A 57,671-nucleotide genomic window follows, 5' to 3' on the forward strand; every position below is an offset into this window, starting at 1 on the left:
TGTGAGTGGATTTAGAAGAGAAACCCTAGGAAAAAATCCTTTTACAAATACCGATTTTATTCAAACAGATGCAGCCATTAATCAAGGAAACTCTGGGGGCCCCATGTTTAACCTGAATGGAGAAGTTGTTGGTATTGTAAGTCATATTACCAGTAAAACTGGCGGATCTGATGGAATAGGATTTGCCTCTAGTTCAAATTTGGCCGCTAAATTATTATTGAACAATAAAATGCCTTGGTTTGGTGCTGATTTATACTCTTTAAGTGGAAAAGAAGCTAAAATATTTAACCTTCCTCAGCCTAATGGTTTACTTGTACAACGTGTTGTTGTATCTTCAATTTTTGGAAGAATGGGTATTCGTGAAGGCGACACTGAAGTCTCTATAGGCAAACAAAAACTCATCATGGGAGGTGACATTATTCTTGCCTTTAATGGGATAGAATACAACACTGTAGACGAGACTTTGGTAAAAATAGCGGAGTTTGCAAACAACCTAGATAAAGATACTAAATTCGAAATAACGATATTGAGAGAAGGAAAAATTAAGATCTTAAAATCTAAATAAGCCATTAAATTCATGAAAATACCATATCTCAAAAAATTCCTTGTATTAGGAATTATGCTTTTTTCTATAAACATGCAATCTCAAGTACTTCTATCCCTCATTTTTGGAGATAAGCTGAATTCTGATGGTTTGGAGTTTGGATTAGAAGGAGGCATGAATTTTTCTAGCATATCTAATTTGGAGGGTGACCAACCATTATCAAAATTTAATTTGGGGTTTTATTTTGACATCCGATTAAAAGATCAATGGAATCTCTACACAGGAGTTTTGGTGAAATCTAAGTTAGGTGACAATGACTTATCCCAAAATGATCTTGATTTTTTAGAAATAATACCGGAACCTGAAGACGGTAAATACAGTCAAAACATTGAGTATTTCTTAATTCCTGCTTTGATGAAGTATACCTTTAACAACAGAATATACGCCGAGGCTGGTCCACAAATTGGCTACATGCGTAAGGCCTGGGTTGAGTTTAACTCAGATGTTGGAGGTGTTGAAATAAGAAAGAAATTATCTAACTCAGTTAAACTAAATAAAATTGATGCTGGTTTAGCCTTTGGTGCAGGGTACAGATTACTTCCCAAAAACGGCATGACCGTAGGGGTTAGATACTATTTAGGCCTAGCCAATGTATACAAAGGCGATAATCGTTACAAACATAATAGCTTGTTTTTAAAAGTAAATATTCCTATTGGAGCTAAGAAAGCTAAAGAAAAAGCCGAAGAAAAAGAAAAAGGAATAACAAAAAAAGAGGAATCCTCTGCTAATGAGTAACAAAAAAACAATCGCAAAAAAGCAACTTAGAAGGCGTGATAATCTTAGGGGTAATTAAAGTAATTACTACTTTCTATTTCCTTTACTATTAAAAGCATAAATGGTTAATCTTAAAGGCCTATATACATGTATTTATTTTGAACTCTATGGGTAATGCTATGCTTTGGTTTTATATATTTACCAAAATATCAAAATTGTAATTAACAAAAACTTACTATGAAAAAAACAACGCTTATTGTCGCCGTATTAATGATCATTTTTATAATTCAAAGTTGCGGAGGCGTAAAAGTAGTTACGGCATGGAAGGCTGAAGACTCAATAGTCGATTTGTTTAAGGAGAAAAAAATACTTGTTATTGCTAGAACCACAGATAATCAAGCACGTGTTGCTTTTGAACATGAATTTGCTGACGCCTTACGTAAAGGTGGGCTTCAGGCTATAGAAAGCTATACGCAAGCTCCTCAAATTCACCCAGAAAGAGAAATGACGGAAGAGCGTATGGAATTCATAAGAAGTATTTTAGATAGTGAGGGTTTTAACGCCATCTTGTTAACCGTTGTAAAAGACAAAAAACTTACTGAAACTACTACTGAGAACGGTATTTATATGGGAGCTGGTTATGGTTATGGCTATCCAGGTTATTATGGTGGATTTCACAGTTACTACAGACATCCGTATGCATATGGACCATACTATAGTTCTTTTGGAGGTTACATCCCTACTGGAACCACTACAAGTACAACGACGGAATACGTTTTAGAAACTGTAGCTTATAATCTTGATGAGGCTACTGACAAACAGCTCGTGGCCGTAGTTACTACAGCATTAAAAAACCCAAAAGACGCATATAAAACTGCCGACAAAACTGTTTATAAAATACTAGAAAGTCTGCGAAAAGTATAAAGGACAATAATAATATTGAGCTGTTGGATTACTATAATAAACAAAGGCCATAGCCTTAGAGATCAAGTTAGTATTAAGGCAAACTCATTACTGACTTATTATGTTAGCGTTTTGGATAAACTTAGGCATATAATGACTAAAACAAATACGTATTTAAGAAACATCGCCCTAATAACTGCTTGCTTTGTAAGTTCTATTTTGACTCATAGCGCATTCGCTCAAGACCTTGAACCTAGAAGATGGAACGCCTTACCATTAGGAACGCAGGTTATTGGAGCCGGATATGCCTACACTACGGGAGATGTTTTATTAGATCCTGCGCTAAATCTTGAAGACGCGACGGTCGAAGCACATACTATCATAACGCAATATGTGCGTCCCTTAAAACTAGGAACAAAATTTGCCCGTATTGATGTACGCCTACCTGCCAGTTTTGTGTACTGGCAAGGTATTCTAGATGGTGAATTTGCATCAACCAACCGAAATGGTTTGACAGATTCAAGAATACGATTGTCAGTGAATCTAATTGGACCTCCTGCCTCGGGGCCCAAAGAACTGATGCAATATTTCAAAGAAAACCCGGTAAATACAACTGTTGGAGCTTCAATTGCTGTAACATTACCAACGGGCTTATACCATGCTGATAAATTATTAAACCTAGGACAGAATAGATTTGTCATTAGGCCACAAGTTGGTGTACTACATAATTGGGGGCTATGGTCCTTTGAGTTTACAACATCAGTTATCTTCTTTACAAACAACACCAATTTCTTTGGCGGAAATACAAGATCCCAAAAACCAATGTTGGCCGCTCAAACCCATTTGATAAAACGATTTAACTCTAAAACATGGGCATCATTAAGCGTTGGTACTGGTACGGGTAGTAAATCAACCATCAATAATGAATCTAAAGATGACCGAAGAAATGATGTTCTTGCATCGCTTTCTGCTGGCTATTCCATTTCAAAAAGACAATCTTTAAAGCTGGCTTACATATATTCTAGAACAACCCGCCTCATAGGAAGTAATACCGACTCCATTGCTTTGGGTTGGGCTTTATTACTTTAGGTTTATAAAGTATTCCCATTCTTTTTTTTTTAAAATTTTATAGAAGCTTGAATAAAATCTGCTAACGATATTCGTATCTTTAGCTATATTAATCTATTCACTAAAAATCACGTTATGAAGTTAAAAGTATTATTTCTATGCTGTGTTTTCGTTACAGGGCTCAATTTTTCTCAAAACAAAAAACCCAATATCCTAGTGATATGGGGAGATGATATTGGATGGGGAAACATCAGTAAATACAACCATGGTATGATGGGCTACCAAACACCAAACATTGACCGTATTGGAAATGAAGGTGCCATGTTTACTGATTGGTACTCACAACAGTCTTGTACCGCTGGTAGAGCAGCCTTTATTTTAGGGCAACATCCATTTAGAACAGGATTACTAACCATTGGTATGCCAGGTTCTAAACAAGGGATTCAAGACAGCCAACCTACTATTGCAGAATTGCTTAAACCGCAAGGTTATACCTCTGGGCAATTTGGTAAAAACCATTTAGGAGACCGCGATGAGCACCTGCCAACAAACCATGGATTTGATGAGTTTTATGGTAATTTATATCATTTAAATGCCGAGGAAGAGCCTGAATCTTATTACTATCCAAAAGACCCAGAGTTTCATGAAAAATTCGGACCTAGAGGTGTAATACACTCTTATTCAGATGGCAAAGTAGAAGATACTGGTCCTTTGACTAGAAAGCGTATGGAAACTGCAGACGACGAGTTTACAGATGCGGCCATTAGCTTTATTGAAAAAGCTCATAAGGCAGGAAAACCGTTCTTTGTATGGTTAAGTGCCACCCGTATGCACGTATGGACTCATTTAAAAGAGGAAAGTGAAGGTGTAACAGGTATTGGCCTTTATCCTGATGGCATGGTTGAACACGACAAAGCTATTGGAAGAGTTCTAGCTAAATTAGAAGAACTAAAAATAATTGACAACACAATTATCATGTATTCTACTGATAATGGTGCTGAAAAATTCACATGGCCTGATGGCGGAACAACACCTTTCGCAGGAGAAAAAGGCACTACTTGGGAGGGCGGTTTTAGAGCGCCTTCGTTAATAAGATGGCCTGGAGTTATCAAACCAGGTACTATATTTAATGACATCCACTCACATGAAGATATGATGCCTACCCTACTCGCTGCAGCAGGAGTTCCAGACATCAAAGAAAAACTACTTAAGGGATATAATGCAAACGGCAAGACCTTTAAAGTACACTTAGATGGCTATAATATGATGCCTTACTGGAAAGGTGATGTTGAAGAAGCACCTAGAAAAGAAATCTTTTATTTTGATGCTGGTGGCAATCTGAATGCCTTAAGGTACAATAACTGGAAAATTCATTTCACTATTATGGAAGGCGCTATTAACGAAGCATACCGTAAAACACCATCATGGCCTATTGTAATTAATTTAAGAGCAGACCCATTTGAAGTGTCGTGGAAGTCTTCCATGTATACAAGATGGTATGCAGATAACATGTGGCTTTTTGTTCCTGCACAAGCCTATGTTGGCAAGTTTCTTGAAACATTTAAGGAGTATCCTCCTGTTCAAGGCAGTTCTTTAGGGATAGACAAAGTAGTTCAATCACTTACAGCAAGACCACAAAACTAATAATTAAAACAACCTCATTGCCTATGCAATGAGGTTGTTCTTATTAAAATGACATGCAATAATGTATACCATAAATAAATCAATTGTTTTAGTACTCGCTATAATTCTATCATTTATTACAAGTTGTAATACCGAAAAAAACAAACCTATTCAGTCTGAAGACATTCAGGAAATAGTTGACCCACTTCCTTCTTGGAATGACGTTACCTCAAAACAGAATATTATAGCATTTGTCTCTGATGTAACCAATAAGGATAGCGAAAATTTCATCCCTGTAAAAGATCGTATTTCCACTTTTGATAACGATGGAAACCTTTGGAGTGAGCAACCCGCCTATTTTCAATTGTTCTTCGCCATGGATAGAGTAAAAGCCTTGGCTAACGAGCATCCAGAATGGAAAAACAAACAACCCTTTAAGGCCGTGCTAGAGAACGACATGAAAACCTTATTACAACAAGGAGAACATGGCATCTCTACACTAGTAGTAGAAAGTCATGCAGGCATGTCTACTGAGGCCTTTGAAACCATAGTTCAAGACTGGGTAAAAACAGCCAAACACCCCACAAAAGGTGTTGGATTTGATAAATTGGTTTATCAACCTATGTTAGAGTTGTTAGATTATTTAAGAGCTAACGATTTTCAAACCTATATTGTTTCTGGTGGTGGTGTCGATTTCATGAGAGCATTTGTAACCGAAATCTATGGAATTCCAAAAGAAAAAATAATTGGCAGCCGATTAAAAACAGAATATAAATATAATGATGGAGATCCTAAAATTATGCGTTTAGCTGAGTTTGATTTTATTGATGATAAAGAAGGAAAACCCATTAACATTAATACCATTATTGGTAAAAAACCGGTTTTTGCATCAGGAAATTCAGATGGCGATTTACCAATGCTACAATATGCCGCTTCTAATAACTACAAGAGTTTTATGCTTTATGTGCATCATACGGATGCAGAACGGGAATGGGCGTATGACAGAGAATCTCATATTGGTAAATTAGATAAAGGACTAGACCAAGCTTTAAAAGATGGATGGACGGTAATAGACATGAAAAACGACTGGAAGGTTATTTATCCGTTTGAAAAATAAATAGAAGTAAGAATCAAATTATTAAAGTTTTATGACACCATTTGAATCGATTACCACACTAAAAGAACAAATGTCTAAATCAATCATTGGACAGGAACAACTCATTGACAGAATTATTCTTGTTCTACTTGCCGATGGCAATATGCTATTAGAGGGTTTACCCGGTTTGGCAAAAACTAGAGCTATAAATGCTTTAGCCAAAAATTTAGATTGTGGTTTGAGTAGAATACAATTCACGCCTGATTTATTACCATCGGATATTACGGGTACTGAGATTTATCTACCAAGTGAAAAGGAAAAATTTGTATTCCAAAAAGGCCCCATTTTTAGTAATTTAATCCTTGCCGATGAGATTAACAGAGCACCGGCCAAAGTACAATCGGCATTGCTTGAAGCCATGGAAGAACGTCAAGTAACGGTTTCTGGAAAAACATACAAAATGGATGAATTATTCATGGTGATGGCTACCCAAAACCCCATTGAACAAGAGGGGACCTACCCCCTTCCTGAAGCCCAAATGGATCGTTTTTTAGTACACACCATAATTAGTTACCCTGATGACGAATCTGAATTAGAAATTATGCGCCTAAATAAACGCGAAGCTTCTAAAGAAAAAGGCCCGAAAACTGTCAATATTATTCCGCAGCAAGTCATTTTTGATGCTAGAAAAGAGATTAACCAAGTGAAAACTTCTGAAGATATTGAGAAATATATGGTTAGCTTAATTTCTGCAACACGCTACCCTGAAAAGTTTGATGAAGAACTTGCCAAATTAATTGATTTTGGCTCAAGTCCTCGAGGTACTATTGCCCTAGATAGATGCAGCAGAGTACATGCATGGATGCAAAACAGAGACTATGTTACACCTGAAGATATTCATCAGACCATCAAAGACGTATTGCGTCATAGGTTGGCTTTAAGTTATAAAGCAAGAGCCGAAGGCGTTACCGCAGATCAGGTAATTGATAAATTAATTGAGGTCGTAGCAGTAGTCGCTTAATGCACATTCTATGAAATCTAAAAAAGAAGACAACCACCCAAATGTTTTTTTAACCCTTGAACATCTCTTGAAGTTTGAGTTGTTTGCTTCTGTGCTGAATTTAGGCACTGGTAAAAAAAAGTCAAACAGTATTTTATCAGGAAGGTATGCCTCGCGCTTACGCGGAAGAGGTTTGGATTTTGAAGAATCTAGGCCTTATGTTCTAGGTGATGATATTAGAAATATTGACTGGAGTGTCACCGCCAAAACAGGAAAAACACACACCAAAGTCTTCACTGAAGAAAAAGAAAAACCTGCATTTATTTTTGTGGATCAGTCGACGTCTATGGGTTTTGGTTCTCAGGAAAAAACTAAAGCAGTGGTCGCTGGAGAACTAGCTTCTATTATTGCCCACAAAATAAAAAAAGGAGGCGATCGTATTGGAGGCATGGTGTATACTGGAGATCAATACGACCTAATAACTCCAAAACGAGACCCAAGAAACATCATTTATTTTCTACAAAAAATTATTGAGGCAAATCAGGATATTTACAATGTAAAAGATTTTAATTTTGAGGCCTCTTTAACCGATATTTTTGCCAAAATAAATAATATTGTTACCCATGACTTTCTAGTTTTTATTATCAGCGATTTTCATAGGTATAACGATTCAGTATTACAATACTTAAGTCAACTCGCATTGCATAATGACCTTGTTTTAATGCAAGTTTATGATGAATTAGAAGCCGATGTTCCCAATGAAAAAATGATCATCACAGACCATACGTATCAGGTCAATTTAAATGGAGACAATAAAAAACTCAAAGAAAAACTAAGTCAATCATTCAAAACAAACTACAAAAATTTTAAAGCTGAATTAGAGAAATACAATATTAATTTGTTTCAAGTTAATACTTCAAGCCCTATTGAAGAACAACTCATTGAAGTCTTTAGTAATTACAATAAATAATTTGACTACATGCAACAGGATCAAAATATTGAATTAAGTCCAATTATCACTCCAGACCCTATACCTTTTACGATGGACACTATCGGATGGAAAATTCTATTTATAGTATTGGCCTGCTTAATCCTTTTTATAGCATACACATACTATAAAAAATATAAACAAAATGCTTATCGCAGAACTGCCATTTCGAACATACAAAAACTAATGCATTCTAAAGAGAACACAATAAGCACCAATATTGTTCAAATTATGTTTTTGTTGAAACAAACCGCATTACAAACCTATAGTAGAAAACAAGTCGCCTCTCTAGAAGGTGAAAATTGGCTTAATTTTTTAGACAGCAAACTCAATCAAGCCGTATTTATTAAGTATAAAACCAGTATTGCTTCGGCGGTTTATAAAGGTGAATACACCAATTCAGACAGTTTTAAAATGGATGAGTTTGCAAGTAACAGTATAAAATGGATTAAGCATCATGCCTGATAATTTTCAATTTGCATATCCGTATGTCGCTTTTTTAGCGGTGCTTCCAATTCTAATTTATTGGATATTACCAGCTATAAAAAACCGAAGTACCGCTTTGATTTATCCCTATTTTGATGCCAGTTCTAAAACAGCTAATCAGAAACCTAAAAAGGCCTCACACATAAAAAAACGATCTTGGTTTTCATCATTTTGTATGTTTATTATTTGGCTGTTGCTTTTATCGGCTATGGCTTCTCCGGAATTGGTTGGTAAACCCGAAAGAAAAGTAAAAACATCTCGAAATTTTCTAATTCTTGCCGATTTATCCTTCAGCATGGCCAATAATGACTGGATGATTGACAACAAGAAAGTTACGCGTTGGGAGGCCGTAAAGAACATCATGCAAGATTTTATTGTCAAACGAGAAAGCGATAAAATGGGGCTTATTTTTTTTGCAAGTAACGCCTACATACAGGCACCTTTCACCACAGATCTTAAAACCGTACAAACTATGCTCGATGAAGCAGATGTTGGTATGGCTGGGCAAATGACCAATATTGGAAAGGCGATTGTAAAAGGTATGGATATGTTTGAAAGAGATACCATACCTAATAAAGTTATTTTACTACTCACGGATGGGGTTGACAGCGGCATGGATATTCTTCCGTTAGACGCTGCGAATATGGCAAAAAAAGACTCTACAATAATATACACTGTTGGAATTGGCGACCCCGGAAACGTTGGTTCTGATTTAGATGAACGCACGCTAACTGAGATTGCCGAACTTACAAAAGGACAATATTTTAGAGCAAAAGACACAGAGGAATTAGAAAACATATATGTGGAACTTGAAAAGCTTGAGCCCGTTGAATATGAAGAAGAAAGCTATACACCTAAAACATTACTTTATTATTATCCTTTAGGAGCAGCCCTAATTTTTGGGTTTGTTTTAATCATGATAAACAATATTGTGATAATTTTTAAACGTTTTACAAACCGTTGATGACGCAAAACATTGAACATATCAATTGGGAAGACTTCCACTTTTTACGAATCGAGTATTTGTATATGGGGATTGGAGCTGTTTTAGTTTTGATCATTGGATTCCTATTCTATAAAGAATCTAATGCTTGGAAAAAACATATTGCACCTCATTTGCGACCCTATGTGATAAAAAAGGGTACATCTTGGAAATCTTATCTTATAAGGGCATCTGTCATTCTAATGTTTATCATTGGAATTATTAGCTTTTTGGGACCTACTTGGAATCAAATTAAAGCGCCTGCTAAAAAGGTTGAATCCCAATTTGTGATTGCTCTAGACTTATCTAAAAGCATGTTAGCCGAAGATGTTTCACCTAACCGACTAGAGCGTGCTAAGTTTAAAATTCGTGATCTTTTAGAAGCTGGTCCTAGAGCAGCAACTAATTTACTAGTTTACGCCGGTTCCACACATACTGCGATTCCGTTTACAACAGATTATAAAATTATTCTGGATCAACTGGACGGATTACAGCCTAAAATGATGCCGGCACAGGGTACTGAATACAACGGCCTTTTTAAAAAAATGGATACGCTCTTTAATGAGAACAAAGCCCAAGGAAAAATACTATTAGTAACTGATGATTTAGAAGACCTATCACTAGAGCAGGTTAGCGTTTTTTTGCAAGACAATAACGTACAGCTTTTTATCTATCCGTTAGCTTCCCAAAGCGGTGCCAAAATTCCAACAACCAAGCAAAACTCAGCTTTAAATATTCCTAAACTAAATGCTTTATCAGAAATGGAGGCCGTAGATATTTTGGAAATTACGTTGGATGATAGCGATGTTAAAGATTTGGCCAAAGCCATAAGTGACGATTTGGTTTTTGAAGACCAAACCAATCAAGAAGAGGAAGACTGGCAAGACAATGGTTACTGGCTAATTTTTCCGCTCGCCTTTATTTTTATGTTTAGCTTCAGAAAAGGTTGGTCTATCAACCTTATTATACTAGCCTTATTTCTTCAATCCTGCTCCAAGAATACAACAAAAGAAGCCACCAAATTTAAATTCAAAGATTTATGGTACACTAAAGCTTATCAAGCCCAACAAGACTATGACTCTGAAAACTACTTAAAAGCTGCCTCGGGTTTTGATGACCCCATGCATAAAGGTGTAGCCTACTATAAAGGTGGTGATTATTTAAGTGCAGAATCTGCATTTAAAAAAGACACGACTGTTAATGGCTTATATAACTTAGGTCTAACCTATGCTAAGTTGGGCAAGCTAGATGCCTCTCAAGCGGTCTTTGAAAAAGTACTTCAGAAAGATCCGTCAAATGAAAATGCAAGTTCTAACCTTAAACAAATTATTACAGCAAAGGATAAAATGGCCTCGCAACAAGAAGAGAGCAATATCAAAAATGACAAAAAAGCTGCAAAGAACAAACAAAACAAATCTCCAGAAGATTTAAGTGGCGGTGGACAAGAAGCCACTAAAAAAGATATGGAGAAAGAACGATTAGAGGAAACCACTGAGACTGACAAAAGAAAAGGTAAGGAAATGGATGAATTACCAGAAGACTTTAAATCAGGTAAGGGCGAACTTCCTAAAAACATTTTAATGCGAAAAGTTGATGATGATCCTGCGCTTTTTTTAACTAGAAAGTTTAAATATCAGGTAAAGAAAGGAATTGTTGAAGTACAAAAAACAGAAGCGTCATGGTAAAAACAATTGGAATTATCATAACGTTTTTGTTGATACCGCTGGCTAGCTTGGGTCAAAACATCATTGCATATGCCACTGTAAACACCAATGAAGCCTATATTGGGCAGCCCGTAAAACTAACCGTTTCTGTATATACCTCAACATGGTTTACCGAAGGTGTTGATTTAGGCAATATTCAAATTGATAATGCACTTACCGTTTATTTTCGTTCGGTGAGTAACAGTAGAGCATTTAGTGGTAAAAATTACGCTGGCGTTAGTTTTTATTACAATGTATTTCCAACAGAAGAAGGTCAGATTACCATCCCCAGTTTATCCATAAATATTGCGTCACCTAAACCAGGAGGTTATAAGGGTCTTAAGAAAACCGTGACAACCAAACCAAAAAGCTTTAATGTATTACCTGTGCCTTTGGGGTACAATCCAAACAATTGGTTAGTAGCAACGTATTTAAACGTAAATCAAAAATGGTCTACTGCTCTAGAAAACATCAAGGTGGGAGACGTGGTACAGCGCACTATTGACAGATCTGCAGGTGGGACCATGGCCGAATTCATACCCGCATCTATTTGGGATAGCATTCCAGGAATAAGTGTTTATCCTAGGCGTGCTAAAGTAAATACTAAAAAGTCAAAAACAGCCATTTCTGCTTCGCGTTCAGAAACCGTTAATTACCTTTTTGAAAAAGAGGGTGAAGTTATTTTTCCTGCAACAGAATACATGTATTGGAATTCAAATAATAAAAAATTCTACAAAAAACATATCGATTCTGTGGTGATTCAAGTGAAACCTAATCCCGATTTAAGCATGCTCTCAAGCATAAAAAAATCGTTACAAAAGGACACTATTGAAGCCGCCGAAACTCAAGAAAAACCCTTTTTAATATTTGGCTTAACCCCAAAAACATTCGTGATCTATTTAATTGTTTCGCTTCTTGGAGGTTTGATCCTTTTTTACATCTCAAAAAGACTTATCGCCTTCATTAAACTCAAAAGAACAAACTACTTACACTCTGAAGGTTTTGCTTTTGTTCAGCTTAAAAAAGCCTTAAATCATCATGATTATTTCGCCTTTTCTAGAACGAGTCTTATTTGGGTAAAAAAATTAAATGCTAAATTTGAAACCTTGGAAGATTTGGCTGAACAAACTAACTCTAAACCCCTAAATAATGCGCTATCAAAATTAAATCATGCATTATTTAAAGATGAACAAACAAACATAGCTTTATACAGTGACGTATTAGAGGCCATTAAGGCAACAAGACAGGCTTATTTTCAAACACAAAGCATTACTAAAAAAGAAGCTTCAAAACGTACTACCTGGTTAAATCCTATATCTAAGTCGTAGATCGAAGTTCATTCAAAATAGCTTGTCCCCTTTTAACCTGACCCAAATTCTTATAAATTAAGGCTAAAAGGTATTTAAAATCTTTATTCTCAGGCTCTAGCCTTAACGCCTTATTTATAAAGCGTTCTGCTTTTTTAGCATCTCTATTCTCTTGATAATAATACGTTGCTAAATTATACATGGAACGTGTATCATTAGGATTTTTTCTTATCGCTAATTCTAATTGTGTCACGGCAGCATCATTTTTTTGCATCTCAAAATATAAAAGCGCCTTCAAGTAGTGTGGCCTTCCTTGTTCTGGCTCAAATTTAATCCAATTATCTAACGTCTTTTCAGCCTTTTCATGTTCATTGTTTAAGGCATAGGCTGTTGCCATATTTGAATACACAGGAATAAGTAAACTATCCTTTTCTAGAGCAACCTCGTAATGCTTAATGGCATTGGTGACATCATTTTTTTGCATGTAGTAATCACCTAATTGCATGCGCCCCGATGAGAAATCGGCATTGCTAAACAACATGGTTTCTAATTCTCCCATGGTGGCTTCAACAATGGGTTGATCTTTTGGGTCATAATCATGAATATCGATATCAATGACAATCTGTGCCGCACCAATTCTTACCAACCTCAAAGAATCTTCCATATATTTCAAGGCCGTTGATTTTCGCAAATCTCGAGGCATATTTCTAAACTTCATAAGCGCATTAAACTTAATGGCTGCAGAACTATCTTGTAAGGCTTTAAATAAACTATTAAAACTCTCTTGAGTCTCATAGTTTAAGTTTTCAATAACCGTTGCTCTAGCAATTTCAGGATATTGCAAATCATTAATAAAATGATCAAGCATTACCCTTTCATTTGCAGTAATATTGGCCTTACTACTAATAAGCAAGGCATCAGAAAAATGGTCCGCTCTTTCACTTCCATACCAAGTTACAATGGCATTAGCAGCCCATTGATTACTCTTGCCTTCATGACACCCCACACATGCGTTTGGCGTATCATATTCAACAGATTGATCTGGCCTTGGTATTCTAAAACTATGGTCACGTCTAAAATCATTGCCCATATAATTTTTGCCAGTCATGTGGCAATTAATACATAAACTAGACGCTGTGTTCGCTTTATGAAAATGATGTTTTTCAGTATCATAGTCCGATGAAATATGGCATTGGGTACATAACCTATTGTCGTCAAATTTTAGTTTTAAGGAATGGGCATTATGACAGTCGGTACAAGTAACGCCCTCGTCATACATTTTACTTTGCTTAAAAGACCCATAAACATAATCTTCATCATCTATTTGACCATCACCATGGTAAAAACTTGGTGTAATATTTTGCACCATATATTGATTTTCAAACGTCTCACCAGGTTTTAAATCTGGGGTTAGTTTAACGCGTCTCGCATGACATGGTGCACAAAGATTCATTTGTTGTGTCTGTCCTTCACCAGATGAAATAATATATGAATTGCCGCCTTCAGGATCGGACTTTGCCCAATCTACATGATTACTGGCAGGACCATGACAACTTTCACAAGCTACATTAATTTCCTCATAGGTTGTATTAAAAGAGTCTGAATCTACATCATAATTCTTTTTTAAATTGGTAGAATGACATTCTGCACACATGGTATTCCAATTTTGTGCACTTCGTGTCCAATGCAACCAATCGTGCGGCTCAATCTTATCGCCTTTATATTGGTGGTACCATTTATGCGCTACACTATCCCATGTTACACGTAAAACTTGCTTCTTTCCATCACCAAAATCAACCAAATACTGCTGCAAAGGTGTCACACCAAAGGCATATGATATTTTATATTCAGTCTCAGTATTATCAATTTCCTCTACATGAACAAAGAAATCACCTTGCTTCTTGTAAAAAAAATATTTAACACCGTCTATTTCAGTTTTAATATTATTAAAATCGCCTAATACTGTGGAGTCATTGGCAATTTGCATGGCTAAATCATGATGCGATCCTGTCCATAATTCAGTCTCTGTTTTATGACAGTCTATACAGTTATTGGAACCCACATAAGTATTAGCTCCAGCGTGAAAAACTTCGCCTTTTGAAGATTCATATTTATCCTTAACACATGCACTTAAACAAAAGCTTAACACGATTAAAACTAGGGCACTTTTTACTGTATTCATGACACATTATTGGTTAAAACAAACTTAAAGAAATCCATTGACAAGTACGTTTTTATTTAATAAAAATTCATACGCCAATCGTTTATGATGAATTATTATTAAATTGCGCTTACTAAAAAACGTTCACCCTAAAACTTTATTTATTCAGTTCTAACTAACAAAAAATGAATTATGATTAAAAAAATTACTTCTCTTAAAACTTCTACATGCGGTGTTCTGTTTGTATTTGCCTTATTATTTTCTGGTTTAAGTAGTAACGCTCAGACTGTTGAAATCATACCGTCTTATGGGTATCAATTTGGTGCTAAATTAAAGTATGGCTATAACAATTATTTAAAAGTCCAGGATAGTGATCAGTGGGGTATTAGCCTTGGTGTTGAAACGTTTGACGATACCATGGTTGAATTATCTTATGTTCATCAAGGATCGACGATAAGAGTCCGTGATATTCCTGCAGATATTCCCGACGAAGAGCGGTTAGCAGACGTTTCGGGTGATTGGATAATGATTGGTGGAACCAGATATTTCCCGAATGGCAATATTAGACCATTTTTAGGAGCCGCTTTGGGTATTGTAATAGTTAGCCCTAGCAACGAAAACAGAGAAATCATAAATAGATCCCTTAGTAATGACACTAACTTTGCCTTTTCTTTTAAGGGTGGTGTTAACATCATGTTCTCTGAACATGTTGGTATAAACATTCAAGGTAATTTAATGTTCCCTGTTAATTATGGCGGTTTCTATGTGGGCACCGGCGGCGGGGGTGCTTATGCATCAAGCACGGTCATCATGGGAGGCTTTAGTGGCGGCTTGGTATTTAGAATTTAGTACCAAAAGGAAAGTTTATAAAAAAAATAAAATGTACGATGATTTGTGCGCTAAGCGAAATCATCGTACATTTTCAGTTAATTAAACCACTTAGGCTCATAGAGTAGCTCTTTATTCTATTTAAATAATTGATTTTATTTCGTTTCATACCAACCTTATTCATAAAACGTAGCCTCGTCTTTTGCTTGTTTATTTTTCTTCTGCCTTGCCTCTGTAGTTCACAGAATGACAGCATACAATTAAAAGACAATTCCATTCTTATTGGAGAGATAAAGAGCCTAGCTAGAGGTGTTTTAATTATCAAAACAAGTTATAGTGACTCTGACTTTCATGTAGAATTCAAGAAGGTACAATCGCTTAGTATTGAACGAAAATGCCTTGTGCTTCTCACACAGAACAGGCGCAGATATGGTTTTGTAAAAACTACTGAATTAGGCCGATTTACACTCACATTACCGGATGGAACTGAAGAGCAATATAGAATCAATGAGATTACCAAATTAGATGAAATTTATGATCAGTTCTGGGATCGATTTAAAGGGTCGTTTGATTTGGGTTTCAATTTCACGAAAGCCAATAGTTTTACCCAATTATCAGTAGGCACTGAATTAAGTTATATTGACCCAAAATCTGTTATAACAGGAACATTGAATGCATTAAGCACTGGTCAAGTAGATGTTGTGGACACCAGAAGAACCGATGCAAACATTGAATATCTGAGACTACTGGGGAAATCTTGGTATCTTATGGGAAGTATTGCTTTTTTGAGTAATACAGAACAAGCCCTGGATGCAAGGATAAGTCCCAGCTTAGGTGCAGGTCGCTTTTTAGTAAGTACCAACCAACTCTATTATGGCGTGAGTATGGGGTTAACGTATAATATAGAAAAATATGTAGACATTACCCTTAATAAAACATCAACAGAAGCCTTTATTTTTAATAACTTCAATATATTTGATATGAAGGACTTTGATCTTACTAGCAACCTTAATATTTTTCCCAGTTTATCAGAAAGTAGACGTTTAAGAACAGATTTTAATGTAACCAGTAAGTATAAAATTATAAGTGACTTTTATGTGAAAATTGGATTTACACTAAACTATGATAATCAGCCGGCAGTTGAAGGTAATGAAATCGATTATAACTTTACCAGTGGTGTTGGCTGGAAATTTAATAAGTAGACACGAAACCTTTTAAGTAATAATATAGCAACTTAGTTTTCCCAACTGAGGATAACAGCTAATTTGGTGAATGACAACAAACAAGAACCTATGTCACATTTTAAAATGTCTAAGCATAATGTAATAGCAAAAATACTAGTTGTGTTTTTTTTAGCTGCAACACACCTCGTTATTGGTCAAGACCAACCTACCCATGAAACAGTGCATATTCCAGAACCCCTTATGTTTGATTTAGTTCGTGGTCTAGGAGCAAAACAAGGTGAATTAGAAATTAATGCCTTGGCCGATTTCCCTTTAAATAATGCTTCAAGTCGAGGCGTGGAATGGGCGCCTGAGATAGAATATGCGATCTTCAATAATTTTGCCGTTGAATTAGAATTCCCAATGAATAATTTTGAGTTAGAGGCTTATAAAATGGCCATTCAATGGACTATTGGAAGCTCTAAGAACAACAAATTTATTCATGGCATACAAGTGATGGGTGAAGCCTATATACATGAGGATATTCTTGAACTTAACTTTCTATATGTTCCTGCTTATCGCTTTAATGACATATGGAGTACTATAGGTCTATTTGGGGTCATGTTAGAATCTGGTGCTGACTCAGCAAAGAAAAAGCATACCATTATATTAAATGCTTCTGTATTCGCAGATCTTAATAAACATACGGTTGTTGGATTAGAAATAAACAATTCAGACCCTACCTTTCAAAGTATTGATAATAACGAAATGGAATTACTCCTCTTGCCTCAAGGCCATTATGAATTTGATAGTGGTTTAGCGTTTCAATTTGGACTTGGTCCTAAATTCTATGAAAATCAGGTGGATGCTTCAGCCGTACTGCGCGTTATTAAATCTTTTTAAGCTAGAAAAAATAGTTGGTGTAATTACTTTTTAATGTGAATTTTTACTAAGCGTTTTTGAGGGTAATTCTCCAAAAAAACTTTTGTAATCTTTATAAAACCTACCTAGATGCCAAAAACCACTGTCCTTAATAATGGAGGATATTGAGCGGTGTTCGTCTTCTTCATGTAACCTTTGATGTGCATGATTTAATTTCAAAACCAACATAAATGATTTTGGCCCCATATTAAACCTATTCTTAAATGCGTACAGCAATGTTCTTTCACTTACGTTAAAATAAGATGCCAATGCAGAAACAGTAATTGGTTCTGTTATCTTTTGCAAGATATATTGTTCAGCATTATGTAATAATTTTAATCTCTTTATTCCACTTACTTTTTTCGAACTAATCTCAGAATCCTTCAATAGCACTAACAGTTTTTTTGTGAACGATTCTTTAAAAGCCAAATCGTTAATATAATTTGGGTTTTGTAAGTGTTGATTTATTTCGTTTAAGATGACATTTTTCAACTCAATCAATAATGGGTTTTTCGAAACTAACAATTCAATATGCTTCAATGAGTCAACCAAACTCTCCTCTCCTTGCGATTTTGCAATTTCAAATAGACAATGTTCAGAAACAGAGAAAGTAACAACTTCAAAATTAGCTTCACTTACTGCATTTATTTCTGAACCAGGAGTGTAAATAATAATAGAGTTAGGCTCCACTTTATAATTTCTCCAATATATCTGAGCCTCATTTACAAAAGCAAATGTCCAAACCCCTTCCGGCGAAAAACCCTCTTGCTTCACTGCTGTGTTTAATTTAACATTTCCAAGTTGAAAATCTTTATAAACAACTTGGGCAATATGAGTAAAGAACGTACCCGGTCTTAATTGAATAAAGTCAAGTTTCCATGCACGCGCAATTCTTACAAAATCAAACAAGCCGATGTTTGAATAATTGATCGTTTCAAAATTCTTGTTTAGATTCATATTTCAAAGTTGCGGATTTCGGACATAAAATAATAATTATAACCTATAATTTTGGTTATTCAATACTTCCTTTAAAAATAAGAAGGTGAAAATCAGGCACTAAATTATGAAAAAACAAAAACTACTATTTCAACATATTCTTACAATGGCTTTGCTATTGGTTTTTATTGTTGATGTCCGAGCGCAAGAAGTTCAAGAACCATCCTCTGAAGAGGATATAAAAGCAGCTCTATCAGGAGGAGTGCCAATGGGAAGATGGAAAGAAGGAATGCTTTTTGAAGGTGTTAGCCCCATGCCTTGGTTAAAAAGTTCCGCCAATTGGTTTCCAGGGACTGAAGAAATACAACCTGAAGAAATACGAGTAACTTTTATGGGGACTTCTCCCTCTATACGCCCAGGACAAATGAACACATCTATCTATGTGGAATTGGGTAATGGTGATAATTTTGTTTTTGACATTGGCGAAGGTTCTGTAGCAAATTATGTTGCGGCCGGCGTAGCATTAAACCAATTAAAACACGTTTTTATAACCCACTTACATGTGGATCATTTTGGTGCATTACCTTATTTATGGATGTTTGGTACCTGGGCCGGTGGTTGGCACCAACCATTAACCGTACACGGGCCTTCTGGACGTACTCCAGAATATGGAACTAAAACCATGGTGGAAGGGATGAAAATGATGTTGGGATGGCATAGAGATGCTTTTAGTGTTTTTCCAGTTGGAAAGGGGCATGATATTCAAGTAAACGAATTTGACTTTAGGAATAATGGTGGCGTCGTATATGAAGAAAATGGGGTGAAAATTATACATTGGCAACGATCACATGCCAAGGATGGTGCTTCTGGTTATAAATTAATGTGGAATGGAATGTCTGTTGTATGGACTGGTGATGGTCGCCCTAGTGAATTAGACCTAAAATATGCAAAAGGAGCCGATCTCTATATTACTGAATTACAACAGGAATTAATGGAAATTAGTTCTGGAGTTCAAGGAGTACCTCCTTTTTTAGGAAGATATACGGTTGACACGCATCATACACCCGGTTATGCAGCTGGCTATTTGGCCAACCAAATTAAACCAAGAATGTTTATGACTACACATATGAGTTTTGATCCCTATTTAAATGAAGAAACTGTAGCTGAAGTACGTAATCATTGGAAGGGACCTTACCATTTTGGAGCACCAGATGGAATTGTAGTTAATATGACCAAAGAGAAAGTTTGGGTTCGTGAAGGTGTACTTCCAGATTTTCCAAACAATCGTTCTCCTCAATTTAATTTTGATTGTGGGCAATTAAACGTTCCCCTTCCTCCCACAAGTCGTGAAAAAATTCAAGAACCCTTTGTACGAGAACAAGAAATTGATCCCACTAAATACTATCCTGAAGGTTACCACCCAGAATTATTAACAGAATGGCCAGTTAAAAGTGATTTGGTTGTACCATTAGAAGGTATGCCAGAAACAATGAAAAAAAGCATGGGTGCACAGTGGAGGCTTAAAAAGAAAAACGAAGCATTAATTAAAGAAAATGAAGCATTGAAAAAAGAGAATATGAAATTACAAGAAAAAAAGAAATAAAATTATTATTCCAAACTAGATTTTAATTTTCTGTATTTCAATTTAGAAACAATCATTTATTAAAAACAAAAAAGTAAATTATGAGAATAAGCATACCAATACTTACAATAGCCATGTTATTTGTATGTAAAACAAGATTGACAGCACAAGAAATAATACACGATGCTGAGTATTACATTCTAGAGGCCCAGCATGGAGAACGATGGGAGAAAGAGGATAAAAGTTTGGACAAAAAATTAGCTGAACTTGAAAAAAAATATGGAACACCTCCAAATATCATTTATGTATTATGGGATGATATTGCCTTTGGGGATATTGGAATTCCTGCAATTCAAAAAGTTCGTGGATTTGAAACACCAGAACTAAATAAATTAGCAGAAGAAGGCATGCTGTTTACACATATGTATACCGAAGTTGGGTGCACACCTAGTAGATCTGCGGTAATGACAGGTAGGATGCCTACACGTAATGGGATGTATAATATCGGGATGCTTCGTGAATCTCATGGACTAAGAGATACTGAGGTTACTATTGCAGAGGTCTTATCAAAATCTGGATATGCAACGGCACACCATGGCAAATGGCATTTAGGAGATATTGAAGAGAGTTACCCTCAAAATCAAGGGTTTGATGAAGCGTTTTATTCAGCTTACAACCAAATATTGTCTTTCTGGACAAAGAAAGCAGAGATTGGTAATGCCACTATCGGCTTGCATGAAGATCTTCTTCCAAACGACCCTTACAAATTAGACGATACTTTTATAACAAAAGGATGGGCATTGGCATTGGAAGGCACCAAAGGAGGTAAAACACTACAATGGGAAGATAACTCAGCAGAGACTTATGGTAAATTTGATGCAGAAGCACAAAAAAGAACATTAGAATTTATAGACCGAAAAGCAAAAGAAGGAAAGCCCTTTTTCGTTCAACATTGTCCAATGTTACTGATGCCTGCTTTTGTTAAGGCTAAAAAAGAATCAGTTTCAAGAAGTATGATGCAAGATGGGATGCAAGGTATTGTTGACCCTTTTATTGGACAGTTAGTTGATAAATTAAACGCACTTGGTATTGCAGAAAACACCTTAATTGTTGCCATGGCAGACAACGGCCCTATGGCTCACAATCCTCCTCCTGCTGGTGGTTGGGCTGAAACCATTTTTAAAGGAGGAAAAGGAGATTTTACTGAAGGAGGTGTGCGTGTTACTGCCCAAGCTTGGTGGCCAGGAATAATTAAACCACAAATAGCGGGTGACATTATTCATATTACTGATTTATTTACAACATTTGCACACCTTGGTAAGGCCAAAGAAAATATCCCTACAGATAGAGTAATAGACGGCATTGATCAAACAGCCCTTTTATTAAATGGAGACACAAATGGAAGAAGAGATTATGTCTTTATTTATGCTGGTCCAAATTTAGGCGCAACGGTAAAAGGAAATTATAAGCGTCATTGGATTTCACCAGACCCTGTTGGAGATGCAAGTGGAATTGGTGCTGCATTCTATTTTTTACCATCAGACCCGCGTGAAATGTCTCCCATGATGTTAAACTTAATCCACTTAAAACAACCTTTTAATAGAATGAAATTGAGACACCAACTTTGGAAAAAAAATTATCCAGATCTTCCTGAGAAACATGGTATTCCGTTTACTGGAATAGAAAATGCTTCACAAGAAATTAAAGACCTAGCAAAACCTCCGTTAGACACCAGCAAACTTCCATTTGATGTATTTGAATATATTGAACATTTAGATGAATTGCCTTTCGAGAAAGATTCATCTCCAGGGATTGGAGGGAATTAATAGCACTAAATTGGGTGAATTAATTTTTGCCCATTTTTTTTGAACTAAGAATTACTTTAATGATTATCACTAAGCGTTTTTGAGGGTAATTCTCCAAAAAACGTTTTATAGTCTTTGTATAATTGCCCCATATGCCAAAACCCACTATCTCTAGTAATACTAGCAATTGACGCGTGATTTTTTTGTTTATGTAATCGAATATGCAAATGATTCAATTTAGTTTTGGGCAAGAACATAGTCATGATGATCATCATGACTTCAAGCATTTTAGAGTTGCAGCATTAATAGGGCACGCTTTTAGCCCTGAAGCTAATACAGAAACCTCTAGCTTTTTACTGATTCCTACCTTTGGTCTTGATATTCAGTATTGGTTTAGCCATAAATGGGGTATAGCCCTTAAAAATGATTTAGAAATTGCCGAATATAGTGTAGAAGACTCCTCTAAGGATATTAAACGTGAATACCCTTTCATCATGGCTTTACCCGTTTTATTTAGCCCTTGGGAAAGCAGTCATTTTACTTTTATAGCTGGCCCAGGTATAGAAATTGAGAGCCATAAGAATTTTTCAGTCATGAGACTGGGAGTAGGTTCTGAATTTGAAGTTGGTAATCATTGGGATTTTTCTCCAGAACTTATATACGATTTAAAAAACGGACATATAAATGTCCTTACCTTTGCTCTAGGCGTCGGAAAACGTTTTTAAGTGATTATAATATGAAAACAAAACTACTCACATTAAGCTTACTCATTTTAGGCACGTCAATGCTAATGGCTCAAGATGAAATAAACACAGAACTATCAGAAGAAGCGAAACTAGCAAAGGCTACGCAAAACCCCCTTGCAGCTATGTATAGTCTTCCTTTTCAAAACAATACTACATTAAATGTAGGTTCTAAGGAACGCACGCATAATGTGTTAAACATACAACCGGTTATTCCTATGAGTTTAACAGGGGGAATAAATTTAATAAATAGAGTAATCATTCCCGTAATCACCCAACCTTATGGCAATAATGGCAAAAGTTCATCAACAGGTTTGGGTGATGTAAACTATACAGCATGGTTTTCGCCTACGAAAGCATCAAAAATCACTTGGGGTATTGGACCTGCATTTCAAATCCCCACGGCTTCAAAAGACATCTATGGAAGTGGTGAATTTGGTATTGGTCCTTCCGCGGTAGCACTTACAACCAAGGGGCAATGGGTTGCTGGTTTTGTTATAAATAACATTTGGACTTTTGGAGATATCAAGGAGAACAAATTTTTGTTTCAGTATTTCGCTAATTATAATTTACCAAAAGCTTGGTATATTGTATCTGCACCCATTTTAACTGCTAATTGGAATGCGGCAAGTGGTCAGCAGTGGATTGTTCCGTTTGGAGCTGGTGCTGGAAAAGTTTTTAAACTTGGTAAGCAACCCATAAATATCAATGCTCAAATTTACAACAACGTCGTAAGACCTGATGGTTGGGGAGATTGGCAGGCTAGGATTCAAGTGCAATTGTTATTTCCTAAAAAAGCTAAATCATGAGCATATCGTTTTGAACCTCTAGAGTAACGAACTTTCAAAAATCGTTCATTGTTTTATTAAAACGCTTCATTTATTTTCCATTTAAATTTTGAAGTTACGCATTTTAAAACCTGCATCATCTAAATGAGTGAATAGGCCCTGCCAAAATCATAAGAAATGGCATAGACAATTACGTCCTGTAGCGATTAATTCATAAAAAAAATCGTATTTTCACGTACAGAATTAACGCTATTTCTAATCAAAAATATTAATTATGAAAAATGCATTGCTCATACTCTGTTGTCTGAGTTTCCTTCTGTTTAATTGTGAGCAGGGACAAAAAAACCAACAAGCAAATCTAGATTTAATTGAGAAATATGTAGAATCTGTTGAAAACCTCGACTATGAAGTCATGACCGCCTTATTAGATGACTCCTATATGGGATATGGTCCTTCTATAAATGATTCCATAAATAAGACTAATGCCATTGCCAGTTGGAAAAATAATGTTGAATATTTATATGAAAGTATTCGTTATGAAAAATCTAGAAATGCCACCGTTTTAGTGGATTCTGGTGAAAATCAAGGGGACTGGGTTTCCAATTGGGCCCAATTGGATATTGTTTATAAAAGTGACCAAAGTAAAGTTACTATTTGGGCAAATACAATCTATCAAATAAAAAATGGTAAAATCATAAAAAGCTATACCTTTTATAACGAGGCTGATGCTTTAGAACAATTAGGATATACTTTCTACTAAAATTAAAAATCATCAAATGAAAAAATTAAATTTAATCTTATTTATTGGATTGATATTTTGTGGTTTACAACAAATAAAAGCACAAAGTATAGCCAAAAGCCTGGGTATGTATATTTTCCCTAGTAATAACCAAGACCAAGCCACACAAGACGCTGATGAGGCAGATTGCTATAAGTGGGCTATTAACCAAACAGGTTATGACCCTTTAAATCCGCCTACTGTCACTGCGGCTGAAGTAGACACGTCTCCTGATGGGGCCGCTGTTAGAGGTGCTGCCGTAGGAGCCGCTGGAGGCGCTGCTATTGGAGCTATTGCTGGTGATGCTGGCGATGGAGCAGCCATAGGAGCCATTGTTGGAGGTGTAAGAGGAAGGCGCGCTAAAAGAGCTCAAGACGCCCAACAACAACAGGCCAATAATAATGCGGCCGAAACACAGGCAAAAGCCTTTGAAGATGACTACAAAAAAGCCTTTTCAGTTTGTATGGAAGGTAAAGGTTACACGATAAAATAACAAAATGATGTACAACCAGGTAAAAAAAATATTAAGCATACTCACTATTTTTGTTTCGACATCCATGTCCTGCTTTGGACAAAATTCTGACAGTGAAATCAACCTGATTCAAGAAATATTTGGTTTAGAAAAAACCGAAATGCTTTCTGAACTTCTAGGCGATGTTAATGATGAATTCTGGAGCACGTATAAAGAATATGAAGAGAAACGTATGGCACTAGGAAAAGAGCGATTAGCGCTTATTAGAAGCTATTCTGAAGCCTATGATTCTTTAACCGATGAAAAAATTGACCAACTATTAAAAGATATACAAACGCAATCAAAAAACACCGAAAACCTGATAAATCAGTATACTAAAAAGATAAAGAAAGTGTCCGGTTCTAAAGTTGCTGCACAGTTCTATCAATTAGAAACTTATTTACTTGCGGCAGTTCGTGTTAAAATCATGGAAATAACACCCATTATTGGAGAACTAGACCCACAATATTAGGGCATGAACCAAACATAAAATGTAAAAAAACCACATGAGCTTTCATGTGGTTTTTTCATGTCTATAATATTCACAATGACGCTATTAATATTAAAACGCAATAGATATCAGCTCAGTAAAAAACATATTTCAAAATCGGGTTTTGGCGTTTTTTGTTAAAAAACAAAACCATAAGGTATACCATTGGTCTAAAAAATACGAATTTCGTCTAAATCAAGAGGTTACAAATGAATTTCATAGGAAAAATATGCAAATCAACATGGTTAAATCTGCTATAATAACTACCTTTAAGTAAGAAATTATCAGAACTGATCTTTAAGTTCTCAGTTGAAATATAATTCTTGTGTCAAGCAACCTGTTGAGAAAATGACAATTATGAACAAAAATCCCATACTTGCGCTCTCTTGCATTCTATTCGCCTTAATTCTAAAAGCTCAGGACACCAAGAATGTCTTATTTTTAGGTAATAGTTATACTTTCTACAATGACTTACCCGCTTTAATTGAACAATTAGCAAGCTCAAATGGCGATACTTTCACACATGGTAAGAATACTATGGGGTTTTATTCCCTGATCGAACATGCTAATAATAATCAGTCGGTAGACCTTATTAATGCAAGTGACTGGGATCATGTCGTTTTGCAAGAATTTAGTACTTTGCCAGCATACACTTACTTAGATTTTTATGATGGTGCATCGCAATTATTACAACTTATAAACCCATCAAACACTTGCCTTAACAAAGCTATCCTTTACATGACATGGGGAAGAGAAAACAGCACAGACTACCCGTACAATGAACATCAACAGCTTACAACGGATGCCTACAACACCATGGCCGAGTCATTTAAAACTGAAGTATCACCTGTTGGAGTAGCCTGGAAAAAAGTAAGAGATGACAATGACCCCATAAACCTTTATGATCCTGACGGAAGCCATCCAAGTTATGCTGGAAGTTATCTTGCTGCGTGTGTATTTTATGCAACCATTTTTGACAAATCACCTGTTGGCTTATCCTTTACCGGTTCACTTTCTAAAGACGATGCCAGCTACCTTCAACAAAAAGCTTTTGAAGCATATAACGACTATGTAGCTTTAGGGTTAATTCATACTGGGAATGCCCCAGATACAATAACCCAAACCTACACCGCACAGCTTAACAACACCTATTTTGAATTGAATGCCTTGGCCACTGGCAGCACGATGGAGACGAGTTTCGATTTCACATTTACTGGGTCTAGTACTGAATCTGTTATAAACACGAATCTAGAATATGTAATCAGTCAGCAGGGTACCCAAATCGCTAATGGTTCTGTTCCCATTTCAATGAATCTAACACCCAACCAATGTGCGAGTCAAACAGAAACATATCCTTTAAATATTGATTTATCAAATGTCGGTAAAACATTATTTCACTTAGAGCTATTTCTAGATGGTAAATTAATAAACGATTATATGTTATCCAAGACTGTTACGGCTTTAGCTGATACCTCTTGGAAACTAGCAACTATAGAGAAAGCATTGGCTGAAGGCCCAACACTAAGAAATTATTCTGGCTGGTGGTATAACACCACGCAAGATATCACCGTTAGAGCTTGTCAGTTTGATGATCAAATTATTTTCAATGCCGATGGAACCTTTCAAAATATTCTTGAAAACAATACCTGGCGAGATTCTTGGCAAGGTGTAGCTGAAGGTTGTGGTATACCCGTTGCACCTCATGACGGCTCTACCGCATCTTCTTGGTTATACAATACCGAAACCAGTAGCATAACACTTACAGGACTAGGAGCCTTTGTAGGGCTTCCCGGCGCCCACAATACTAGTAAACTAAAGTCCCCTTCTGATGCCGTAAACCTTATTACCTATTCGGTATTATTTGAAGAAGATTTGATGTATACCTATATTGACCATGGTAATGGATTTTACAGGTTTGTGTTCAAAAAAGAACCTAGCTTAAGTATTGCAAATATTAAAGACACTCATTTATTTAATTTCCATCCTAATCCTGCTACTACTGAAATTCAGATTCAATCTGATCATCAAATAGAGGCATTAACCATATATGATTTAACTGGTAAAATATTATTCACACAGCAAGATTTAACTCCTAATACGATGCTCAACATTTCTCAGCTGAAACGTGGACTTTACATACTAAAGGCTAGTATTGGTAATAAAACTACTGTTAAAAAACTGGCCATTCATTAGGTAATACTATTTACCTCAAACAAGAAGACTTAGACCTAAAGGAACGTCCTGAAAACCCAAAAACAAATTATATTCGAGGCCTAACTTTAATTTTAGGGTCAATTTTATACATACGTCCTGTTCCATTAACTTTAAAGAGTATTTTGTACTTATATGGCTCTCCATCAGTCTGCATTCTAGCAACAGCTTTTGCGCGGCCATTACCATTACCCCGTATTTCATCAGAACTAAATATTCGAGGACCTCTTTCGCGCTTAATCATATATATTTCAATAGTATCCTCATCATTAGAACTTGATACGCCTTCCCAAATAATGGTGGATCCTTCTTCAACTGTAATTGTAAATGCTTCAGGCGGAGAGGCAACATCTACCTGGGAATCTGGCGCTGTAAAATAAGTAATTTCTTCAGAATTCACATTGTTATTTGTTAACTCATCAGTGTTTACATGCAGCGTAATAATGTTTGTTTGGGCATAACTGATATTGCCTATCACTAGCATGAATAAGACAATAAAAATTTGGTTGGTTTTTTTCATTTTTTTATTCTTAAATTAATAGGTTTAAAAAAATCTATAGTATCACTATAGAAATAAAATGGGGCCAACTATTAAATATACCATACCGTAGGGAGAAATTATATGGGTATGCTATTATGTATTTCAGTTAAATATAGTAAAACTCAGGTTAAAGTTATCATTTATTCCTGATTTATAATATATTAATCAAGGACGAAATAAAAAAAATCAATTTGATTTAAAAAAGAACGAAGCATCTAATAAAGGCAGTTACTTTCACTACCAAAAAGAAATAGCATTAAATAAATTAAACACGGAAATTCTCAGAAACAATTTTCCTTATTTTCCCATTGAGTGATTTTATTGAATTATAACTGGTGTGTTCTAATACGATAACCACCAAATCATCGTCTATATATTTTGTAAGGCCAGTGCGAAACCCATTCCATTTACCATGGTGGTAAATACTTTTTTGTCCATCCGTATCAATTCTAAACCCAAAACCATATGGAATTTTTCTTCCTGAAAGTGTTTCTCCTTTAGAATACATAAGGTCTAATGATTCCTGAGACAGCAATTTACCTGTATTTAATGCAAGGGTCCACTTATATAAATCTTCAATAGTGGTATATACATTTTTGTCACCAACAATTGCATCGTTAACAGTACTATTAATTTTGAGATGCCTCCAGCCTCTATACAGTCTATATCCTGTTAATTGATTTTCTTTAATACTGTCATTTTCAAAACTATACACATAGGAATCATCCATTCCAAGTGGATCAAAAATGTTATTTCTTAAAAAAGCACTAAAAGCCGTTCCAGACACTTTTTCAACAATTGAAGCTAAGACAATATAACCGGTATTAGAATAATCAAAATTACGTCCTGGCTTAAAAAATCGCTGCACATTACTAGCCTCCAGTAAGGCCATCATTTCACTATTTATTGGCGGCCGTTCCTGATTCCATTTGTGCTCAGCTACCCAAAAATATTTTGGTAATCCGGCAGTATGGTTTAAAAGGTTTTCAATAGTTACCCCGTGATAAGGAAAGTTAGGGAAATACGTATTTATGGTATCCGACAGTTTAATTTCACCGCGTTCATTAAGCAACATGATTGCGGCGGCTGTGAACTGTTTACTTACAGATGCAAGTTGAAAAACTGATGCCTCATTTAAAGGTGTTTTCTTCTGAAAATCTGCATAACCAATTTGATTCTTATATAATATTTTTTTGTTCTTGGCTACAAGAATTGCACCATGAAAATCGTGTCTTTTATTTATACGCTTTAATAATGAGTCTAATTTATGACTTACCGCTTTTGTGCTCTTTTCAGGATAGCACTCAAGCAACAATGGGGGATCTTTTTTTGGCGCTTCCGGAGCAGGAGATTCAGTTAAAACGCTTTCATTATTGGATTCCACTGAATTTGCCTTGAATGAAAACACGCAAAAAGAAACGATAACAACTACTAATATGAGGCCAATATATTTTTTCAAAAACAACTAAAATATTTGTGGCAAGTTAACAATCATTTCTAAAATTTCAAAACCACGCTATGCCGCAGTATTTTTACTACTTTTCTAAATAATCCAACCCATATTATATGGTAATCTCCATGCCCTCTCTAGCTAACATACAATTGGAAAATCTTGCTTGGCATGCCTTTTCCATTTTAGAAAGAAAAACATCATTATGCTCAGGGTCGTGATGCGTTATAATTAGTTTTTTAACACCGGCTTGCTCTGCTACTTCTATGGCTTGATCATAACTGCTATGGCCCCATCCACGGCGCGTTAGAAGTTCTTCTTTGGTATATTGCCCATCATGCACAAGCAAATCAGCGTCTTTACAAAATGCAACTATATCTTGATTAACTGATTCGCCATGTTCAATATCTGTACAAACCACAAGACTTTTATCATTATCCTCCAAGCGATAACCAAATGAATCACCTGGATGACTCTGCTTAATCACTCGAACAGTAGCATCATTTATTCTTAAGTCATTCTCATTAATTTTTAAAAAATTGCATCTTGCTCCCATTTTCTCTAAAGAGATGGGAAAATATTCAGCTTTCATCTGTTCCCTAAAAATATCTTCTAAATTCTTTATTTCTCTGTCTTTACCCATAGCCAATATATTGATAACCATTTGGGAATCATAAGCACATTTAAAAAAAGGAAACCCTTGAATATGATCCCAATGAAAATGACTAAATCCAATAAACAACTCATTTTGATGAAATCCCTCTTTAATAAGGTCCTTGCCCAAATTCCTTATTCCTGTTCCAGCATCAATTATAGCAACTCGACCATTATCCCTGGTGATTTTTATGGAGGTCGTGTTACCTCCGAATTCCAAAAAACCCCGATCACAAACTGGAATCGCACCTCGTGTTCCGTAAAATTTTATTTTCATTACACAAATAAAATAATTGTTTTAAAACCTTTATAATCCAAAAAGTACTTCTCATTGAATAAGCAAGGCCTTCTCTAATATTAAACAATATATAAAAACTTAATTATAAATAAGTAGCCCATTTTTGCATGGCTATTATGATGTAATAGCATGATTTTTAATTTGATTAATCCCTTCTCCTTGCCTTCATTTCCTGAAACAATTCTTTATACAAACCTCTTGCAATTAATATTTTCATAATCTCATTAGTGCCAGCATAAATTCTGGCTACCCTATTATCTGCATACATTCGTGCTATAGGATAATCCCACATATAACCATAGCCCCCAAACAGTTGTAAGCATTCATCAACCACTTTATTATGCATTTCTGTTGCCGAATACTTTGCCATTGATGCACTTTCAGTTGTTAACTGATGGTCTGATAATAAAAGCGTACAGCGGTCTATAAAAGCTTGATGAACTTGTAATTGTGTAGCGCACTCCGCGAGCTTAAACTGTGTGTTCTGAAAACCTGCAATAGGTTGTTTAAAAGCTGTTCGTGTTGACGTATATGCAATGGTTTTTTCTATGGCTCCCTCTGCCCCACCAATGGCATTAAGGGCCACTGTTAAGCGTTCTCTAGGCAATTCTTCCATCATAATTTTGAACCCCTCGCCTTCCTGTCCTAATAAATTTTCTTTAGGCACTTTGACATTATCAAAAAACAATTCGCAGGTATCTTGTGCTTTCATTCCTATTTTCTTGAAGGGCATTCCCTTTTCAAAGCCTTCAAGTGCACTTTCAATAATCAACAAAGACACCCCTTCTTTTTCTGTACCTTTATTGGTCTTAACCGCTACGATAGACATAGAACTCATATAGCCATTGGTAATAAAAGTTTTCTGTCCATTCACCAAATAGTGGTCACCTTTATCTGCTGCAACCGTCTTAATAGCTTTTAGGTCACTCCCACAGCTTGGTTCAGTCATACCGAGTGAAGTAATCATTTTACCGGTAGCCATAGCTGGAAGGTATTTTTGCTTTTGGGCTTCAGTACCGTACTTTAATAAGTAAGGTGCTACAATATCAGAATGTAATGAAAAACCAGGTCCTGTAATGCCTTCTTTCCCCAATTCCTCAATAAAAAGAGCGCTATAACTAAAATCTAAACCACTTCCCCCATATTGTTCGGGCATATCTATACATAATAACCCTAGTGCTCCGGCACGTTCCCAGATTTCATGACTTACCATGCCATTTTTTTCCCATTCCTCTATGTGATCAAGCATGTCATTTTTAATAAAATCTTGAATCATGTCTTGCATCATTCTATGCTCTTCTGATGCATATATTTCTCGTTCCAATAAAACATTATGTAACATATAATCCAAAATTTAAGTTTATAACGCCATGACTCCTTTTTAGCTCCTCTTTTCTAAATCGTATCTATTTACTCAGACTGCCTAGAGCATCTAATAAAAAGCTATTTGTTTTATAGATAAAGTGGCAACTATTAATCTAAAAAATCATCCATTTAAGATAGCAAAAATTTATTATGGTTCCAATATGCTTTAAAAAAGCACAAAAATTGATTTGCAATTCACTGGAAGAATAAATCATTTTTAAACATTTTTTTTAATTAATTATAAGATTACACGCTTTCAATTTGGATTAAACAAACAGACCTCCCTATTTTTTTTAAGCATTAAACACAGAGACAGATCACTCTAACTATTTGATTATTAGTTATTTTTTGTTAACTTTAAACAATCACTTAATATATTTTTTAGAATTAAGTGTGCTCTCCTTATAGCTTTTATTAACAGCATGTGTATGCTCAATTGGGGCAATCCCTTTTTCACATACCTGAATTTCAACATCAAATAAGTCCATTTACCGGTTGTATTTGATGTTTTCTGAATTCATATTATTAAAAATAAAACCAGCGAAAAGCATTACAATTCAAGGCGGCATGTATGCTAGAAGTCTAACCCCTGAATTTTAGTGCTGTTTTAATTAATACATAACAAACATGACTAAAAAAGCAAAAATAATTGGTGTTGATCGCAATGTGAAATCTGTTAATTATGTAATTCCACAAACGTTAAAACGGGAATTTGAACTCAAATCATACATTGAAGTTTCTGCAACACGCTCCAGCAATACGATTAATACTGTTGAGTTAAATGATGATGATCTTGTTGCTATAGAATTTACCGACCATACGGAGTGGATAGGTCACCCTGAAGATGTTCAAGCCATTTATGAACAAAAGACACAAACCAAACGCTCCTTATCTGAAGATGACTACATTTTTGAGATTCAAATATCTGATGAAAATTCTAGTCGAGGTTTTATTAAAAGAGCATTAGTGAAAGTTTTTAGCGTTTTTACACCCAAGAAAATAGCGAAAGTAACCATGGAGGCTTTAGCAATGGCCTACGATAAGAAAATACAACCGCACCCTGGATTATATAAACTAGACGCTAATTTTGATAAGCTTGAATATGAATCAACTTCAGACGTCTCCAAACCATTTTTGCTGCTTCTTCATGGCACCTTGTCTACAACAAAAGATGCCTTTTTCAAATTAAATCAAGATAATGATACTTGGCGAGCTATGTATCATATTTATGAAAACCGAGTAATAGCCTTAGAACATTACACGCTTTCTGAAAGTCCACTTAAAAATGCTTTAGATTTTTTAAATGCTTGTCCAAAAGCATGTACTCTTGATATTTTAAGTCATTCCCGTGGTGGACTCATAGCTGATATTTTAGCGAAATGTGATTATAATAATCCAGCTCCTGGTTTTAGTGAAAAAGAAATTGGTATTTTAAAAGGAAAAGCAGAAGAAGAAAACCGTGCTCTAATGGTTTCCATTAATCAAGTTGCTGCTCAGAAAAAGATAAAAATAAATAAAGTTATTAGAGTTGCGGCCCCGGCTAGTGGAACAACCATTTTATCTCGGCGTGTAGACCATTTCTTTAATCTATTATTAAATGCGGCCTCCTTAGCTTTTGGCATTGCAAATCCATTATATCATACCGTTAAGGCCTTTCTTCTAGAATTGATAAGTCAAAAAGATAATCCGGATGTTTTACCTGGGCTTAATGCCATGATGCCAGAATCGTTATTTCAAAAAATGATGAATATTTCAGATGACTCTGTTGCAAGTGACCTGTATAATATATCTGGTGATTCTGACGTGGGTGGCATTAACTTTAGCTCATTAAAAGTAATTTTAGCTAACTTATTTTATCGGGATGATAATGATCTGGTTGTGGATACCCGACGCATGTCTCATGGTGCTATAAGAAAAAATGGCATGTACAAGTACCTTTCTAAAGGGCGTCATAGCAGTCACTTTAATTATTTTGCAGCCAATGATTCCTGCCCTGCCATATTAGAAGCTTTAAAAGCGGATGAAACAAATCCTGTCACGTTATTCACGAAAGAGTCTTATGCCGAAGGACAACGCGGTATTTTACTAGATAAGCTGTCTTTGGAAGGTGTTATGGTTCTACCCGAAGAAATCACTAGAGATGTGGTCATCCTAATCCCAGGCATTATGGGTTCTACCTTGGCTAGAAATAGAGAAAACCAATGGGTAGACATGCGAAAGATGCACAACGGAGGGATAACAAAAAACCTAAATATTAGCGCAGATAATGTTGAAGCCAATGGCGTGATTAAAAAGTATTATAATGATCTGGCTAATCATTTATTAGAGCAATATGATGTGATTACTTTAGCATTTGATTGGCGAAAATCCTTAAAAGAAGCAGCTCAAAAATTAAAGCAACAGCTTGATGAAATTATAGAAAAGTATAAAGTTAACATCAATATTGTAGCGCATTCTATGGGTGGTCTCGTAGTTAGGCAGTGTATGATGGATCATTCCGCTACTTGGGACTTATTTAAGAAAAACAATAGTAACAAATTTATAATGCTTGGTACCCCATGGCTAGGATCTTATTTAATCATGGAAGTTCTTACTGGTCATAGTGGGCGTGTGAAACAATTGGCAGCCATAGATTTTGAAAATGACCGCAGTGACTTATTACGAGTATTTTGGAAATTCCCGGGTATTTTTGAATTATTACCTATTGAGAAAGAAACAGATAATGCATTTTGGGACAGCACATTCTGGGAAGATTTAGATGCTAAGGCAAATTTAAAGCACATGCCCAAACCCAGTACTAATGAGAAATCGTTAAAAGGTTTTAGTAACTATAGAACGCGCGTGCAGACCTTCCTTGACAACTTAAACGACGGTGACTTCAACAATGTATTTTATATCTGCGGCCAATCAGATAAGACAGTATATGATTACAAACTTGAAAACAGATTTTTTTCACGTCATAAAAAACTGGTTTACAAGGCCACCTCGTACGGTGATGGCAGCGTCACTTGGGCAACGGGAATACCAAAAGAGCTCATAAAAAATGGCAATGTATACTACACCCATACTACGCATGGGCAATTGGCAAACGAAGCGTATATTTTTGATGGGATTTCAGACCTTTTATCTACAGGAACTACCAATAGATTAAATACAGAAAAGCCCATTACTAGAGGGGGTGAAATAATATCTGATATTTACGAATCGCCTGAACCAGTTTTCGATTCTGAATCTGTAGTGAATTCAATTTTTAATATTACTGAAGTAATCAAAGCTGAAAACGAAGCTTTTAATGTCAAAGTTGTGCATGGCGACTTAAGGGCCTCTTCCTATCCTGTTATGGTGGGTCATTTTTATATGGATCTTATTTTAAGTGCAGAAAAGGCCTTAGATGAATACCTAAACAATAGGCTATCACAAAGAAAGAGTATTGGTTATTACCCTGGTGCTATTGGAGAAAGCGAGGTGTTTTTTAATTTAAAAACGCAACCAAGAGGGGCCATAATATGCGGCCTTGGAAGTGCAGATGCCCTAACATCATTTCTACTTTCAAAGTCTGTAAAACAAGCTGTACTTAAATACGCCATGTTTATGCGCGATAATTACACGCTACCAAAAGCCAAGAAGTATGCTAATGGCATTTCACTGGTCCTCCTGGGCACAGGCTATGGAAAACTTCCTGTGGAGGATTCTATAAAAGGGATTTTACTTGGTATTGCACAGGCCAATCAGCAAATCAGCGATACTAAGGAAGGACTTCAAAGTATTAAAGAGGTTGAAATCATGAATTATTATGAATCCGTTTCTAGCGAAGCTTACTTTAGCTTGTCCAGGTTACAAAATGCAGATGATAGAATGCCCTTCATTTTAACAAAAGGAATAACACGAAGAGCGGGAGCTAAAAAACGTAAAATGTTCCATACCACAGATTACAATTGGTGGTACAATTTACATATTGATAGTTTGATTGAACAGGATGAAAACAAAGTATGCTCAGAGGATGGTGTAACTGGATTTAAATATTATTCATCGAATGGCTTGGCTCGGGTAGAACAAGAAATGGTTGGTATAGGTCTATACAAAATCAATCACCTCTTAGAAGAAATGTCTACCAATGCGAACTGGGATAGAAGGCTTTCAAAAGCTTTATTTGAAATGTTAGTACCTAACGATTTTAAAAATAGATTTAGAAATCAGGACAAACTGCTGCTTAAATTAGATAAATATGCCGCACAAATACCATGGGAATTATTACATGATAGCAGCTCTACAGAAATTCCTGGATCAGTAACATCGGGATTCATAAGGCAATTAGTAACTGAAGATGCCGTGAACTACAACCAAGTAGCCTTAAACAACATAGAAGCCCTAATTGTTGGTGACCCTTTATACAATCAAAATGATTTACCGCCTTTACCGGCTGCAAAGGATGAAGCCATATGGATTACTAATAAACTTAAACTATCTGGATTTAATACCAACGCCCTTATAAACTCAACGGCAAAACATATTATGATGGAATTGTTTAATAAACATTACAAAATAATGCATTTTGCTGGACATGGTATTTACGACCCTGACAACTGTAATGTTGGAATTGCCATTGGTAATGGTATTTGTATTGATCCCGCCATGATTAATCAAATAGGCTACGTGCCCGAATTCGTTTTTATAAATTGTTGTTTTTCCGGGACTTTAAAAGCTAAAGATGATGTGTATCATAAACAACGTTACCGCTTGGCTGCCAATATTGGTACACAGCTCATTGAAATGGGTGTTAAAGCTATTGTAATCTCAGGCTGGGCGGTAGATGATGGCGCTGCAAAAGTGTTTGCCGAAACTTTTTACGAACGTATGTTTCAGGGGTATATTTTTGGAGATGCCGTTCAATTAGCACGGCGCGATTGCCATAGAAAATTCCCCAATACAAATACTTGGGGCGCCTACCAATGTTATGGAAACCAATTCTATAAATTTAAGAGTCGTTCAAAACTAGGCCATCAGGAGCAGGAATATGTTGTGGCCTCACAAGTCCATACAGATTTAGACAATCTATTGATTGCTATCCGCGATAAAAACAAAAGTAAATATGACGCAGAAAAGGAATTAGACGCCTTACTCAAACGGGCAGAAATAGCCAACCTGCTTGATGCTGGTGTATTAGAAAAAGAAGCGCTAATTTATGACGAATTGGGTATGTCTGAAGTCGCCAATCAAAAATATGAAGACTTGTTTTTGTTTGATAGTGGTAATTATTCCATTAAAGCACTAGAACAATACTGTCAAGTACAATTCCATAAATTAAAGCAAGATTTAGTTGGGTTAGAAGGCCATGACAAGACCGTTATTATCCAAAATTATGTAGCAAACACAGAATTACTTATGCTTGCCGGAGAAAACTCCAGTCGATTGAACATTGTAGCAAATGCCTATAAACAAGCCGCCAATTGTATTGATGATCACTCATTAAAAATTGACTATTTACGCAAATCCTTTGAAAACTACGGTAAGGCTTTAATGGTTTCAAAAAATAAATATGATGGGCATTATCTAAATGCCTTATCCAATATGATATATGTCGGTATTTTTCTAGAAGACTTAAAGGACGAAGCCCTGATAAAGCGTATCACCAAAAACAAGCTATTTAAAAAGCTTACGAATATGGAAAAATTCCTCAATGATTTCATAAAAGAGTTGGATGAATTTGATAAGGCCGACCTTGATATTTCTGTACTCATAGGGATGACCGAATTACGATATGCTCTAATGCTAATCAAAGCCAAAAATGTAGAGGAATCAGAACGGGATATACTTAAGCGATATGGTGAAATATTTAAACAACTATACAGTCCGAGGTATATCAATATTGAAATATCACAAATTGAATTTTTTCAACAATATGTCAAAAATAAAAAAGTACTGGAAAGTCTTGATCATATAAAAAGTGAGTTAAAAAAATATTTAAATTAAAAACAACACATTATGGCAACTTTGTTTTTAGGAAGTTATGATACAGGGAAAAGACCAGCAGATAGAACCCAATTTCTAAAACCTTATCATATGGATGGTTTATTAATAGGGAAAGTATCTTTTAGGGATGATGACCGCACTAAATGGCGATCATTTAGAGAAACCGAGGGTAGTGAAGTCTTAAAATTGCAACAGTTTCTATTTAAGGCAGGTTTTATGCCGCGGGCTTCCTTTGATGGTGTTTTTGGTTATGTAACTCAGGCTGCCGTGCGATTATTTCAAGAATATGTACGCACGGTAGAGGGCATGTCACAAATGGTTCCAGATGGCATCGTTGGCAGTGGTACTTTAAAGCATATGCAGCGATGGTCGGATACAGGCCAAGTTTCAACCTGGGGAAAAATGAGTATTGAAAACCCATCAACCCAATATTCAAAATGGATGACACTTCTTGAAAAAGCCAAATCTCATTACACCCATAATCCTGGTCCTATTTTGAAAGCATTAAATGCATTGTCAAAAACATACGCCACAAAAAAACCACTTGATTGGGACTTTAGCCCCAATAAAATTCATCTTATTGGTGTGCGACGGGCACAAACACAAAGCGCGGAAAAAAGAAAAAACGACGATTTATTTTTTCTGCTTATTAATGGTATGGTGTTTACGTTTTGGGGGTCTACGGATGCTAGTGCTAAAATGGCACAAAGACATGATGAAGCCTTTTTAATAGAGGGGCAACATGAGTACCGATTTGGCTGGCATAAAATCACTAATGAACGGAAAATTTATAGAGCTTTAAAACCTTTAGACCACCGTGGCGTCATGATAATTCGCGATTGGGATGGCGACAATGCGTACACAAATAAGGATATAAAAGTAAAAGATGCAACGGGCAAACTAAAAGGTCTGAGGGTTAATAATTCTATTAATATTCATTGGAGTGGTATTGGAGGCACAAACTTTTCAGCTGGATGCCAAGTTATTGCGGGCAAAAGTTATCTCGATCATAATAACAATCTACAAGACTGCTCAAAATTCGCTTCGGTAAGTTACAGTGGGCTAACACAATCTAAGAAGAAAACTAAAGGTGCTTATAATGTGTTTACCGATTTGATTTTATGCTATGCACCTAAAAATGTGACCTCAATAAATTACACACTAGGGAGAGAGGAGTCCTTAGGCTTATCTGATAATTTTGGTGTAAGCTATGCTACTGACGTTTTAAAAAAGTTACAAATATCTTGAATTAAAAAACACAAACTATAATATGATGAATCAGATAGGTAAAAAAATAGTATCAATGGTGTTGCTCATACTCATGACGTCTTGTGCTTCGTATTCCATAAGATTAAGGAGTATTAATGGCGCACCACAACCCGATCCGGTATCAAATAGAGGTGATTATTACCGCGGGATGCAAGTGGTAGAAGTAGATACCGTTATCAAAATAGATGCAATGTCAAAAGATTTCACCTATCTCATAAAAACAAATGATCAATGTAAAACAGGGAAATTGCATTCAGTTGAATTCAAAAACACCTTCGGAGGCTCCATGCTTAGTACGATCACCTTTGGAAAAAAAAGAAAAATGAAAGTAAAATATGTTTGTATGAAACCAACCAACTAAACTTATGGCAACTACAAAAACACACGCATTACATACCTGGGACACCTTACATAACAACGGCCCATTTCCATTAAAAAAACTGTATATCACAGAATTAGAAGGCGATGGAATTATTCCTAATAGAATTGATCGCTACAATGATGCGGCTCAAGAAATTCAAAGACTTATCAAAGAGACTCATGAAGCTAATCAAGGTTTTAGAGCTTATGGATCTGCCTGGTCAATGAATAATATTGCGCACCAAAAAGATAGAATGCATTACAATGGGTTTATGAATATGCACATACCAATACAAAATGAGCATCTTCATGCGAATTCAAATTATTTATCGTCGAATTTATTCTTGTTTGAATGCGGGACAACTATAAAAAGAGTTTCAGAAGTACTTTCTGCCCATGGTAAGTCTTTAAAAACATCTGGTGCTAGCAATGGACAAACCATTGCCGGTTGTATTTCTACCGGGGTACATGGTTCAGCCATAAATGTTGGAGCAATACAAGATTATGTTGTGGGTCTGAATATTATTACGGGGCCACTTCAAGATGACATTATTTATTTAGAACGGGAATCTGCACCCGCTTTAACTACCGCTTTTGCCAACAAAATAAGTAAGCGTGTTATAAGAGATGATAAACTTTTCAATGCGGCTTTAGTATCATTAGGTTCTTTTGGATTTATACATGGCGTGGTGATTGAAGCGGAACCGCGATTCCTCCTCAAGCGCTATGTAAAAAAGATTAATAAAGAGACAGCAATGCAGCTCGCTGACACTTTAGATTTTAAAAATTCCAATTTTAAAATCCCTGAAGAAACTGATACTGAAGGTAAGGGTCTTACTCCCTATCACTATAAAATATTTATAAACCCCTACAATACAGAGGATACTGATTGTGTTGTGGAATTGATGTATAAGAAACCTTATAGTCCCAATTATGACGATCCATTTCCAATTATAAAGCAGTCTTTATACCGTGATTTGATTCATTTGTTTACAAAAATGGCCGAGCACTTGCCTAATAGCATACCTTGGTTGGTAAAAAAACTAAGAAAAACAATTTTACCAAAAGTTGATGAAGTACTTACCGGAACCTTACCTGAAATATTTTGGGATGCCCCTTACCAAGGGCCCGCATTTGCCTGTTCAGTTGGCATAAATCATACGGATTCCGGTAAGACTATTGATCTCCTTTCAGAGCTTACAAGAAATGAAGGTCCTATACCTGGCATTTTTGGAATGCGCTTTGTAAAACAATCAAATGCTACCCTAGCCTTTAGCAAGTTCCCGGTGACGTGCATGTTAGAAATAGACGGTGTCCTCTGGAAAAAAACAAGAAAAATTATGAGCCTTGAGGAATATTCACGCCGAATCATCGAGGTATTAAAACAGAACGATATACCATTTACAATCCACTGGGGAAAAAATAGCGATTGGGCTTACCCTAATTTAGTTACCCATATGTATGGTGAAAAAAAAGTGAATGATTGGAAACAAGCTAGAAGCACTATACTCAGCGATGATATGGCTGAATTATTTGCGAATAAATTCATAAAAACTGTCGGGTTGTACAAAAAGGAACCTCATACTAATGAAGCAAATGATTTGCTAGTGTAGCCCAAAAATCAGCGTATGTATAATTGTATTTTAAAAATAAATTTTACACATCAATGGAAGAAGATAAAAAACATAAAACACACTTTCCTTATAAAACCTTAATATGGGCCTTGTTTGCCTGTATTGCCCTCTTTCTGTTTAAATCAGAATTAAAGCAGCTGCTTACCAATGCAGAAAAGCTGAGTGTGTTTGGCGTTGAAATTAATGCCAGTAAAGAGAAAGTTACCCGTTTACAAGATTCAATTCAAAGTTTTGAAACGACTATTGCAAATCTATCAAACCAGATTTCAGATCAACAGGGTAAAATAAATGATTTAGGAGAGCTAAAAACCAAGTTGCAAAAAGAACTAGAGGCCTGCCCAGAGGCTAAGCAGACATCGGTTCAATTTAACAAACAAGTAAGCCAAATATTGTCCGCAAACAAAGATTTACAGGTTAACTCAAACAAATTAAAGCAGACAAATATTTTGAGCTCGAATATGTTTTTGGTAAAACTCATCGTACCCTCAAAAATGGCAAAGGCGACTGTTTACATAGATGGTAAAAAAACGGCCCCTGTTAAACGGTCTGGCGTAGTAATAGCAGTTAAAGTTCCTCAAAAAAGCAACAGTCATAATTTCGAAATTAGACAGGGCGATAAAACATGTAATACTGATAGATTGATAACTAAAGATAATACAGAACTCCCAATGGCATGTGACTTTTGATAAGCGCTAAAACTTTAACAACATGAAAAATAAGCAAACAATATATTTAAGTACCTCTATGAAATATATCTTATTCATGATATGTGTGCTTTTTAGTTTTTCTAGCACAGTAGCTCAAAAAAACACAAAAACAAATATCTATGTTTGGGACTTTAAGTACAGTGATACTAATATTGAAGAATTTGCAGATAAATTAACAGATGATTTTGAAACCGAATTAATTAAACTTGATAATTACGCCGTTTTACAGCGCAGGAATCATAATTTAGTTTTAATACATCGGGATATGGAAAACAGCATATCGAATGTTACAAACTTATCCTCTGAAGCCTTAGACCAACTTAAAACGATACAAGCCGAGGTAGTCGTTTTTGGCGAATTGGAAAAAGATGAGGGAAGCGGTGTTTATGAAGTCACGGTATTTTTTCAGAATTTACAAAGTGGAAAAATCCCTAAAAAAGAAAGTGTAATAATTCCTTTAGCCCTTATTAATAGTAATACGCATAGAAAGGCGTATATGAAGCAATTAATTGAAAAACTTCATGCCAAAGAAATACTTAAAGCAAAAAACGATCAGTTCAGTTTCATTTCAAAAAAACTAGATACGTATTTAGTAAAGGTTAAAGATGTGCAAATTGCCTATCGCGATATTCTAGATAATGCCTTAAAAAGCGAGTCTTATTTTAAAGAACTTGAAAGCACCATAACATCTTACAATGCCATTTTTAATGATTTAAATGATAATGGGGAACGTTACCTTATCGATTTTGAATCCGTTTGGGGTAAAACCTATGGTAGAGATCTAGAAAACATCTACCATGACATTATGGAAGATATTCATAAAAAGCATATCCTTAAATTAAATGATGTCAGAAAAAAAATATGGGATTATAGATCAAATCACAAAAACAAAAACATCCGTAAGCAACTAAAGCAAGAGATTATGTTGGACTCCAAAAATTCAACTTTAGGATTAACGGCAGATATTGATAAAACTGAGGACCAAATAGAGACGTTGTACAACAATCTTAAAACAGATATGCGAACGGAATAATATAATATTAACAAAAACCTATAATTATGAAAACACTCAATTTAATTAAAAGATACACTGCTGTAATGCTTTTTAGTATTATTGTGGCTTGCGGTGCTGAAACAGTAGTTGCTTTAGTTTTTATCCCTGCATTTGCCGCAGAATGGCCTGTTCAAGGTGTAGAAGGTTATAGTATAGACTTACAGCCCGATGATGCCAATAAAGGTGTACCATCTGGCGTTTTTGAAGGGAGAGAACTTAACCATCCAACAGACCCTAATAGACAAGATAATTTATTGGAAGGTTCTTTTAATGGTCTCAATATAGAATTCACTATAGACAGACCTAACGGCAACATTCAATATAAAGGAAAAATGACGCCCGTTAGTGATGAGGATCATACCATTGTTAGAATAGATTTAAATTCCTCTGAAGGAAAATTAGTATTAAGTCCAGATTAAGAGTGGATTAAATTCGACATAAGATTAATCTAATTGATTAAGTATTAGAATAAAAAAACCTGACTTATTTTCTTCAAATAAGTCAGGTTATATACTTTAGTGTTTTTAAAACAACTAGCGCATCGTTGTCTTAAATTTTTGTCCACCTACCGAGGCTTCATACATTAAACCACCCTTGGCATGAGTAAAAACCAATATCCCATCTCTGTAACCTACATCAAATGAAGCACCTGCCGTCACCGCTACGGCTGTAGCTTGAGCTGAAAACTCAAAGTTATTGCCTGTGAATCGATCATAAGCCGCTTTATCTTGAAAAAATATGACTTCAGAATATGATTGGCCACCTGCCTGTAAGCCTATAGTTAACTGAGACATTTTGCAATCTCCAACAATGGCACCGCCCTTGTATATTGTTCCATTACCAGTTGCGCCTCCTACACCTAATCCTCCTTTACCAATTGAAGGAAATATGGCGTAAGCATAGGCACTTGTGAAATACTTATTAATCTTATTATTGGTTTCTTTTATCTCTTTTTTGGCTTCAGCCGATTTTGCTGAAACATCTTTTTGAGCATAAGAGTTCAAAGAAATTGCTAGTAAAAATAAAACGGTAATTGTAAATTTTGTTTTCATTATATTCTTTTTAGTTAATAAATTGTTTTGTGCACTTACTTTCTGTAAGGTGTGAGATTTATACCACCCTCTATAATTACTAAAGGTATTAATTATTATTTTACCGAACCAAATTATAGCTTTATTAATCTAAATTTTTTTATTTTTTTTAAACTAAGTCCCAATAAATTACACACGCATTTTTGAAAATGCAAGCTCTAATTAACTAGAGTAAATACGCCATAGCGCCTACATTTTGCATATTTTTGTTTTTTATTAAAGTAACACCACTTTTTTTGAAACATCTATTCCTTTTATATTTTTTATTAATTCCAGTTTGGGCATTTTCCCAAAATGAAGAAACTGAAAAAGATAGTAGCCCTGCTTTAAATGCATATATTAAGGACTACAATAATCAATTAAATATTAGACTAGATGTTACCAATGAACAGATAAAATATTTCATGCCTTATGAACAACAAAAAGCGAACATTAAAACGAACTTAAATGAAAGCTATGGCCTTGTTTTTAGTTATAGATTCCTTTCAGTCCGATTAGGCGTACGACCAAAATTATCGCAAAACGAAATAAACAACAAAGGAGAAACAGATCGATTCCGCCTTAGAGTTAAATTATTATTTGACAAATGGACACATAGGCTGGAGTATAATTATACCAGAGGTTTCTATATTGACAACAGCAATGATTTTGACTACATCATAGAAAATCCCGATTTTAAAATTCAATTCCCGCGTTTAACAACTAACATTTTATCAGGTTCTTCACATTATAAATTCAATGATAATTATTCAGTAAAAGCCATTGAATCTAATACAGAAATTCAATTACAAAGCGCAGGCACGTTTATGGCTGGTATAGATTATTCCTTCTATTTTGTTGAAGGAACTGATTACCTAAAATTAGAGAATGACGAGGTTCTCAATAGAGACAGTTACAGCGATTACTCAGGGTTTAGTCCTATTTTAAATGCTGCATATCATTATACATATGTGTTTGAACAATATTGGTATATCAATGCATATGCAAATCCTGGATTAGGTATTGATTTCAGTACAAAAAAACAATTCACTAATGGCGATGCTATATACAGCAATAACACGTTGATTTATGCGGCTTTGAGAACTGGAATTTCGGCTGGATATAATGGAAAAAAAATATATTTTGGAGGAGAATATAAATATGATATTAACAGCGAGAAGTTTGATAATACCGCTATTACACTCCAACCAATAAAGAATAATTTCCACCTCTTTTTTGGCTATAGATTTAAGGCCCCAAGACAAGTACGTGAACCTGTTGAATACATAGAGACAAAGGTTCCAGTTTTAAAAACAGACAGTAAATAATAAAACGAGGTATTCCCTAGCTTAAAAACTTAAATTCGTTTTTACAATTAAACTATAGAACTAAGGATTAGTTCCATTCCCAACCAAAGGATGTTGTAAACACATAATCACTATCTGCGGCTCCTTCTACAGGCTGATTGTCATAGTTATATGAAAGTCCTAGTCTGATATAAAAATCGAGAGGTAAGTCATATTTCATATCATAGTTGAAATCAATTCTATATCGACCACTCTGGGAAAAACTAGGGTAAACTGCTGCGGCTGTTTGAATACTCAAATCTCCAATAGCATATTTATTAAATCCAAGGGCTACATACCCTTCCGTACTATTTCTATCTGGTGCATCACTCGAGAAATTCTCTTTGGTAAAGGCGATACCCGCATTTGCGGAGAAAAACATACTATTGTTTCTAATAAAATAATAACCACCACCGGCTTGGTAAGTAGATCTTAAATCCAACAACTGTTCATCATTAGATAAGAACACAGCCTTGGCATTGGCAAACCAGTCATGAGGCAGGTAATAATCCCCACCAAGTTCGGCATCCATCCTGTTGATATCTGCAGCACCATCCTGTCTACTCAAAACGGTTTTATATAAGCCTCTTGCTCGCCATTTATAGGCAAGATAAGACGCGCTTAAATTAGACGTTATTTGCTGAAAATCATTGGCTTTCGTAACCGTGATTCCTAAATCTAAATCAACAGTTAAGCGGGCTAAAAAATTCCCTCCAATAGGCTCAATAAAAACAATATCATCAAGTGAGACCTCCATTGGGGTTCCGTTATTATCAATAGAGACCACCTTGTCCTTACCATCTACACTACTAATTTTACTGGTGTAACGTTCTCCGTCACTTATAGAAATAATAAATTCTTGTTCACTCGTCAATCCTAATACCTCACCCCATTTAATTTTAAAATCAGAATCATCATAAGAGGTGCTAAACGTTAAAATGCTTCTGTCCATTTTTTCAAGAGACCCAATAATAACGTCATTATTAGAAAGTTTTAAGGTGTCTTGCTGGGCAAAAACTGCTGTATGAACTAGGGAAGTAATAAAAATGAGGAGTAATACTTTTTTCATATCTAATGGATTTTTAACAAATATAAAAAAACTTCCAATGTCTTTTTAATTGACTTACAAGTTTGTAAGTAAAAAAAACAATTATTATTTGGGGTATCTTAATTGAATGAATTTACAAAATCTCAAAGGCGAACGCTCCAACAATCAGATATTTCAAAGGCTAAGTTTCATATTCACTCGACATAGTTATTAAGATCAAATTACAAACCATTACTTTATAAAAGTCGGAGAAACAACAACGAGTCAAGAGGCTATACAAGCCTTAAAATAGTTCCCAATATTTTAGCGAACAGAAACATTGGTTTGCAAAATATTTAGGAAGTTTTCAAATCAGTTACAAACTGAAGTATTTTAGGTAAAATAGGGTTTTTATTATTTTTGTTCCATACAGCAGAAAGCGTTGTTCTTTGTGGAATTCTATCTAAGTCAATAAATTTCACTTTAGAAGTACTATCTATTTGAAGTGAACTTGGTACAATGGATATGCCAAATCCCAGCTCAATTAATTTATAAATACTAGTTGCATGCACTGTTTTATGATAAACAATAGGTGTGAATCCAAAATAATCAAAGATTTGCATTATTTTTTGATGATAATTTGGACTGTATGATGGATCGAACATTATAAAAGGTTCGTTTTTCAATTCCGATAAGTCTTTAAAATTACTTTTGTTCAGCGCATGATTTTGAGGTAAGACTAGTGAAAACGAATCTTCGAGAATAGGACATAATACTAGATTTTTTGGAACCCGTTCTAAACGGACAAAACCAATATCAATGTCTTGATTTTGGAGACTATCTATTTGTTTTTGATTATCCATTTCCTTTAAATTAAAATGAGTTTTAGGATATTCATTTCTAATTTGAATCAATAAATTTGGAATTATATTTTGCATGGCAGAGCCCACATAACCAAAATTTAAATCACCTTCAATGCCTTCACCAATGCGCTTGGCATTAGCCAAGACTGCATAAAGGTTTTCAAGAGTTGCTTCGAGTTCTTTTTGTAAATATTCCCCGGCCTTTGTTAAACGCACATTTCTATTGTTGCGTTCAAGTAGAACAACGTCTAATTCAGCCTCCATTTGTTTTATTTGTCTGCTCAATCCCGGTTGTGAAATATAAAGTTTTTCAGCTGCTTTTCTAAAATGAAGTTCCTTAGCCACAGCTAAAAAATAGGATAAATGCCTTAATTCTATTTGATTACTCATAGTTATCAATTGGTGTTACAAATAGTCTTGTTAAGCATCAAATATAAGTCTAATTTTGAGAAAGCTTAATATTCGTTTTATGTTTAAATATGGAATTGATCATTTAACTGTTAGCAAAGCTATAGCCATAGTTAGAGGTAAAGAAAAAGCAATCTTGACTGATGAAGCCGCTTTAAAAATTCAAAAATCTCATGATATTGTTTTAACTGTAGCCCAAAAAGAAAAGGCTGTATACGGGGTAAACACGGGATTCGGCCCTCTATGTGACACCATTATTTCTAAAGAAAACACAAGTAAACTTCAAAAAAATATTTTATTGAGTCATAGCGTAGGTGTTGGTAACCCTATAGATGAAGAATTGGCCAAATTAATGCTGGTTCTAAAAGTACATTCATTAGCAAAAGGGTTTTCTGGCATTTCTTTAGCTGTTATGCATCGTATTTTATGGCATATTGAAAATGACATTATCCCAGTTGTACCAGAACAAGGCTCTGTTGGTGCATCTGGTGACCTTTGTCCGTTATCACATGTATTTCTACCGTTACTTGGCGAAGGAAAAGTGTTTTACAATAAAGAAATAGTAAGCACACAAATTGTATTTGAAAAACTAAATATACAACCGCTAGAATTACATCCGAAAGCAGGATTAGCTCTTATTAATGGAACGCAATTTATTTTAGCGCATGCTGTCATGGTGGTAGATAAACTCTATAGTTGCCTTGCCCATGCCGACTTAATTGGCGCTATGATGGTTGAAGGATTAATGGGATCTCAAATGCCTTTTCATAACGCATTACACGCCACGCGTCCCTATAAAGGAAATATTCATGTCGCTAAAAGAATAAGTCAATTTTTAAAGGATTCAGAAGTTGGAGATTCTCATAAAAATTGTGATAAAGTTCAAGACCCCTATTCTTTGCGCTGTATGCCACAAGTACATGGGAGCTCAAGAAATGCGTGGTTACATTTAAAAGAAGTTGTTGAAGTTGAATTAAACGCTGTAACTGACAACCCCATAATAATTTCGGAAGACTTAATTATTAGTGGTGGTAGTTTTCACGGACAACCCCTTGCTTTGCCTTTAGATTACGCCTGTTTAGCAGCTGCAGAACTTGGAAGTATTTCTGACAGAAGAACCTATTTGTCTTTAGAAGGTAAATATGAAGGTACACCACGGTTGCTCTTTCAGGAAACTGGGATTAATTCAGGGTTTATGATTTTACAATACACCACCGCTGCTTTAGTTAGCGAAAACAAAGGCATGTGTTTCCCTGCTAGCGCAGATAGTATACCAACATCACTTGGGCAAGAAGACCATGTAAGTATGGGGTCTATTGGCGGAAGGAAAGCACTAAAAGTAATCAGCAATCTAGAAAATATTTTAGCCATTGAATTATTATGTGCTTCTCAAGCATTCGACTTTAGGAAACCATTAAAATCAAGTAAAACCATAAACGCAGCCCATGATTTGGTTCGTCAACATATTTCTCATGCAACAGAAGACCGCATTTTTTCAACAGATATTGAAAAAGCAGCACGTATTATAAAAAATAGAACACTGCTCACTATTACTAATGAATTTATTGATTCATACAGTGAATTCGATAATCTTTTTGAATCCTACTAAACCTATTAAAAAATGGAAACACCAAAAAATGATACTTTGTTTCAACAACAAATTTTGCAAGGAATTCCATCAATACTTCCTTTAACAAAAGATATAGCACGAAATAACCCAGCACCCAAAAGAAAAGATATACTAACATTAGAAGAGAAAAAATTAGCGCTTAAAAATGCATTGCGCTATTTTCCGAAGCAATGGCATAACCAATTGGCATCAGAATTTGCCAACGAATTAAAAGATTACGGCAGGATTTATATGCATCGTTTTAAGCCTACTTACCCAATGTATGCCAGACCTATTGATGCATACCCTGCAAAATCTCAACAAGCTGCTGCCCTTATGTTAATGATTCAAAATAATTTGGATCCCGCTGTTGCCCAACACCCAGATGAATTAATAACCTATGGTGGAAATGGCGCAGTATTTCAAAATTGGGCGCAGTACTTAGTTACCATGCAATATTTGGCAACCATGACAGAAACACAAACATTGCATATGTATTCTGGACATCCTATGGGACTATTTCCTTCTTCTAAAGACGCACCGCGGGTTGTTGTCACTAATGGTATGACAATCCCAAACTATTCTCAACCCGATGATTTAGAAAAGTTTAATGCATTAGGTGTTTCGCAATATGGCCAAATGACTGCAGGCTCATATATGTATATTGGACCTCAAGGCATTGTGCATGGAACAACCATTACCTTAATGAACGCCTTTCGAAAAATACTTAAAGCCGACGAAAATCCAAAGGGTAAAATTTTCTTAACTTCTGGCTTGGGAGGTATGAGTGGAGCACAACCAAAAGCAGGAAATATTACGGGTTGTATAACTATATGTGCTGAAGTAAATAGTAATGCTGCAAAAAAAAGATTCGAACAAGGATGGGCGGACGTATTAATTGATACTTTAGATGAACTCATCGAAACGGTTCAAGGCGCACAATTAAACAAAGATGTTTTATCCATCGCCTTTATCGGAAATGTAGTAGATGTTTGGGAGCGGTTTTATAAAGAAGACCTATTTGTTCATGTAGGATCAGATCAAACGTCGTTGCACAACCCCTGGTCTGGCGGTTATTATCCAGTAGGATTAACCTTTGAAGAATCTAATCGATTAATTAGAGAGAATCCGGCGTTGTTTAAAGAAAAAGTACAAGAATCATTAAGAAAACAGGTGGATTTAATTAATAAACATACAGAAAAAGGCACCTACTTTTTTGACTATGGCAATGCTTTTTTGTTAGAGGCCTCGCGTGCAAATGCACATGTTATGGCTGAAAATGGCATTGAATTTAGATACCCCTCTTATGTGCAAGATATTTTAGGACCTATGTGTTTTGATTATGGCTTTGGGCCTTTTAGATGGGTTTGTGCATCTAATAATCCCGCAGATTTAGAAAAAACAGATGCCATAGCCATGGCTGTTTTAGAAAAAATTCAAATCAATGCACCTAGTGAAATTCAGTTGCAAATTAATGATAACATGACATGGATTAAAGATGCAAAATCTAATAAATTAGTGGTTGGCTCACAAGCCCGTATTCTGTATGCAGATACTGAGGGAAGAGTCAAAATTGCTTTAGAATTTAACAAAGCCATTGCTTCAGGAGAAATATCAGCACCAATAATTTTAGGCAGAGATCATCATGATGTTAGTGGAACAGATTCACCTTACCGCGAAACAAGCAATATAAAAGATGGCAGTAAATTTACTGCAGATATGGCCATACATAATGTCATAGGTGATAGTTTTAGAGGTGCTACTTGGGTATCCATACATAATGGTGGCGGCGTTGGCTGGGGTGAAGTTATAAATGGAGGCTTTGGAATGCTTTTGGATGGGTCTGATGATGCTGAAAGAAACCTTAAAAACATGCTTTTCTTTGATGTAAACAACGGTATTGCAAGGCGGAGCTGGGCAAGAAACCAAGAAGCCATCTTTGCTATTAAGCGAGAAATGAAACGGACACCTAATCTAAAAGTAACTTTGCCAAACATAGTTGAAGACTCATTATTAGAACATCTTTTTTAATGAAAACACTATTCAAAAATATTAAAGAATTAATACAGGTTAGAACAGAACCTATTTCATTTGTCTCAGGAAAACAAATGAATGTACTACCAACTATTAAAAATGCATTTTTGCTCGTTGAAAATGGTGTAATTAGCAATTTTGGAAGTATGCAGGATTGTCCAACAATTACAACTGATAAAATTGTAGATGCTTCAGGGAAATTGGTTTTACCATCATGGTGCGATTCGCATACCCACATCGTGTATGCTGGAAATAGAGAAGGTGAATTTGTGGATAGAATTAATGGATTTACCTATGAAGAAATTGCCGTTCGTGGTGGTGGTATTTTAAATTCAGCAAAACAGCTTCAAGAAACTTCAGAAGAAGAATTATACCAACAAAGTAAAGTTAGACTGAAAGACATTATACATTCAGGAACTGGTGCCATAGAAATTAAATCGGGCTACGGACTTACTGTTGAAGCGGAACTAAAAATGCTACGTGTTATAAAACGACTAAAAGAAACCTTTCCTATTGAAATAAAAGCGACCTTTTTGGGTGCTCATGCGGTGCCTTTAAAATTTAAAAATAACAAAAAGGGCTATTTACAACTCCTTATTAATGACATGATGCCTAAGATTTCGGAAGAAAAGTTAGCTGAATTTGTCGATATTTTCTGTGAAAGCGGATATTTCACAGTTGAAGACACTGAGTTGATTTTGAGAGCTGGAATAAAAAATGGTTTAACTCCCAAAATACATGTCAATCAATTTACGGCTATTGGGGGTGTTAAAGCAGGAGTTAAAAACGGCGCGCTTTCCGTAGATCATCTAGAAGTCATGCGAAATGAAGATATTGAAGTTTTAAAAGGGACTTCAACTATGCCAGTAGCATTACCAAGTTGTTCCTATTTTTTAAGCATACCCTACACACCTGCTCGAAAAATGATTGATGCTGGATTGCCCCTGGCTTTAGCATCCGATTACAACCCAGGATCTTCACCATCAGGAAACATGAATTTTGTAGTAGCAACCGCCTGTATAAAAATGAAAATGACTCCCGAAGAAGCGATTAATGCAGCCACTATTAATGGTGCATACGCTATGGGATTAGAAAAAGAAGTAGGCTCCATTACTGTAGGTAAAAAAGCCAATTTATTGCTTACAAAACCAATCCCGTCCTACGGCTTTATACCATATGCCTTTGGAAATTCTCAAATTGAAAAAGTATATTTAAAAGGCTTAGAAATTGAAAACTAAACTATCTACATTAAACGCCGAGTATCTACCAGGTCAAAAACAATATTGGACTGGAAGAGATTCTAATCCCAATATTGAAAATCAATATTGGCATCAAGAAATCAAACTTTTAGATATCAATAATTTAAATAATCAAAGTATAATTGATATTGGAATTATAGGTTACGCCTGTGACGAGGGCGTAAGAAGAAATTTGGGGAGACCGGGAGCAGCAAAAGGCCCAAGAGCCGTTAGAGACAGACTTGCTAAATTACCCATCCATTTTAACACAAAACGTGTTGCAGACTTTGGCGATGTATCTTGTGTAGAACAAGATTTAGAATCTTGTATAGAAGCTTTTTCAATAATAATTAGCGAACTTATTGCACAAAAAATATTCCCCATAGCCATTGGTGGTGGCCATGATATGGCCTTTGGTCATTTCATGGGTTTACGAAAAGCTCTTAAAAATGCTTCAAAAAAAAGCATTGGCATTATTAATTTTGATGCCCATTTCGATTTAAGACCTATTGAAAAGCTGAGTAATTCTGGAACCCCTTTTAATCAAATTATTGCTGAATTGGAAAAAACAGGAGAAAAGATAGATTATTTTGCCATAGGTATACAACAACAATCTAACACCAAAAGATTATTTGACATTGCTAAAACTCATCAAATTAAATACGCTATAAATTATGAATGCGAACCATCTGTTGAAAAAATAAAACACTTACAAGAACAATTAAAACCCCTAATTTCAAATACTGATTATTTATACATCACCATAGATTTAGACGGCTTCTCGTCTGCCTATGCTCCAGGTGTTAGCGCACCTTCGCCTCTAGGTTTCAATCCTTTTTTTGTTTTTAAAATGTTAGACTTTTTATTAGATACAAAGAAGGTAATTTCCTGTGATATTGCGGAATTAAACCCAAAAATAGACCGCGATAAAAATACAGCAATATTGGCAGCTAGACTGGTAGATTTCATTACAATGAAACATCACAAAATAGTTATGTGAAAAGGTGTCTCATCGAATTAAGAATTAATCTTCCTATTTTTTCTAATATATAATGCATCCAATTTATGTTTTCAAAATATGACCGCCTCCACCTCAACACCATCTAAAATTAAAACACTTAATACAAACTATTAGTTACCTTCGCATCTATAAATAAATTTTGAATGGAGGCTGGCAAAAAAAGCGTATTGCAAAAATTTCGTTGGATTTCTACGATTATAAAAAATGGGCTTTTATGGCATGGTATACGAAACAGATTAGCTAAAATTGGCCTAGATTTTATGCCTTACTATTGGGAAATTGGCACTATAAACATACCGCCTCCTAAAATTAGAGCTAACGCCTCCAAATATGAACTATCGCTTTTTGGTGAAAAGGAGATCACTTTTATTAAAAATAATGTAATCGGCATTGAACATAAAGATTTAATGCATGATCTTAAAAATGGAGAAACATGCCTGGGCCTTAAATATGAAAAAACCATCGCCGTATATTCTTTTACCAAATCTGAACCATTTTCTTTTAGGGGCAGAAATTTTTCAATAAAACCTAATGAGGCCTACATCCACAGCACTTATACATTCGAAGCTTTTCGCGGACAAAATCTAGCACCTTATTTACGCTACCAAAGCTATATCTATTTAAAAAACAGGGGGATAAACACGTACTACAGCATTAGTGAGTATTTTAATAAGCCAACATTAAGGTATAAACAAAAACTAAACATCCAACCTTTGAAATTATATCTTAGTGTGATATTATTTAAAAAATGGGAATTTAATTTCACTTTAAAATCCTATTGAAACCTTAATGGTAATCTACACCGCATATAGAATTACCCCACTGCTTTAAAGAATTTCAAATCCTTTCTATTTGGTTAATCCTTACACTGAAAGCAGAACATGTTTTAAGAAACTTTTCTAAGCTTATTGAGGTTTGTGACTTGTTTAAGCACCTTTGTAATACGTACTTTTTTTAGTAGAACATTAGTAATAAACCTATTTAACTGCCTTGGTAAGAAAGGCAATGGACGCAAAAGATCTATTATTAACACAACCCGTTCTCCACTAGATTTATTCATGACTTCATGATCCCAAGTATCGTCAAAAAGAATACTTTCACGCTCCTTCCAAGTGTACGTTTCGTCTTTTATTCTTATACTCGGTGGTAATACTTCAGGAACTTTAAGGCCGAGATGGTATCTAAGATAACCTCTATAGGGACCATGATGCGCTGGAATTGATTTACCAGGCTCTAAAACTGAGAAAAAGACTTTATAAGCATCTGGAATTCCCTCTAACAAATTACAGGTCTTAGGACATAATTCTTTTGCAAGATCTGGTGTTTCTCCAGAATACTTTAATAGAAACACCTTCCATTTTAGATTTTGCTCTATTCTACCTGATATGGCGTACACCCTTTTATCTACTTCATGATAAGCTGGAATTTCAAAATGTTTAACCACATTTTCATATTCACTTCTAATTTCATCAAAATTTTGTTCTATTACATCCAATTTCGGAAAGGTACTTTTGACGTCCAAAAACACAGGTCGATTATCTCCTCCATCATACTGCTTGATAATGCGATTCCCAAACTTCATTATGTAATTAATCACTATCGTACGATAATTCATGTAAAAAAATATTATTTAAGAATTAAAAAAATGAAACCATGGATTTATCCTAGCATTCACCCTTTACAACTTTAAGCTAATCAACTAACAACTTTACAATATTTCCAAAAAAAACGGCATGTATATTTCAAATTTTTCACGCTGCGTTGTATTTTATCCCTTGAGCAATCCCACTTGTGTCATAATTACTGACAAACAAGACTACTAAAAAGGTAAACTTTTTAAAACGTAGTTCTTCCTATTGATAAGCGCGGTATCTGCTTTTTTTTGTTGCCTTGCCTTGGTAGAAAACAGATTTTTATACTTGGCTTTAGTAATCTTGAAATCCATATCCTCTTCTGTTCCTTTTAAATCAATACCCGCCTTAAATGGCATGGGTGATTTTAAAATAGATACGTGGTAATCATAGGTTAGGTCCAAATTATGGTGCCCACCAATAGCCACCTTGTACCTGTCAACTGTTACCATAGAAGGAAAAATTTCAATTTGCTTATTTTTAAATACCATAGCAAATTCTAAGGTGTCTATTACATTTTTATCCTTATTCTTAAAAAATAACATTTTCGACATTTTCTCAAAAGTTTTCCCATTCAATACTACCAGATTGGTGCCAGTAACTCTAGCTATTGCGTCCATTGATGCGGCAGTCATATCAAGGTTTTTGTCAATCTTAGTATTTCCCCGCATGCGTGCATCTACCTTTCCTTCAAAAGAATCTACCATAGGTAACAAGGTATCCAGAACTGGCAATAGTTCAGTGAGCTTGGACAAGTCGATATCAAATATTTTAAAATCAAAGTCAAGGGCCGCAACTCCTGCCTCTTTAGAAGTATAAGCCGCCGAAGTAGTCATTTTAGCCGCCATAGTAGTCATTTCTAAATTAGCCAAATCTATTTTTTGATCTTTAACAGTAATGACACCACCAACATCATCAATAATAAAGTTTTTATACTTCAATTTATTGAATCGACTTTTTAAACTTAGGTCGAGTTTTTCTGGAACCACAAATGACTTTGGTTGCTCTGCGCTTTCTGTTGTTTTTGAATTTTGATTCTGCGCCAATATTTCTTGTTCAGATTTTTCAACCGGTCGTACACCATCATTAATGGCTTGAACAAATTGATTGAAATCAATTAAAGACGCATTTACCTCAAGCTCGCCTTTAAATATCTTATCATCAAAAAAGGCTTCTCCAATTTTATATACTTTCCCTGTAGCTTCAATATCAGAATCACCGATTTCAAGTTTTGCATGATCAAGGCTAATAACGCCCGGCTCAAACGTGATCTTTGTTTGAGGCATTTTTAAAAGTAACGGAAAAGTTGGGGTATAAGCATATAATTGGTCAAATGAAATATGACCATTGATTGGCCAATTTTTATTATTTCGGATCGTGGTTAATTCATAGGCTCCTTTTGAAATAGCGAAAAAACGCCCTTTTGTTTTAATCCCTGTGGAATCTATTTTAAACACAGAATGGATTTTGGGGATTTTCTGATCATGTTTATCCGGCTCAATACTAATATTGGCATTGACTAATTTGAGTTTAGCTCGCAGCGAATCACCCAATTTTAGATCACCACCTTTAATTAAAACCGCGGCTTTCATAACGGCAATTTTAGTAGAATCTTTAATGGCAGTTGTTGCAAATTTTATATCCAACTGATCTAGGTCTCCGCTAGACTCCTTACCATCCTTGAATTGGAGTTTTTGTATAAAAATTTTACCACCAGTAACCTTCGTCGATTGGTCTGTTAATAATTTACTATTCTGGTCTTGTTCTATATGAATGTCAGCCTTATCGAGCACAAAATAAAGGCTATCAGTTTCATTCTCAAATACAATTTGATTCATATTTAGTGTTCCAAGCGCCTGTATTTTTCCATAATCTTGATTTCTGATATCATTAATATTAAACATAGACCTAATATGTATTTCTCCAGCGCCTGCTAAATTGAGGTTCTTCTTAAATGGAAAACTTTTCTCCAAAGCTTCAAGGTCAATTTTTCCATCGATAGAAATGTCCAGATCTGCATTATCAAACAAATTATCGCCTTTCCCTTTAATATTTATCTCAGTTCCAACCCCTCGTAATGTCACATTATTAATATCAAAGTTAGAGCCCGTATTAATTTCAGGAGAAATATAAGCCTTTATATCAGCCTCAATAAGCTCGATTTGATTAGGTAAGTCCTTATAAGAAATAGAGCCATTATGTATTTTAAAATGAGCATTGATTTCTGGAATAACACCTTTCTTATACACGCCTTTGATGTCTGCCTCAATTGAAACATCCCCTTCAGCTGTATAATTATCAGTTTTATCAAAAACAACCTCTGGAACTAAATCTATCAAAGTGTTTAAAGTAGGTACCTCTAAATCTAAATGTAGATCAACATCAATTTGTTTTTCTAATCTGTTGGGATATAAAGTGCCCTCAGTTACAAATTGAATGTCATTAATACCAACTTTTGCATTTTTCAGATCGATGACTTTCGTGCTACGATTGACATGAAAATCGGTATTTAGCATGAGACTTAATTGATCTGTATAGGTATTACCCTTTTTTCTAAAAATTAGATTATCACTTTGGGCTTGAAGTGCAAGGATGATGTCTTTCTCGTTATATTCTGCTGAAAGATCCATATCAAAACCTTGCAATCGCATAAAATTAGCACTGTAATGGTCATCAAAAACCAAGTTGCCGTTGATGATGGAGATGTCTTCCAAATTGATATTGGCATTGA

48 protein-coding genes (2 of these 48 cut by a window edge) are annotated in these 57,671 nt (G+C 35.3%); 36 read left to right on the top strand and 12 right to left on the bottom strand.

Going from position 1 to position 57,671, the window contains the following annotated elements:
- The 12 genes from IE051_RS16420 to IE051_RS16475 all read left to right on the top strand — a co-directional run.
- Window positions 1–565, top strand: partial view of a S1C family serine protease gene (locus IE051_RS16420; protein WP_189362501.1) — the 3' portion only. It extends 458 nt beyond the left edge of the window; 565 of the gene's 1,023 nt are visible here — the last part of the coding sequence; its start codon lies off the left edge, out of view; it ends in the stop codon at window positions 563–565.
- A 12-nt stretch (window positions 566–577) separates the two neighbouring features.
- Window positions 578–1,339, top strand: coding sequence for a porin family protein (locus tag IE051_RS16425; RefSeq protein ID WP_189362502.1), 762 nt, complete (start codon window positions 578–580; stop codon window positions 1,337–1,339).
- 216 nt (window positions 1,340–1,555) lie between these two features.
- A complete protein-coding gene (locus tag IE051_RS16430) occupies window positions 1,556–2,242 on the top strand; it encodes a hypothetical protein (protein WP_189362503.1) in 687 nt (228 codons plus the stop codon).
- 132 nt (window positions 2,243–2,374) lie between these two features.
- Window positions 2,375–3,310, top strand: a complete 936-nt coding sequence (locus IE051_RS16435) for a transporter (protein WP_229796848.1) — start codon at window positions 2,375–2,377, stop codon at window positions 3,308–3,310.
- 114 nt (window positions 3,311–3,424) lie between these two features.
- Complete coding sequence (locus IE051_RS16440) at window positions 3,425–4,933, top strand: arylsulfatase (RefSeq protein WP_189362504.1); 1,509 nt, start codon at window positions 3,425–3,427, stop codon at window positions 4,931–4,933.
- A gap of 61 nt (window positions 4,934–4,994) precedes the next feature.
- Window positions 4,995–6,029: an HAD family hydrolase gene (locus IE051_RS16445; protein ID WP_189362505.1), complete on the top strand. Its 1,035-nt coding sequence runs from the start codon at window positions 4,995–4,997 to the stop codon at window positions 6,027–6,029.
- Window positions 6,030–6,060: 31 nt separating this feature from the next.
- A complete protein-coding gene (locus IE051_RS16450) occupies window positions 6,061–7,029 on the top strand; it encodes an AAA family ATPase (RefSeq protein ID WP_189362506.1) in 969 nt (322 codons plus the stop codon).
- Between the two features lie 10 nt (window positions 7,030–7,039).
- Window positions 7,040–7,978 carry a DUF58 domain-containing protein gene (locus IE051_RS16455; protein WP_189362507.1) on the top strand — a complete coding sequence of 313 codons (939 nt, stop codon included), beginning with the start codon at window positions 7,040–7,042 and terminating at the stop codon, window positions 7,976–7,978.
- A 9-nt stretch (window positions 7,979–7,987) separates the two neighbouring features.
- Window positions 7,988–8,461 carry a DUF4381 domain-containing protein gene (locus IE051_RS16460; RefSeq protein WP_189362508.1) on the top strand — a complete coding sequence of 158 codons (474 nt, stop codon included), beginning with the start codon at window positions 7,988–7,990 and terminating at the stop codon, window positions 8,459–8,461.
- The gene (locus IE051_RS16465) at window positions 8,454–9,446 is read left to right on the top strand and encodes a VWA domain-containing protein (protein WP_189362509.1); all 993 of its coding nucleotides are present in this window, start codon (window positions 8,454–8,456) and stop codon (window positions 9,444–9,446) included. Before IE051_RS16460 ends, IE051_RS16465 begins: the two co-directional genes overlap by 8 nt.
- Window positions 9,446–11,149, top strand: coding sequence for a vWA domain-containing protein (locus IE051_RS16470; protein ID WP_189362510.1), 1,704 nt, complete (start codon window positions 9,446–9,448; stop codon window positions 11,147–11,149). The genes IE051_RS16465 and IE051_RS16470 overlap by 1 nt, the downstream gene beginning before the upstream one ends.
- On the top strand, window positions 11,143–12,495 hold the full coding sequence (locus IE051_RS16475) for a BatD family protein (RefSeq protein WP_189362511.1): 1,353 nt from the start codon (window positions 11,143–11,145) through the stop codon (window positions 12,493–12,495). The genes IE051_RS16470 and IE051_RS16475 overlap by 7 nt, the downstream gene beginning before the upstream one ends.
- On the opposite strand, the gene IE051_RS16480 is transcribed toward IE051_RS16475, so the two are convergent.
- Window positions 12,485–14,656 (bottom strand): tetratricopeptide repeat protein, encoded by a 2,172-nt coding sequence (locus IE051_RS16480; protein ID WP_189362512.1) that lies wholly within the window; start codon window positions 14,654–14,656, stop codon window positions 12,485–12,487. The genes IE051_RS16475 and IE051_RS16480 overlap by 11 nt on opposite strands.
- A 171-nt stretch (window positions 14,657–14,827) precedes the next feature.
- Here IE051_RS16480 and IE051_RS16485 point away from each other — a divergent pair, with 171 nt between their 5' ends.
- From IE051_RS16485 to IE051_RS16495, 3 genes are all read left to right on the top strand, one after another.
- Complete coding sequence (locus IE051_RS16485) at window positions 14,828–15,484, top strand: outer membrane beta-barrel protein (protein ID WP_189362513.1); 657 nt, start codon at window positions 14,828–14,830, stop codon at window positions 15,482–15,484.
- A gap of 185 nt (window positions 15,485–15,669) precedes the next feature.
- Window positions 15,670–16,665, top strand: coding sequence for a DUF481 domain-containing protein (locus IE051_RS16490; RefSeq protein ID WP_189362514.1), 996 nt, complete (start codon window positions 15,670–15,672; stop codon window positions 16,663–16,665).
- 90 nt (window positions 16,666–16,755) lie between these two features.
- Window positions 16,756–17,529 carry a hypothetical protein gene (locus IE051_RS16495; protein ID WP_189362515.1) on the top strand — a complete coding sequence of 258 codons (774 nt, stop codon included), beginning with the start codon at window positions 16,756–16,758 and terminating at the stop codon, window positions 17,527–17,529.
- 30 nt (window positions 17,530–17,559) lie between these two features.
- Here the strand turns inward: IE051_RS16495 and IE051_RS16500 are convergent, their stop codons facing one another.
- The gene (locus IE051_RS16500; RefSeq protein ID WP_189362516.1) at window positions 17,560–18,504 is read right to left on the bottom strand and encodes an AraC family transcriptional regulator; all 945 of its coding nucleotides are present in this window, start codon (window positions 18,502–18,504) and stop codon (window positions 17,560–17,562) included.
- A gap of 106 nt (window positions 18,505–18,610) precedes the next feature.
- On the opposite strand from IE051_RS16500, the gene gntH reads away from it, so the two are divergent.
- Together gntH and IE051_RS16510 are read left to right on the top strand one after the other, a co-directional pair.
- On the top strand, window positions 18,611–20,086 hold the full coding sequence (gene gntH / locus IE051_RS16505) for a guanitoxin biosynthesis MBL fold metallo-hydrolase GntH (RefSeq protein ID WP_229796849.1): 1,476 nt from the start codon (window positions 18,611–18,613) through the stop codon (window positions 20,084–20,086).
- A gap of 80 nt (window positions 20,087–20,166) precedes the next feature.
- The gene (locus IE051_RS16510; RefSeq protein ID WP_229796850.1) at window positions 20,167–21,891 is read left to right on the top strand and encodes a sulfatase-like hydrolase/transferase; all 1,725 of its coding nucleotides are present in this window, start codon (window positions 20,167–20,169) and stop codon (window positions 21,889–21,891) included.
- Window positions 21,892–21,947: 56 nt separating this feature from the next.
- Here IE051_RS16510 and IE051_RS16515 read toward each other — a convergent pair whose 3' ends face one another.
- Window positions 21,948–22,097, bottom strand: coding sequence for a helix-turn-helix domain-containing protein (locus IE051_RS16515; protein WP_189362517.1), 150 nt, complete (start codon window positions 22,095–22,097; stop codon window positions 21,948–21,950).
- On the opposite strand from IE051_RS16515, the gene IE051_RS16520 reads away from it, so the two are divergent.
- From IE051_RS16520 to IE051_RS16545, 6 genes are all read left to right on the top strand, one after another.
- Entirely contained in the window at window positions 22,098–22,595 is a 498-nt protein-coding gene (locus IE051_RS16520) for a hypothetical protein (protein ID WP_189362518.1), read from the top strand.
- 11 nt (window positions 22,596–22,606) lie between these two features.
- A complete protein-coding gene (locus IE051_RS16525; protein WP_229796851.1) occupies window positions 22,607–23,422 on the top strand; it encodes a hypothetical protein in 816 nt (271 codons plus the stop codon).
- A gap of 253 nt (window positions 23,423–23,675) precedes the next feature.
- The gene (locus tag IE051_RS16530) at window positions 23,676–24,161 is read left to right on the top strand and encodes a nuclear transport factor 2 family protein (protein WP_189362519.1); all 486 of its coding nucleotides are present in this window, start codon (window positions 23,676–23,678) and stop codon (window positions 24,159–24,161) included.
- 16 nt (window positions 24,162–24,177) lie between these two features.
- Window positions 24,178–24,672: a glycine zipper family protein gene (locus IE051_RS16535; protein WP_189362520.1), complete on the top strand. Its 495-nt coding sequence runs from the start codon at window positions 24,178–24,180 to the stop codon at window positions 24,670–24,672.
- Between the two features lie 4 nt (window positions 24,673–24,676).
- A complete protein-coding gene (locus IE051_RS16540; protein WP_189362521.1) occupies window positions 24,677–25,162 on the top strand; it encodes a hypothetical protein in 486 nt (161 codons plus the stop codon).
- Window positions 25,163–25,537: 375 nt separating this feature from the next.
- On the top strand, window positions 25,538–27,373 hold the full coding sequence (locus IE051_RS16545) for a T9SS type A sorting domain-containing protein (RefSeq protein WP_189362522.1): 1,836 nt from the start codon (window positions 25,538–25,540) through the stop codon (window positions 27,371–27,373).
- Between the two features lie 67 nt (window positions 27,374–27,440).
- Here the strand turns inward: IE051_RS16545 and IE051_RS16550 are convergent, their stop codons facing one another.
- The 4 genes from IE051_RS16550 to IE051_RS16565 form a co-directional block, all read right to left on the bottom strand.
- On the bottom strand, window positions 27,441–27,911 hold the full coding sequence (locus IE051_RS16550; protein ID WP_189362523.1) for a hypothetical protein: 471 nt from the start codon (window positions 27,909–27,911) through the stop codon (window positions 27,441–27,443).
- Between the two features lie 286 nt (window positions 27,912–28,197).
- Complete coding sequence (locus IE051_RS16555; RefSeq protein ID WP_229796852.1) at window positions 28,198–29,391, bottom strand: serine hydrolase domain-containing protein; 1,194 nt, start codon at window positions 29,389–29,391, stop codon at window positions 28,198–28,200.
- Between the two features lie 103 nt (window positions 29,392–29,494).
- Entirely contained in the window at window positions 29,495–30,313 is an 819-nt protein-coding gene (locus IE051_RS16560; protein WP_189362525.1) for an MBL fold metallo-hydrolase, read from the bottom strand.
- Between the two features lie 166 nt (window positions 30,314–30,479).
- Window positions 30,480–31,676: an acyl-CoA dehydrogenase family protein gene (locus IE051_RS16565; protein WP_189362526.1), complete on the bottom strand. Its 1,197-nt coding sequence runs from the start codon at window positions 31,674–31,676 to the stop codon at window positions 30,480–30,482.
- A gap of 650 nt (window positions 31,677–32,326) precedes the next feature.
- On the opposite strand from IE051_RS16565, the gene IE051_RS16570 reads away from it, so the two are divergent.
- The 7 genes from IE051_RS16570 to IE051_RS16600 are packed head-to-tail and all read left to right on the top strand — an operon-like array spanning window position 32,327 to window position 43,112.
- Complete coding sequence (locus tag IE051_RS16570) at window positions 32,327–37,669, top strand: CHAT domain-containing protein (protein ID WP_189362527.1); 5,343 nt, start codon at window positions 32,327–32,329, stop codon at window positions 37,667–37,669.
- 12 nt (window positions 37,670–37,681) lie between these two features.
- Window positions 37,682–38,917 carry a peptidoglycan-binding domain-containing protein gene (locus IE051_RS16575; protein WP_189362528.1) on the top strand — a complete coding sequence of 412 codons (1,236 nt, stop codon included), beginning with the start codon at window positions 37,682–37,684 and terminating at the stop codon, window positions 38,915–38,917.
- A 22-nt stretch (window positions 38,918–38,939) separates the two neighbouring features.
- Window positions 38,940–39,299 (top strand): hypothetical protein, encoded by a 360-nt coding sequence (locus tag IE051_RS16580; RefSeq protein WP_189362529.1) that lies wholly within the window; start codon window positions 38,940–38,942, stop codon window positions 39,297–39,299.
- Window positions 39,300–39,303: 4 nt separating this feature from the next.
- Window positions 39,304–40,911 (top strand): FAD-binding protein, encoded by a 1,608-nt coding sequence (locus IE051_RS16585; protein WP_189362530.1) that lies wholly within the window; start codon window positions 39,304–39,306, stop codon window positions 40,909–40,911.
- 53 nt (window positions 40,912–40,964) lie between these two features.
- Complete coding sequence (locus IE051_RS16590) at window positions 40,965–41,618, top strand: hypothetical protein (RefSeq protein ID WP_189362531.1); 654 nt, start codon at window positions 40,965–40,967, stop codon at window positions 41,616–41,618.
- A gap of 22 nt (window positions 41,619–41,640) precedes the next feature.
- A complete protein-coding gene (locus IE051_RS16595; protein WP_189362532.1) occupies window positions 41,641–42,672 on the top strand; it encodes a hypothetical protein in 1,032 nt (343 codons plus the stop codon).
- A 26-nt stretch (window positions 42,673–42,698) separates the two neighbouring features.
- Window positions 42,699–43,112 (top strand): hypothetical protein, encoded by a 414-nt coding sequence (locus tag IE051_RS16600; protein ID WP_189362533.1) that lies wholly within the window; start codon window positions 42,699–42,701, stop codon window positions 43,110–43,112.
- Window positions 43,113–43,226: 114 nt separating this feature from the next.
- Here the strand turns inward: IE051_RS16600 and IE051_RS16605 are convergent, their stop codons facing one another.
- Window positions 43,227–43,745: a YSC84-related protein gene (locus IE051_RS16605; protein ID WP_189362534.1), complete on the bottom strand. Its 519-nt coding sequence runs from the start codon at window positions 43,743–43,745 to the stop codon at window positions 43,227–43,229.
- Window positions 43,746–44,020: 275 nt separating this feature from the next.
- Between IE051_RS16605 and IE051_RS16610 the strand changes: the two genes are divergently transcribed.
- On the top strand, window positions 44,021–45,091 hold the full coding sequence (locus IE051_RS16610; RefSeq protein WP_189362535.1) for a DUF4421 family protein: 1,071 nt from the start codon (window positions 44,021–44,023) through the stop codon (window positions 45,089–45,091).
- A gap of 67 nt (window positions 45,092–45,158) precedes the next feature.
- On the opposite strand, the gene IE051_RS16615 is transcribed toward IE051_RS16610, so the two are convergent.
- Window positions 45,159–46,178: a DUF481 domain-containing protein gene (locus IE051_RS16615; RefSeq protein ID WP_189362536.1), complete on the bottom strand. Its 1,020-nt coding sequence runs from the start codon at window positions 46,176–46,178 to the stop codon at window positions 45,159–45,161.
- 314 nt (window positions 46,179–46,492) lie between these two features.
- On the bottom strand, window positions 46,493–47,389 hold the full coding sequence (locus IE051_RS16620) for a LysR family transcriptional regulator (protein WP_189362537.1): 897 nt from the start codon (window positions 47,387–47,389) through the stop codon (window positions 46,493–46,495).
- A gap of 79 nt (window positions 47,390–47,468) precedes the next feature.
- Here IE051_RS16620 and hutH point away from each other — a divergent pair, with 79 nt between their 5' ends.
- The 5 genes from hutH to IE051_RS16645 all read left to right on the top strand — a co-directional run bounded on the left by hutH (window position 47,469) and on the right by IE051_RS16645 (window position 54,091).
- A complete protein-coding gene (gene hutH, locus IE051_RS16625; RefSeq protein WP_189362538.1) occupies window positions 47,469–49,016 on the top strand; it encodes a histidine ammonia-lyase in 1,548 nt (515 codons plus the stop codon).
- 12 nt (window positions 49,017–49,028) lie between these two features.
- A complete protein-coding gene (gene hutU, locus IE051_RS16630; RefSeq protein ID WP_189362539.1) occupies window positions 49,029–51,047 on the top strand; it encodes a urocanate hydratase in 2,019 nt (672 codons plus the stop codon).
- Window positions 51,047–52,288 (top strand): imidazolonepropionase, encoded by a 1,242-nt coding sequence (gene hutI, locus IE051_RS16635; protein ID WP_189362540.1) that lies wholly within the window; start codon window positions 51,047–51,049, stop codon window positions 52,286–52,288. The genes hutU and hutI overlap by 1 nt, the downstream gene beginning before the upstream one ends.
- Complete coding sequence (hutG, locus tag IE051_RS16640) at window positions 52,278–53,288, top strand: formimidoylglutamase (protein ID WP_189362541.1); 1,011 nt, start codon at window positions 52,278–52,280, stop codon at window positions 53,286–53,288. Before hutI ends, hutG begins: the two co-directional genes overlap by 11 nt.
- A gap of 188 nt (window positions 53,289–53,476) precedes the next feature.
- Entirely contained in the window at window positions 53,477–54,091 is a 615-nt protein-coding gene (locus IE051_RS16645) for a hypothetical protein (RefSeq protein WP_189362542.1), read from the top strand.
- Window positions 54,092–54,195: 104 nt separating this feature from the next.
- Here IE051_RS16645 and IE051_RS16650 read toward each other — a convergent pair whose 3' ends face one another.
- Window positions 54,196–54,924 (bottom strand): aspartyl/asparaginyl beta-hydroxylase domain-containing protein, encoded by a 729-nt coding sequence (locus tag IE051_RS16650; protein ID WP_229796853.1) that lies wholly within the window; start codon window positions 54,922–54,924, stop codon window positions 54,196–54,198.
- Between the two features lie 204 nt (window positions 54,925–55,128).
- On the bottom strand, window positions 55,129–57,671 hold the 3' portion of the coding sequence (locus tag IE051_RS16655; protein ID WP_189362543.1) for an AsmA family protein. 493 nt of this gene lie beyond the right edge of the window; only the last 2,543 of its 3,036 coding nucleotides appear in the window; its start codon lies off the right edge, out of view; it ends in the stop codon at window positions 55,129–55,131.

The organism is Algibacter mikhailovii, from assembly GCF_014651495.1.
Lineage (GTDB): Bacteria > Bacteroidota > Bacteroidia > Flavobacteriales > Flavobacteriaceae > Algibacter_E > Algibacter_E mikhailovii.

Coding starts and splice junctions, on each gene's coding strand:
- IE051_RS16425 (WP_189362502.1), top strand. CDS start 578: ATGAAAATACCATATCTCAAAAAATTCCTTGTATTAGGAATTATGCTT.
- IE051_RS16430 (WP_189362503.1), top strand. CDS start 1,556: ATGAAAAAAACAACGCTTATTGTCGCCGTATTAATGATCATTTTTATA.
- IE051_RS16435 (WP_229796848.1), top strand. CDS start 2,375: ATGACTAAAACAAATACGTATTTAAGAAACATCGCCCTAATAACTGCT.
- IE051_RS16440 (WP_189362504.1), top strand. CDS start 3,425: ATGAAGTTAAAAGTATTATTTCTATGCTGTGTTTTCGTTACAGGGCTC.
- IE051_RS16445 (WP_189362505.1), top strand. CDS start 4,995: ATGTATACCATAAATAAATCAATTGTTTTAGTACTCGCTATAATTCTA.
- IE051_RS16450 (WP_189362506.1), top strand. CDS start 6,061: ATGACACCATTTGAATCGATTACCACACTAAAAGAACAAATGTCTAAA.
- IE051_RS16455 (WP_189362507.1), top strand. CDS start 7,040: ATGAAATCTAAAAAAGAAGACAACCACCCAAATGTTTTTTTAACCCTT.
- IE051_RS16460 (WP_189362508.1), top strand. CDS start 7,988: ATGCAACAGGATCAAAATATTGAATTAAGTCCAATTATCACTCCAGAC.
- IE051_RS16465 (WP_189362509.1), top strand. CDS start 8,454: ATGCCTGATAATTTTCAATTTGCATATCCGTATGTCGCTTTTTTAGCG.
- IE051_RS16470 (WP_189362510.1), top strand. CDS start 9,446: ATGACGCAAAACATTGAACATATCAATTGGGAAGACTTCCACTTTTTA.
- IE051_RS16475 (WP_189362511.1), top strand. CDS start 11,143: ATGGTAAAAACAATTGGAATTATCATAACGTTTTTGTTGATACCGCTG.
- IE051_RS16480 (WP_189362512.1), bottom strand. CDS start 14,656: ATGAATACAGTAAAAAGTGCCCTAGTTTTAATCGTGTTAAGCTTTTGT.
- IE051_RS16485 (WP_189362513.1), top strand. CDS start 14,828: ATGATTAAAAAAATTACTTCTCTTAAAACTTCTACATGCGGTGTTCTG.
- IE051_RS16495 (WP_189362515.1), top strand. CDS start 16,756: ATGTCACATTTTAAAATGTCTAAGCATAATGTAATAGCAAAAATACTA.
- IE051_RS16500 (WP_189362516.1), bottom strand. CDS start 18,504: ATGAATCTAAACAAGAATTTTGAAACGATCAATTATTCAAACATCGGC.
- gntH (WP_229796849.1), top strand. CDS start 18,611: ATGAAAAAACAAAAACTACTATTTCAACATATTCTTACAATGGCTTTG.
- IE051_RS16510 (WP_229796850.1), top strand. CDS start 20,167: ATGAGAATAAGCATACCAATACTTACAATAGCCATGTTATTTGTATGT.
- IE051_RS16520 (WP_189362518.1), top strand. CDS start 22,098: ATGATTCAATTTAGTTTTGGGCAAGAACATAGTCATGATGATCATCAT.
- IE051_RS16525 (WP_229796851.1), top strand. CDS start 22,607: ATGAAAACAAAACTACTCACATTAAGCTTACTCATTTTAGGCACGTCA.
- IE051_RS16530 (WP_189362519.1), top strand. CDS start 23,676: ATGAAAAATGCATTGCTCATACTCTGTTGTCTGAGTTTCCTTCTGTTT.
- IE051_RS16535 (WP_189362520.1), top strand. CDS start 24,178: ATGAAAAAATTAAATTTAATCTTATTTATTGGATTGATATTTTGTGGT.
- IE051_RS16540 (WP_189362521.1), top strand. CDS start 24,677: ATGATGTACAACCAGGTAAAAAAAATATTAAGCATACTCACTATTTTT.
- IE051_RS16545 (WP_189362522.1), top strand. CDS start 25,538: ATGAACAAAAATCCCATACTTGCGCTCTCTTGCATTCTATTCGCCTTA.
- IE051_RS16550 (WP_189362523.1), bottom strand. CDS start 27,911: ATGAAAAAAACCAACCAAATTTTTATTGTCTTATTCATGCTAGTGATA.
- IE051_RS16560 (WP_189362525.1), bottom strand. CDS start 30,313: ATGAAAATAAAATTTTACGGAACACGAGGTGCGATTCCAGTTTGTGAT.
- IE051_RS16565 (WP_189362526.1), bottom strand. CDS start 31,676: ATGTTACATAATGTTTTATTGGAACGAGAAATATATGCATCAGAAGAG.
- IE051_RS16570 (WP_189362527.1), top strand. CDS start 32,327: ATGACTAAAAAAGCAAAAATAATTGGTGTTGATCGCAATGTGAAATCT.
- IE051_RS16575 (WP_189362528.1), top strand. CDS start 37,682: ATGGCAACTTTGTTTTTAGGAAGTTATGATACAGGGAAAAGACCAGCA.
- IE051_RS16580 (WP_189362529.1), top strand. CDS start 38,940: ATGATGAATCAGATAGGTAAAAAAATAGTATCAATGGTGTTGCTCATA.
- IE051_RS16585 (WP_189362530.1), top strand. CDS start 39,304: ATGGCAACTACAAAAACACACGCATTACATACCTGGGACACCTTACAT.
- IE051_RS16590 (WP_189362531.1), top strand. CDS start 40,965: ATGGAAGAAGATAAAAAACATAAAACACACTTTCCTTATAAAACCTTA.
- IE051_RS16595 (WP_189362532.1), top strand. CDS start 41,641: ATGAAAAATAAGCAAACAATATATTTAAGTACCTCTATGAAATATATC.
- IE051_RS16600 (WP_189362533.1), top strand. CDS start 42,699: ATGAAAACACTCAATTTAATTAAAAGATACACTGCTGTAATGCTTTTT.
- IE051_RS16605 (WP_189362534.1), bottom strand. CDS start 43,745: ATGAAAACAAAATTTACAATTACCGTTTTATTTTTACTAGCAATTTCT.
- IE051_RS16615 (WP_189362536.1), bottom strand. CDS start 46,178: ATGAAAAAAGTATTACTCCTCATTTTTATTACTTCCCTAGTTCATACA.
- IE051_RS16620 (WP_189362537.1), bottom strand. CDS start 47,389: ATGAGTAATCAAATAGAATTAAGGCATTTATCCTATTTTTTAGCTGTG.
- hutH (WP_189362538.1), top strand. CDS start 47,469: ATGTTTAAATATGGAATTGATCATTTAACTGTTAGCAAAGCTATAGCC.
- hutU (WP_189362539.1), top strand. CDS start 49,029: ATGGAAACACCAAAAAATGATACTTTGTTTCAACAACAAATTTTGCAA.
- hutI (WP_189362540.1), top strand. CDS start 51,047: ATGAAAACACTATTCAAAAATATTAAAGAATTAATACAGGTTAGAACA.
- IE051_RS16650 (WP_229796853.1), bottom strand. CDS start 54,924: ATGAATTATCGTACGATAGTGATTAATTACATAATGAAGTTTGGGAAT.